We start from the raw sequence: 57,671 nt of genomic DNA on the forward strand, positions 1-57,671 counted from the left end.
TTAGTCTTTTATTGGTAAAAATAAACATATCCCGAATCAGCTTATATGCTTTCTCTATACTTTCTCCATCTATTAAAAGCGGCTCAAATTCTGTAGCTATATTTTGAATGTTAACTTCAGAAGCGTTTCCAAGTATTGCGTTAAATAGTCCCATAATATTTTATTTTTGATTGTATTTTGTTTTATACCTTTCGTTCAATTTTGTTTGATGCGTTTCTAAGCTAATCATTCTGCCCTGAATAAAAGCATTTGTTAACTTGTTAGTTCTCATATCAAGAGCGTCGCCTTCGGATATGAATAACGTAGCATCTTTTCCTTCCTCTAAGGTACCACATTGCGCCTCAATTCCTAATATTTTTGCAGTATTAGATGTAATTAATTTTAAAGCTTGCTCTTTTTCCATGCCATAAGCAGCGCAAGTTCCAGCAAGGAATGGTAAGTTTCTAGTGTTCATTCGCTCGTGTGAACCACTATTTTCTAACCCTACAAGAACCCCTTTATCAGTTAGCAATTTAGCTGACTTGTAAGGTAAATCGATATCGTCATCTTCATTTTCTGGCATTTCGTGTACGCGTCGAAGAAGGACACCTACATTATTTTTTTGTAACAATTCCGCTGTTTTATAAGCTTCATAACCTCCTACGATTACCATTTTTTTAATTCCATTCTGCTTTGCAAATTGAACGGCATCGGTAATTTGTTTTTCTTCATTAGCATTAACAAACAAAGTTTGACTTCCGTCGAATAAACCTTTAGTTGATTCTAAAACCAAATTTCTTTCTTTAGATTGATCAGCTAAATACGCTTTAGCATCAGAGAAAAAAGCAGTCAATTCGGAAATTTGTTTTGAATAATCCTTATTAGCTTCAATATTTCCCGGTTCAAACCAAGAGCCAGTTCTCTTAAATGTAGAAGGAAAGTTAATATGAATTCCGTCATTTTCTTTTATTAATGCATCTTGCCAATGCCAAGCATCTAATTGAACAATAGATGAAGAACCAGCGATTCGTCCTTCACGCGGTGTTATTTGCGCCATTAAAATTCCGTTTGGTCTCACTGTTTCAATCACTTTTGAGTCGGCTGTGTATGCGATTATACTTCGAATATGTGGTTTCATTATACCAATTTCTCCTTCATCGTCAGACGATTTTACAGCATCAATTTCAACCAAACCCAGCGTAGAATTTGGCGCTATAAAGCCAGGATACACGTGTTTGCCGCTTCCATCAATTGTAATATCATAGGCGTCCTTAGCTAAGCGAATAAGTTGGGCGTTAGCCACTAAATTGATTTTTCCATTAACAAAGCCTATTGCACTGTTCTCGATAATCTCTCCATTGCCAAGGTGAGCAGTTGCGTTAAGAATCAACACTGACTTTGATTGCACTGCAGCAGGTGTTTGTTGCGCTTGTGAAATTATTGATATTGTAAATACCAACAATAAAAGATATATATTTTTATGTTTCATAACTATTTTTATAATGATGTCGTTACTTTTAAAAGCGTTGATTTATAATTAAAACTCTGATTTTTTACTCTTCCATTGAGTCACAATGATACTCTACTTTTTCTTTTTTCTTAGGTTCTTGAGTGGTCATCCCTTTGTTTTTTTCTTGCAATAATTGACCTATGAGTTCATTTCTTTCTTTTGCAATAGCGACTCTATTTTCTTCATCTCTTTTGCTATCATAATATACTACACCTTCAATTAACGTTTTTTCAGCTTTTGCATAGATAGATAATGGATTTGTGCTCCAAAGAACTACATCAGCATCTTTTCCTATTTTAATGCTACCCACTTTGTTATCGATGCGCAATAGTTTGGCCGGGTTGAGAGTTACAAATTTCCAAGCGTCTTCTTCAGAAACATCTCCGTATTTTACTGCTTTGGCCGCTTCTTGGTTTAGTCTTCTTGACATTTCGGCATCATCAGAGTTGTATGCCACTAGAACTCCAGCTTTGTGCATAATTGCTCCATTATATGGAATCGCGTCATTTACCTCAAATTTGTAAGCCCACCAGTCAGAGAAAGTCGAAGCTCCCACGCCGTGTTCTTTCATTTTATCAGCAACTTTATATCCTTCTAAAATGTGCGTGAAAGTATTTACCTTGAAATTAAATTTATCGGCTACATTCATAAGCATTAAAATCTCAGACTGCACATACGAATGACAAGAAATAAATCGCTCACTATTTAAAATTTCTGCTATTGTTTGTAATTCTAAATCTACTCTTGGTGCTTTTTCTTTTCCTTTTTTACCAGAAGTATTGTATTTTTTCCAAGCTGAATCATAATCTTTTGCACGTTGGAAATAATCTGTAAAAACTTGTTCAACACCCATTCTAGTTTGTGGAAAACGAGTTGGATTTGTAATTCCCCAGTTGGCTTGTTTTACATTTTCTCCCAATGCAAACTTGATAAATCCGGGTTGATCTTTGTACAGCATTTCGTCGGCAGAAGCGCCCCATTTCCATTTTACAATTGCTGAACGACCACCAATAGGATTTGCGGATCCATGTAATAATTGAGAAGTTGTAACTCCTCCAGCAAGTTCTCTGTAGATATTAATATCTTCTGAATTTACGACATCTTGAATGGTTACTTCGGCACTAGAATTGTGCCCACCTTCATTTACACCATTAGAAATTGCGATGTGCGAATGCTCATCAATTATTCCGCTAGTTAAGTGCTTTCCTTTTGCATCAACGACTGTAGCTGAAGCGTCAGAAAGATTTTTTCCTATTGCGGCAATTTTTCCGTTTTTTACTAAAACATCTGTCTCGTCTAAAATCCCGTCTTTTTCATTTGTCCAAACCGTAGCATTTTTGAAAAGTAATGTTTCAGGTTCCAATTTTTTATTGTTTCCGTATGCAACATTTGGAAAAGTAGTTGCCATGATAACATTGTTTTTATCCGCTTTCGACGAATCTATTGCTTTGGCAAAAGGAGCTGTTTTCAAAGCAGACCATTTTACCTCAGATCCATTGAATAAAACCGCCTTACCGGATAAGTTTTCAGTATTTTCTATGTAACCTATAAGTCTTGTAAAACTAGTTTTGGTGGAATCATTTGGTTTTATAACTGTCGAAATCCAATTATCAGAAACAGTTAGTTTAGATTTTATTTTTTTAGAATCAGTAGAAGTTATTTCCGATTTTAGTGCGGTAATTTCCCCTTCAATTTTCCATTTGAACTTATCATTATTGATAGTTAAGTCATAATTACCACGAATATCTTTTGCGGTAATATCATTAACGACAAATTTATTTCCTTGTACCCAATTTTCATAAAGCGTGGTTTTCTCATCAAAAATTTCACCTGAGGTAATAACAAAATTAGCAAGACTTCCTGTTTTTAAACTTCCAATTTCATTGCTTTTTCCAAGTATGGCAGCGGGAATAGTAGTTAGTGATTCCAATGCTTTTGTTTTATCAAAACCATATTTGATCGCTTTCAAAAGATTAGGTCTAAAATCTTCCATTTTTTTCAACTTGTCAGTCGTCAGCGCAAAAATAATTCCGTTATCTGATAAAACTTTTAAGTTTGTAGGCGCTTGGTTCCAAAAACGCAAGTCTTTCAGTTCCATTTGATCCGCTTGATTGGGATCTGAAACATCGTAAGCAGCTGGGAAATTTATTGGTATAATAAATTTTGAATTGGTTTTTTTAATTTCTTCTAATCTTTCAAATTCATTTCCGCTTCCTTTTAAAACATAAGTTAAGCCAAATTCTTTTGCGATTTTAGCGGCTCTTAAACTATTCAATTTATCTTCGGTTGTAAAAATCTGAACTAATTTTTCATTAGCAGAAAGTGCTTCAAGCGATAAATCTTTTGTTTCTGAATTTCCTTTTTTGTACCAATCTAAATCATGATAAACCTGACGCAGTAACGCCATCATTCCCATCAACGAACTCGGATAGGCTTGATTTGTTATTACACTTTTAGCAAAAGCAAAGTGATTTGTAACCTTATCTGAAATTAATTGGTTGCTTTTATCAAAATTATTTAGTGCAATTAAGGTTCCAGTTCCTCTTGCAATTCCGTCGGGATTGTGCGTTCCCACTACGCCAAAACCTGCTTTGAGTAATTCTTCAGCTTTGGTTTGATCATATACAAAGTTATCATAAGCGTTCACCTCTGATCGAATGTTTTCATTCCAGTAGTAACCAACTTTCTTAGTATCATACATTGGATTTCTTTCCATGTTTTTTTTTGGTTTTTCAATTCCAAAATTAGTGTACATATCAATAAATGATGGATAGATTGATTTACCCTCTAAATTTATGATAACGGAATTTTTAGGGATAGCTACAGTTTTTCCTGTAGCAATTACTTTTCCATTTTGAATAAGTAAAGTTCCATTGTCTATAATTTGTGTTGGCGTCACATAAATCTTAGCATTTGTAAAAGCAGTAAAATTTGTTGTTTTGTTTGGGACACCTTCATTGTTTGGGAAGTATTGCTGTGCGTAGGTTTTTGGTAGAAAACAGCTAAAAAGGAGCAGAATTAAAAATTTTTTCATAATGAAGTTTAAAATTATTTTCTAAAAGTAAAAAATTGCCAATAGTAGACAATTATTTATTTAGACTTTAACATTTGTTTTTTGCGACAAATTATTAAAAGTGATATTTTTTTTATTATTCCTTTCATAAATGTTATAAAAATAGTGTTTTTATTCATTTTTTTAAATATTGAACGATTAGTATTAATAATTAAAAATCTTTATCTAATTTTAGAATCAAATATTCTATTATGCTAATAAAAGTTTTTGGAAGTGCGGTTTTTGGAGTAGAAGCCACCACCATTACGGTGGAAGTGAATATAGACAAAGGTATTGGTTATCATTTAGTTGGCTTGCCAGACAATGCTATCAAAGAAAGTAGTTATCGTATTGCAGCAGCATTAAAAAATAATGGCTACATGATGCCAGGAAAAAAAATCACTATCAATATGGCTCCCGCCGATTTAAGAAAAGAAGGATCAGCTTATGATCTTACCTTAACGATAGGTATTCTAGTTGCTTCAGGACAAATAAGAGCTGATGATGTTGATAAATATGTTATCATGGGTGAACTTTCACTTGATGGTAGTTTACAACCCATACGAGGAGCGTTACCCATTGCAATAAAAGCTAAGGAAGAAGGTTTTAAAGGCTTTTTTTTACCAAAACAGAATGTGAAGGAAGCTGCTATTGTTGCAGGACTTGATGTTTATGGAATTGAGAATGTTCAAGAAGTAATTGATTTTCTGGAAGGTAAAGGCACGCTAGAACCCACAACTATTGATACGCGAGCCGAATTTTACAAAACACTAGATTTTCCAGAATTTGATTTCTCCGATGTGAAAGGGCAGGAGAGTATTAAGCGGTGCATGGAGATTGCCGCAGCTGGTGGTCATAACATTATTTTAATTGGGCCACCTGGCGCTGGAAAAACTATGTTGGCAAAACGCTTGCCCAGTATTCTGCCTCCCATGACTTTGCGCGAAGCCCTAGAAACAACTAAAATTCATAGTGTCGCGGGAAAACTAAAAGAAGTAGGATTGATGAATCAAAGACCGTTTCGAAGTCCACATCATACGATTTCAAATGTTGCTTTAGTTGGAGGCGGAAGCTATCCGCAGCCAGGTGAGATTTCTATGGCGCACAATGGAGTTTTATTTTTAGATGAGTTACCAGAATTTAAACGGGACGTTTTAGAAGTTATGAGACAACCATTAGAAGATAGGGAGGTAACCATTTCGAGAGCTAAGTTCACTGTCACTTATCCATCGTCATTTATGTTAGTTGCGAGCATGAATCCAAGTCCGAGTGGTTTTTTTAACGATCCAGATTCACCGCAGACATCGTCGCCTCATGAGATGCAACGGTACTTGAGTAAAATCTCAGGACCTTTATTAGATAGAATTGATATTCACATTGAAGTAACGCCTGTTCCTTTTGATAAATTATCCGATGATCAAAAAGCAGAAAGCAGTGTCGCTATTCGCGAGCGAGTTACGGCGGCTCGCGAGTTACAAACGCTGCGCTTTGAACAAATGGAAAACATTCATTATAATGCGCAGATGAACACGAAGCACATTCGGGAATATTGTGCATTAGACGATGTATCTAAACAATTACTAAAAACGGCAATGGAAAGATTGAATCTTTCAGCACGAGCTTATGATCGAATTTTAAAAGTTGCTAGAACAATTGCTGATCTTGAGGGAGTGCCAACAGTGATTTCAAGTCATATTGCTGAAGCAATTCAATATCGAAGTTTGGATCGCGATGGTTGGTTAGGGTGATTTTAGATTTAATGCTTCGCAAAATCATAGACTTTGCGAAGCAAAAACAGAAAGCCCACGGTTGAAACCTTGGGCTTGTTGTTTTTATAATTTTGATTTACAGCTCGTTAAAGTTAGAGAATTCGGGAGCAAGCGTAACAAGGATCATGAAAAAAAAAGCGTTTTACAGCCCCGATTGAAGTGGAAATCCTCCCGATTTTTATCGGGAGATTGCAACGTAAAGCGGGAAATAAGTTCTTTAGAAACTAAATTAGTCTGCTCCTAAAAAACAATACAAAACAGCTTTTTAATCTTTTAATGATTATTTACTAAAACGTCTTTCGTTACCGGCACTTGGTCGTCTTGGACCAAAACTATTATTACTTTTCTTTGTAGTATCCGGTTTTGATTCTCTTGGAGTCGAATTGCGTTGTGGTCTGCCCTGACCTTGTTTTATAGGTTGTGTTGAAGCATTTGGATCTGGTTCAAATCCTGCAATTTGCTCTTTTGGCAATTTCAATCCTATTAATTTTTCAATATCTCTTAGAAATACAGTTTCGTCTGGACTGAATAAAGAAATAGCTTCTCCGCTCGCTCCAGCTCTTCCGGTTCTACCTATTCGGTGCACGTAATCTTCGGGAATATTAGGCAATTCAAAGTTGATAACGTGCGGTAATAACGGAATGTCCAGGCCACGTGCTGCGATATCTGTAGCAACAAGCGCGGTTACACTTCCGTCTTTAAAACCAGCAAGTGCTTTTGTGCGTGCACCTTGACCTTTATTACCATGAATGGCTGCGGCAATGATTCCCGAGTTAATCATGCTTTCGCATAGTTTGTTTGCACCTTGTTTAGTTCGTGTAAAAACTAATATTTGCTTCCAGTTGCCTTCTGTAATAAGTTTTATAACTAATTCTGTTTTTTTCTCTTTGGCAACAGGATATATTTTTTGAGCTATTGCTTCCACGGTAGTATTTTCGGGTGTTGCTTCTACCTGAACGGGATTGTGCAAAATTCCCATCGCTAATTTCTTGATGTCTTGCGAAAATGTTGCTGAAAATAGTAAGTTTTGTCTTTTAGCAGGTAATACTTTTAAGATGCGTTCTATGTCTCTTAAAAATCCCATGTCTAGCATACGATCAGCCTCATCCAAAACTAAGATCTCCACTTTTGCAAGTGAAACTAGACCTTGATTTTGCAAATCGATAAGTCGGCCAGGAGTTGCCACTAAAATATCAACACCGTTTCTAAGTTGAGCTGCTTGTGGATTTTGATTCACGCCACCAAAAATAACAGTACTGCGAATATCTAAAAATGTACTGTACTCTTTAATGTTTTCAAAAATTTGAGCGGCTAATTCTCTTGTTGGTGTTAGTATTAATGCACGAATAGGCCTTTGTCTTAATTGCTGACCTTGCGAAATTATTTGTAAAATGGGTAAGGTAAAAGCAGCTGTTTTTCCGGTTCCTGTTTGTGCAGATGCCAAAACATCTTTCCCTTCTAATATAGGTTTAATTGCTTTTTGTTGTATTGGAGAAGGTGTTGTGTATCCTTTTTTGCTGATCGCTTTTAATAAAGCATCAGATAATCCTAATGAGTTAAATGACATAAATGATTTTTATAAAGCCAACAAGAAAATTATGCGTGCTTCTTTAATTTGGCGCGAAGATACTGTTATTTTTTGCGATGTGTTTGTAGTTGTTATATTTAGTTTTATGAAAATAGTTAACGACCTTCATTTCATTAAACTCCAATAACTTACTCAATGCTATTTATGGCAGTATACACCGCTTAATTTTATTAAAAATTCGATATAAATTAACTATTAAATTTTATAAAAACCTCAAATATCATTAAGTTTTTTTCAGTCTTTTCATGAATTACTATTCTTAAATAGCGCTGCTCTACCCTTAAAAAAGGGTTGTGATACTAGGTTTATGGCAATTACAGCTAATTTTATTTTATCTGAGTTCAGCAAAAGTATTGCCTTGATTGATGTCTCCTGTATTATATCCTTTCATAAACCAAGCTTTGCGCTGCGCTGAAGTTCCATGCGTAAAAGATTCTGGAACGATACGCCCTTGAATCTTAGCTTGAATGGCATCATCTCCCACAGCGTGAGCTGCGCTTAATGCCTCATCGATATCTCCTTGTTCGAGGAAATTATTCATTTTCTGGTTATAATGTGTCCATACACCAGCGTAAAAGTCAGCTTGTAATTCTAAAGCTACTGACAGTTTATTGGCTTCAGCCTGACTTTTACCTTGCTGCATTTGTCTCATTTTAGTTGAAGTTCCCAATAAGGTTTGTACGTGATGACCAATTTCATGTGCTATAACGTAAGCTGTTGCAAAATCTCCACCCTGCGCACCATACTTAGTTTTAAGCTCTTCAAAAAAAGCCAAATCGATATAGACTTTTTGGTCAGTTGGGCAGTAGAAGGGTCCAGCAGCTGAGGTAGCAGTACCGCAGCCGGTTTCTTGAGGATCTGTGAATAAAACTAAATTTGGTCTTTTATATTGCATGTTGTTTTCCAGAAATATTTTCTCCCAAACATCCTCCGTATCTACTAATATGGCTTCTATAAATTTGCCTTCTTCAATTTCGGCCGTACTTAATATTCTCTGCTCAGTGGGTGCAGAATTTCCTTGATTTATTTGCTCAAGTAGTGGCGTGAGCATCTGAGCATTTTCGCCACCAAAGACATTTAATAATAAAATTACAATACCTATAATACCGCCACCTACAATTGTCTTGCCGCCGGTTGACATTCCACGACGGTCTTCAAAATTTTCGCTGCTACGTCTGCCATTCCATTTCATCTTTTCTGTTTTTACATGTTAAAAAAATCATGAGCTCAAACTCTTAGGATCAGTGTATCCATTTTAAAAAAGTTTCTTCAATAATTCCTTTTATAATAGGTTTAGGAATATAATCATTCATTCCAGCTTTGATACATTTATCTTTTTCCTCTTTTTCCGTACCTGCTGTTATTGCTATAATAGGAACTTCTTGACCAGATTTGAATTTACGAATTATATTTGTGGCTTCGTAACCATTCATAATTGGCATTTGAATGTCCATAAAAATTATATCCGGCATTATAGATTCAAACTGGGATGAAGCTTGTTCTCCATTTACGGCTTCAAAAATTGTTGTTTTATAGGATAAATTTTTAATAATAGTTTTAAGCAATAACATATTGACTCGATTGTCCTCCACAATTAGAACTTTGATGTTTTTGTCCAAATTAACAGCTTTAATAATTTCTGCTGAAATAAAATCACTTTTTGGCTGAGGCTCGACAATTTCAGCCGTTTGTTCATTACTGGTCTCTACTTGTAAGTCAAAGTAAAACGTACTTCCTAAACCTATTTTACTTTCTAATTGTAGATGACTTTTCATTAATCCTAAAAGTTGATTCGAAATAGTAAGTCCTAAGCCTGTACCTCCAAACTTTCTAGTTGTTGAGCTGTCTTCTTGAGAAAATGCCTTGAATATTTTCATTTTATTTTCGTCCAAAATTCCGATACCAGTGTCAATAACTGCAAATCGGATTATTTTCGTCGCCTCATTTACTGATTCGAGTAAAGAAATGTTCAGTGTAATGCTGCCCTTTTTAGTAAACTTTACTGCATTTGCCAGCAAGTTGATCAAAATTTGCTTTAGTCGAACGCTGTCCAACCAAAAGTACCTTGGGATATTTTCAGCAATAACCAGTTCTAAATCTAACTTTTTTTGATTCGATTCAAATAAAATTAAATCGATTACTTGTTTTAAAAGTTCGTGTATGTTGTTTTTTTCAACGTACAAATCTAGTTTACCAGCTTCAATTTTTGAGAAATCAAGAATATCATTAATAATATCCAGCAGCGAATGCGCTGACTGATTGATAGTGGTCATATATTTTTTTTGAATTAATCCAAGATGGGTGTTCATTAGCAAATCAGTAAATCCTATAATTCCGTTTAAAGGAGTTCTAATTTCATGGCTCATATTAGCCAAAAACTCCGATTTAGATTTATTTGCTGCCTCTGCCAATTCTTTTTCTTGCAGGACTGTTTCTGCCTTTTTTCTCTCAGTGATATCAATAAAAATACCTTCTAAAAAAGCAATTTTTCCATCCTTGTAGATAGTATCACCAAATTCCTCTACCCAAATGATGTCATTATTTTTATTAATAATACGATAGGTAAGGTGAATGGGTTTCTTGCTATCAATGCAGATTTGTTGAGCTTCAATCGTTGCTATTTTATCTTCGGGATGAATTAAATCAATAAATGATATTTCATTATTAAAGAAACTTAACTTAGGAAAACCAGTTAATTTTTCAATATTATCGTTAATATATATTTTAGTGTTTGTTTCATCATAATTGGATAAATAAACGGTGCCTGGTATATTATTTGCTAATAATCTAAATTTTTCTTCACTTTCGTAGATGGCATTCTCGTTTGAAATACGTTCTAGAGATGACGCAATATTACGAGCCAATGTTCGTAAAATATTTACTTCGTCTTCAGACCACTGCTTTTCAACTTGAGTGTCATCAAATCCTAAAAATCCTTGGAACTTGTTTTTTACAAAAATTGGAAACAAGATCAGCGATGCTACACCAACATTCGTTAACTTTTTTGCAAGTGTTGGACTTCGAATTTCACTAATTGTTGCTTCAAAAATTTTGTTTTCAAAAAGCGGGGTTAAAATATCTTCAAAAAATGCATAAGGTATATTTTGCAATGCTGCATTGGTCTCAGTTAATAAATCATTATGAATTATCCATCTGTACTTTTGACTGATTGTGCCAGTTTCAAAATTATTCTCATAATAATATGCTCGATGAGATTTAGTTGCCTTACCCATAATGATCAAGATATCGGAGAAAATATCATTAATATCAGTACTTTTTAAAAATTTCTCTGTGCAAAGAGCCATTGCCGATAGAAGTTCGCTCTTGTATTGTAAATTCTTCTCAACTTGGTACCGACTTTGTGAAACTACTGTTAACGATATCAGATCAGATATAGTTCTGGCAAAAGATACATCATCGTTATCCCAATTTTTTTGTGCTCCCGCATTTTCAAATGATAATACGCCAAACAGCTTTCCGTCATTAAAAATCGGAATATCAAGTTGAGATTTAATATTATAGTTTAAAAAGTAATTTTCCGTAAATTCAGAAAATTCATATTTGGTAAAAACATCTGATGCACAAATTTGCGTATTATCAAGAAGGGATTTAAAATATATAGGATAATCGGTTTTATTCAAAACGATCCCTTTTGAATAAGAATTAAGATCTAAATTATATAGAATTTTGCAAGTAATTTTATCTACGTTGTATTTCCAGTAACTGACTCTGCTGCAAACTATTATTTTTGCAGCTGATTCTATGATTTTCATTATGCTTATGTCGAGATTTTTATAATCGCTATAAGGAGTTAAAGAGATTTTTTTAATGACCTCATTGTATTCCTCCATTTTTTGCTGACGTATATTACTTTGCTTTTCAATTTCTTTTAATTTGGTAATGTCTCTTGCAATTCCTGAATATCCTATTATACGTGATAAGGTGTTGCGACGAATAATTACTTTCTGAGAAACCCATAAATCATCTCCATTTTTTTTAATAAGTGGAAATTCTATAGCTGGAAAATCATTTTCATTTAATACTGGATTTCGATAAAAATCAATGGCACGTTTTGTATAACTTGGTCGGATAAATTCGGTGTAGTTATGTCCAATGACTTCAGTAATTGTATATCCAAGTGACTTTAGCGTAAAATCATTTGCAAACGTAAAGTTTCCATCTAGATTAACTTCAAAAATAAGATCTACGGCATTTTCTATTAAATCTTTATACAGATTTTGTATTTTAAATTCATCAGTTACGTTCTGTCCATTTCCTATTGTTAAGTCATCAGTAAAGCGCTTGTCATACCACTGAATGAATTTATACTCGCCATTACTACACTTAATTTTGTGAGTGTAAATATTACTATCGGAGAATTCTACTTCGTGATTTTTGTAAGCATTTATTTTTTCTGCGAGCTTCCAATATCCTAGACCCATGACATCTTCTACTTCATATCCCAATATCGTTTTTACGTTTTCACTACAAAACACAACTTCTCCTTTCTTATTGGTTGCTAATATTAGAGAACTTCCCTCGTTTATAATTTTGTTGTTAAATCTAGTTTCGTTTTTACTATTTAATTGTAAGGTATATTGTATATAATTAATAACCGTAATAATTAGGCAGTTAATGACTAATAGTAAAATTGTTCTTAATATTATCAAATCAAATAGATAAGCAATCCACAAGTATGTAAAGGTAAATCCCACAAAAGACCAATATAAATAAGCTGATCTGAAAAGCGAATAAGAAAAATAGAATGAAACCGCAAATGCAGTAATAGGTAGAAGGTCGTTAGGAGAAATAATCAAATTTCTGCAAATTGAAGCAAAATAAAGCAAAAAACAGAACAAAAAAATGTACTGAATATTCTTGAAGACAATTTTTGATTTAGTACTTATAAAATATAAAAGTAACAGCGAAAATCCAATACTACAATTTACAATAAGTAAACTTTTAGGTCTTATTTCTAAATATTCTAGAATAAGTTCTACAACGGGTAAAATGATTCCTAAGAAAAGAAGGTAAATTTGATATTCTTTCTTTCTAGAAATAGAACTGGAGTTTTTTTGTAGCAAATTGCTCTTTAATCCAGTTTTGATTTTGGCAATTTTAAAAAATAGAATAAAAAGTAAAACAGGAATTAAAAAAGTAAATAAAACGTCATTTACCATGGAGTTTGGTATTAGAAAAACAATTATTCCTCTGGCTTTACTGCAAAGAAGTTGATAGTAGAATACCATATATTATTTAAACTTAAATTTGGGAACTAAATTGTTGATAATCTTTTTTGAGGCTCAATTTAGGAAATTAAATTAAATAATTAAGTAAAAACAGCATGGTATTCTACTAAAATCGTACTATTTATCAATTGATATTTTGTAAAGGACTATTATCGTTTTTTGTAGGAAATCCAACAATCTCGCTGTAAAGTGCGTAATATAGCGAATACATAAAAGGAATTGTAAAGAATATTCCAACACAACAGCCTATAAATCCAACTAACGTGGCTATGTAGCCAACTACTGCTAACGCTAATATTATCAATGGTTGTTTAGAAACAATTAATGCACTTGCTTTTATAGATTCAACGGCTGATAATTTTCCAAAAATAATCAGCGGTATCATCAGCAGCGTATAAAGTGAAATAAAAACGGTAAACATAACGTTTACGAAAGGTATTTCAAAATAATTAAGTAGCAGCGAAATTACTGAACTGACAAAAGCTACGATAAATGTAGCTACAAAAAGTTCAACAAAATACGGGGCTTTGTAAAATTTAAACATTGATGCAACATGAAATTCTTCATCGTTCTCTGCACATTGAGCCATTTTTATTAAGGCAGCTGGAAATGGACTTAACAAACTGCTTATTAAAATTGAAACACCTGATAAAATTAATAGCATTTCAAAACCAAGTACTTCTGGCTTTAAATTTTCAGGCTTAAAGAAATCTAACAATGCCGTAGCACCAAAAAATGCAATAAGTCCTATGGAGGCGATTATTGTAATCAGAACGAAAAATACAAAAATGATCAATGCACCATAAACAGCTATTTTTTTATAATTTTCGAAAGCATGGTTAAATACGATGCTGAAATCTAAAACATATCCGTCTTTTTTAATTTCTTCGAGACGTTCTTGAACCCTGTTTTCCATAAAATTAGTTTTAATTTGGTTTTAATTTTGGTTAAAATTTCCTGACACAATCTAGATTTCCTGCAATAATTATTGTCACTGCTATATTCAAAAAAATCGAGACATTTACTTTTACTTTTTATATATCTTGTTGCAAATGTAGTATTTTAGTCTAAAATAAATTTCATTAAATTTACTTTCATACAAATGTTACAATTTTACGACGGTTAAATCCATTTTAATAGTTTTCGAACATTTTTCAGCTTGTTAGTATATGGAGCATATCGTACTGGTAAATCCAGCCAAGTTCCTCTTTTTACTATAGATTTTTTATGTGAAAAAATGTCAAAGGTTTTTTTACCGTGATAAGCGCCCATCCCAGAATTTCCTACGCCACCAAACGGCAAACGATTATTTACCAATTGAACAACTGTATCATTAATGCAGCCTCCACCAAAAGAATATTTCTGTAAAACTTCATCAATGAATAATTTGTTTTGTGAAAATAAATATAGGGATAACGGTTTTTCAAAACTTAAAATTACTTTATCAATATCACTTGGTGATACATATGAAATAATAGGAAGTATTGGACCAAATATTTCTTCTTGCATTGCTAATGAGTCCATTTTTGGTTCATCTAATAAGGTTGGCGATAAATACAAAGAGTCTTTATTAGATTGTCCTCCAAAAATAATTTTTTGATTGTCTAATAAACTTATTTGTCGCTTCCAATTTTTCAAATTGATTATCCGAGCGTAATCTAGAGATTCCTCAGGATTAGAACCTAATGCATTTTGTATTTCTTGAATTAAAAATTTAACGAAAACATCTTTCACTTTTTCCTGAACTAAAATATAATCAGGAGCAACGCAAGTTTGGCCAGCATTGATGATTTTACCCCAAACTATTCGCTTAGCGCTTAACTCTAAATTCGCTGTTTCGTCAACAATGCAAGGACTTTTTCCTCCCAGTTCAAGTGTTACAGGTGTTAGATTTTCGGCTGCTGCTTTTGCCACTATTTTTCCAACGGCAACACTTCCTGTAAAAAAAATATAATCCCAGCGCTTTTTTAATAACTCTGCAGCTATACTAGCATCTCCAGTAATGACCACAACATCTTGCACAGCAAATGTTTCGTTGATAATTGTAGAAATAATTGCAGCTGTTTGCGGTGTAAGTTCAGATGGTTTTAAGGTTACCTTATTTCCCGCAGCAACGGCGGCAATTAGCGGACATAAAGCCAATTGAAAAGGGTAATTCCAAGGTGATAGGATCAGGACGTTGCCGTAAGGTTCACTATAGATATAATCTAATGATGGAAAATTAATTATTGTTGGCCAAACTTTTTTTGGCTTAGCCCAAGAATCAATATTTTTAATAGTTTCTTTTAAATCTCTAATTACGTAATTTGTCTCTGTCAAAACAGCTTCAAAAGCAGGTTTTTTAAAGTCATCATATAAAGCTTTGATGATCGCATCTTCATGCTTTGTAATTACATACAGTAATTTTTTTAGTAATTCTTTACGGTATTTTATCTCAGTTTTGTAATTCATTGGATAATTTTAAATTTAAAAATACATATTATTATTGTAATCTAACTTTCAATTTAAAATTTAAACAAAAAAAGCAGAAATATAATAATAGATAATTAGTTTTAATTATTTGAGAAATTGGTTTATAGACAACTGAAGCGCAAAAATCATAAAATTAAACAGCATTCCAAATCACATCGTCTGGAGTAGGAGCGATAATTTTGATATTTTCTTTAGTAACAGGATGTACGAAAACTAATTTTCGAGCATGCAAATGAATTCCGCCATCAGGATTACTGCGATCAAAACCATATTTTAAATCTCCTTTTATGGGTGAACTAATTGCCGATAACTGCGCCCGTATTTGATGATGTCTTCCTGTGTGTAAATTAATTTCTAACGCAAAGTAATTATTGAGTTCTTTGATAATTTTATAGTCTAAACTTGCTAATTTACTGTCGGTAACTTCTTTTAAATGCGCTTTTGAGGTATTGTTTTTTTCGTTTCTTTTGATAAAATGAACTAACCTATCTGATGATTTTTCAGGTTTGTTTTTGACAATACACCAATACGTTTTTTGGGTCTCGCGATTGCTGAATAATTCATTCATTCGGGTCAATGCTTTACTAGTACGAGCAAAAACTACAATTCCAGTTGTAGGACGATCTAGTCGATGAACTACACCTAAAAAAACTTCTCCAGGTTTGTTGTACTTCTCTTTTAAATACTCTTTAACTACATCAGATAAAGGTTTGTCACCTGTTTTATCTCCTTGTACAATGTCACCTACACGCTTGTTTATCACAATAAGGTGATTGTCTTCGTGAAGAATTTGAAGGTTTGATTTATTGGATATAATTTTCATTAAATTTCCCTTTTCGTGCTGAACATTCTTAATATTGCTCATTAGTGTTTGGAAAATCGCTTGACTTAACATCAGTAACATATTGACCTATTGCAGTTGTCATTCCATCATATAAATCCATATATCGTCTCAGGAATCTTGGACTAAACTCATTATTCATTCCTAGCATATCGTGAATCACAAGCACTTGACCGTCTACGCCGCCACCGGCACCAATTCCTATAACGGGAATCGAAATACTTTTGGCCACTTTTTCCGCTAAATGAGCTGGAATTTTTTCTAGTACTAATGCGAAACAGCCTAAATTTTCAAGTAATTTTGCGTCTTCCATCAGTTTTTCTGCTTCTTCGTCCTCTTTGGCGCGAACGGTGTAAGTTCCAAACTTATAAATGGATTGCGGGGTTAAACCCAAATGACCCATAACTGGAATTCCCGCATTTAATATTTTTTTAATAGAATCTTTGATTTCCTTTCCACCTTCAAGTTTTACAGCATGACCACCACTTTCTTTCATAATTCTAATGGAGGATCGCAAAGCTTCTTTTGGGTCTGATTGATAGCTTCCAAAAGGCAAATCGACCACTACAAGCGCTCTTTCTATTGCTCGAACAACAGATGATGCATGATAAATCATTTGATCTAAAGTTATGGGCAACGTAGTTTCATGTCCAGCCATCACATTGGAAGCCGAATCACCAACAAGAATTACATCGATTCCGGCACTATCAACGATTTTTGCCATCGTATAATCGTATGCGGTGAGCATTGCAATTTTTTCACCATTGGCCTTCATTTCTATCAACGACTTAGTTGTTATTCTTTTGTAATCTTTTTTTGCGACAGACATATTTCCTATTTTAAGTGCGTAAAGGTAATAAAATGTATATTTTTTGGTACAAAATGCTACATTATTATTATCTATTACCAAAATCAGTTTTGAAAGTAAATTTTCATATCTATTTAACAAATTGTTCGGTAGTTTTTCTTTCCCGAACCACCAGCTTGATAAAAATCTATCTTATTTTTTATAAATCTAAAGTATATTTTTAAAATAGATATTTGAGCACAAATATTGGTCATTCGATTTAAAACCAAATAAATATTAAAAAAGAGTGAGTAAATATCCTATTATCGATCCGCTCAAAACAACGAATGCGCTATTCATTTTTTTATAACCAAATGTGATTCCAATACTTAGAATTGCGATCAAAAGCGTCCTCCAGTCTGTAATTACTTCTTTACTCATATCATAGCAAACAGCTACAATCACCGCAACAGAGGCAACATTTACAGCATCAAGAAAAATAGAAAATGATTGTGAGCTTCGCATTTTTTTTACAAGCGGATTCAGCAAAGCAACAAAAATAAAGGAAGGAATAAAGATTGCAATTGTAGAGATAATTGCTCCTGAGAAACCATTGATTTGGTAACCTAAAAAAGTTACAGAGGAAAAAACGGGTCCTGGTGTAACTTGGCCTACGGCAATAGCATCAATAAGCTGTCGTCTACTCAACAATCCTGTTAATACCAGTTCAGTATCAAGAAAAGCAAATAAAACATAACCGCTTCCATAAAGTACTGAACCAATTTTTAAAAAAATCCAAAAAAGGTTTGTGTTACTGATGGTAATTAAAGATGCAGTAGAAATTTGAAAGATTGTTACAGGTATTAAATTAGTAAGTTTAATATGCGTCTTGCTTCGAATTGCTGCAAAAACTAATGCTAATATTCCAGATCCTAACATTAATTGCAACTCGCCGATGCCAAATAATGATCCAATTAAGACCAGTAAACCTATCAGCAAAAGCTCTTTTGATTTGACTGATTTCTTAGCCAAAGGAAAAATTGCGGAGAGGATAATTGCTATAATAGCTGGTTTTACTCCGTAGATAAATGGTTGAATATTGGGTAGTTGTCCATATTGTTTATAAAGCCACGCAAAAAATCCTGTAATAAGTACTGCAGGCAGAATAAAACAAAGACCTGCAACAATTAAGCCTTTCCAGCCGCCTTTTTCATGCCCTATGTGAATAGCCATTTCAGTGCTATTGGGTCCAGGAATCAAATTTGTGGCTCCTATTAAATCAAGAAAATGTTGTTCACTCAACCATTTTCTTTTTGAAACGACCTCTTCTTGCATCATTGCAATATGTGCTGCAGGACCGCCAAAACCAATAAAACCAAGTTTCAGAAAAAGTTGTGCGATATCTTTTATTTCTGTTTTATTGTCCAATGTTTAGTTGTTTTTGTCTTTGTTCAACGGTTAGTCTTTTTCAATTAGATAGTTTTTTAACCATATATCAATAAATTATTTATAATAATGATTTAATATTTAAATAGTTGCCGGAGGTTGTTCGATAATTTATTATCCAATTTTTCAAAAGTAAATTTAAAAATGTTTAAAACTAAAATCATCTAAAATTATTTTCAATAATAGTTGAGCGAGCGTTATGAATGGCTATTATCTGCGAAAATGCTGATACCGTTATTGTTTTTTTTACATATTCTTTTCCTCTTTTATCAGCAACTCCCACGTTAAGGAAGATTTTTTTTGCTAATAAATAAATAATCATCGCTATTTTACAATTCAGAAATTCTAAATAAAATATTAAAAGGGATAACCAATAGCGATATTGAAAATTAAGTTTTCTTTCCGCCAAGGTGCACTTCCAAAATCAATTTTGTCCATAACCCAACGATTGCCTTCGGATAAGTAAGGTTTACGAATTGGGAATGCGAGATCTGTTCTTAAAATAAGAAATGAAAAGTCAAATCGTAATCCGGCACCCGCTCCTACGGCTAGCTCGCTTAAAAATTTATTCGAAAATTTTGCTCCAGGTTTTTCACTATTTTCATTTAATAGCCAAATATTTCCAGCGTCAATGAATAATGCGCCTTTTACCAAGCCATATATTTTAGCTCGATACTCAGTATTAATTTCTAATTTTATATCTCCCGACTCATCCGGTAAAAAGCTATTTACAGTAGTTGGTGCGCTGTTAAAACTTCCAGGACCTATTGATCGTGCCCTAAAAGCGCGTAAACTATTTGTACCTCCAATGAAAAATTGTTTTATAAACGGCATTTCACTCGAGTTTCCATAAGTATATCCTGCACCTACAATAATTCTGCTGGCTAACTGTGACTCACCTCTTAATTTTAAGTAATGTCTAAAATCATTTTCAATTTTGATAAATTGGCTAAAAGGGACATTAAAAACTTTGATAGTATCCCCTTTTTTAACATTTGCTCCTGTGGTTAAACCTGTTATATTTCCGGCTAAATCTATGGTTCCTTTATAATATAATGTGTGTTTCTTAGCTGCTTGTGCAGTATTTGTGTACGTATAGGAATAAGTAGGTCCAAAAATTAATTGTTTTTCGATCACTTTTCCCAAAGAAGCATTTTCCAGAATTTTTGCTTCATATAAAGCAGTAACATTTTGCGGACTAGCATAAGTAATTTCTGTGACATTCAACAAATGTTCTTTTTGATCGCTTTCCTTCCATAAATATCCAAATGACCCTCTAAAAGTTTGCAATGAGTATAATTTTGTCCTGTTTTGAAATTCGTATCCAAGAGTTAATTTTGTTTTTGGAATAAAGCCGCTAGGGGAATTTAAATTAAATGGAGCCACTAATCTTGGCCATATTAAATTAGCTTCTGATCCAAAACGGTAAACATTAAATCCATTATTTTGTCCTGAAACTTGAACTTCAAGTCCGCCAAAAGCAGAAATAGTTAGTAATTCAGCACCGCGAAAGGCGTTGCGATTGCTCCAATTTAAATTTAATTCAGTACCCGTATAATTAGCTGAGTTTGTTTTTGCTAATAATTCTAATTGCAAAGATTTTTTAGGTAATGGCGTTAGGTAGTAATAAGCGTCTAAAAAATTTCCCGTAGTATCTGCAACTTTAAATTGGTTCTTAACAAATTTAAAAGTACCGAAATTCACTAAGCGATTTAAAGTTAAATTATGATTAGTTCGATTATATAAATCATTTTTTTTAAAGGTTAGTGCACGATCAAAAATCCTTGGTTTAAATAAATTTTCTGAATCTATAATAGTAAAATCTTTATATTTTGTTACCGCATTGCTATCTGCTTTTACACTATCATTACCAATAGCAAAATTTGGGTAAACAATAATCTTATTAATTTTATACGGAGTTTCGGCAAGTTCTGGAGTTTTTTCTTTTACCTTTATTAAGAGGTCAACCTGATGATCTGCCACTGTGCTATCTACTTGAATTAGTAAATAATCAGGATTGAAATAATAGAATCCTTTTTCTTTAAGTCTTACATCTATCCGAATTCGTTCTTGCTTAATAACTTCTAAATTATATCCATCTTTTTCTTTTAATAAACTCGTAAGCTTTGTTTTTGCTAGTGCTACAGCAATAATTGTTGAATCGTTAGGAAATTTTACCTCTCTAATTTTATATTGTTTGGCTGGGTTTACAATGTACTTTGCACTTGCTTTTTTGCCTCTTCTAGTTGAATCAGCTGTTGATCTTGAATTAAAATAACCACTATTTTCTGTAAAATTTTGTAAAACACTTTTATTGTATTCTAAATCTACTTGACTATATAAAACTGGCGGTTCACCTACTTTAGTTTTTAACCAGTATTTAAATCCTTTCTCTTTTTTTGGCGTCCCAGCCAAATTGTAAATATATAATTTAGGTCTCAGGCCTAGTATGGTTGCGTTAGGCTTAGGTCTCACTAAAGTCTTTAATTGATTTTTTAAGGCTTTCCTTTCCTTTTTGGATGTCTCTTTACCTTCCACTACGACTTTTGCACCTGTGTACAATAATTCTCCTTCAGGCAAAAAACGGGTGTTGCTGCATGATGAAATTATTAAAGCTAAAAAGAGAAAATATGGGAAATGCTTGTTATTCATCCGATTTCTTTTTTAATTCATTTTTTGCTTTTTCAGTTGCTCTTGCAGACTGGCTTTTTGAAAATAATTCCCTGAATTTATTATAATCTAACGTAATAACAAATGCGACTCCAGTTTCAACTACCTCTCCTTGAAGTGCTACTTGGTAATTATTGACGCGATAAACACGTATTTTATATCTTCCATCTTTTGAAAGTTGATAGTCTAATGAAACATCGCCAGCAATATTACTTGCGTTTTGATTTGTTTGTTGTGGTCCTTCGATTCCAAAACTACTTCCGACAGTTACTTTCAAGCGATCATTTAATAATTTTTTTGATATTCCTACGCTCAAATCGGTTTTATTAGCTCGCTGTCCAGTTGTGTAATCATCAGTTGTATCTAAATCAAAGTTTAGTTCGACACCTTTAATTAAATTACCTGCTAGATTATTCAGTTGCTCTGATAAAATTTTACTAGCACTTTCTCGAGCTATGGAGCCAACATTTGTTCCTCCTGTCTCACTAGCAAAAGGATTTTCTCCTATAAAACGATTTAATAAAAGTAGAGCAAAAACTTGTTTGTTCATTTCATCAGTTTGCAGACGCAATTGAGTCAATTTTGCTTGCGTTGTATTGATAATTTCAGTCGAAACACTATTGTTTCCTTCTGGTAAAATAATATCAAACGTTATGGTAGGTTTCATCAATTCTCCCGTCATTTTTAGATTAGTTTCAAACGGAATTCTTTGCTTATAAGTATTTCTTACAGCAGTAGTTACAGCGCCAAGTTGATCGCTCACTAAATCAATGGGAGCAGCTTCTGTTTTATAGATTGCAGTAATATTAACATCCGCCATTGTTGGTTCACCAGTCCAAAGGATATAACTTCCTTTTTTAATATCGAATTTTCTTTTGATAGCGTTAAAATTCATTTCGTAACTTCCTTCTGATAATTCATATCTGCCAGTCAAATTCGTTTGCCCGGATGGATCAATTCCGCCACTAAGTTGAGCTTCTCCTTTCAATTTTAGGAAATCACCATTGGTTTTATCAATAACTAGTGACAGTTCCGCATCTTTATCGATTTCGATGGTAACAGCCGCATTAATCCCTTTAATTTCCGATTCACTACTTATTTCTGTAAGTGTAACTTTTTGAAGTATTTGGGGATTATCTTCATCAATGAACTCAACAATTCCTTCTCTGTCAGCTATTGACGGATCAGACTGTGGTAAAACAATTGTAAATTTAGTGTCTTTGTTAATTTTGACGCTCCCTTCAACAATTGGGTTATCTAAATTCCCTGTAATTTTTAACTTATTGTCTAAAAATAATTCTCCATAGTACAAATCATTGTCTTTAGCTTTAGAATTTACAGCCTTAAAATTATCAGCAACGACCGATAAATCAAAATCAAAATTTTTAAAATTTGGACTATCAATTTTTCCATCGATGATCAAATCATTTTCGTTTTCATCTTTAATTGTAAAAGTTTCAAATAATATCGATTCTCCTGTAAAAGTAATCTTGTCATTTATCGATTTGAAAGTGGCATTTAACTGTGTTGCTTTAAAACCAATATCATTAAATTTTAACTCTCCAATCACAAGCGGTTGCTTCACATTACCTGTTATTTTAAAATTTCCATTAAAAAAACCTGTACTCTCTTTTAAGTTATCTAATGTAAAACCTTGGATACTTTTTAAATTCAATCTCTGAATGTCTAGATTCATGTCAAAACTACTTTGAGTAGTTCGATATATACCATCTAAATTTACTTGATTTCCCTGACCAGTAATAGTTACTAAAGCATTATATTCATTAAAAATAGTGTTGTTTATTTTTAAAGTAATATCGCCAACAGTATCCTTCTTGAATGTGAAATTTTCAATATTCAAATCGGATGTAAAAAGTGGAGTGGTACTGCTATTTTTAATGATTGCATTTCCATTTATTTTACCGCTGAACTGTAAGTCGTTTTTCTCGATAAAGCTTGTAATGGTGCTGATTTCAAAATCTTTAAAAGCTACAGTGATAGGAGCATTTTTATTTTTAGATTCGGATTGAATTGAAACGTTATTACCTGACTTGTCCAAAACAAATTGATCAATATAAATTCCTCTTTTTCCAAAACTTATTAAATTTTTTGGATCTATTTGCCACGATTCATAATTAAGTAACAAGTTATTGCTGGCGATGTTCACGTCATTTTCCCCATCTTTGCTTTGTAATGTTCCAGCAATTAAATAACGTTCAACTCCTGTCAAATCTTTTAATACTATTTTATAATTAGCAATATTATTTTCAATGGTACCACTAATGTTGGTAAATGGCAATTGTAACTGATTGTTTTGTATCTCGTCAATAGTGAAATTATAAACCAGCGCTTTGTTTTGTGTATCAACATTTAAAACGGCATTTGTTATTGTGTTTTCACCGTAAATCAATTTTGGAATTGCGCCGTTCAAAACTATAGAATCATTTACAGAATTGTATTTTCCCGATAGCGTTATAGGTTCTAAACTTTTTAAATTAGGCACAATCTTAAATAAAATTGGATCGTCTTTTATTGCAATATTAAAAGCAAATCTTTGTGGTTCGACTATTTTCTTTTTAGATGCAGGACTACTATTGTAATACGCGGCAATAGAATTTTTTAATGCGGTACCAATTTTAGAAAGTTTGTAGTTGCCAATAATATCAGCGGCTAAAAAAGGAGCTTTTACTGATAATGTGTTTTCTTGTACAGTCGATTTGGCAATCACACTTAAAGAATCAATCGCAAATTGATCTTTAGCGTTAACAACATTGATGCTGTGCGCTACGATGCTACCATTTAAATAATCCAAGTTGGCAGACTGAATATCAGCATCAACAACTCCTCTTAATTTTAGCGGTCCAGCATGTAAGTTTAACTTATCAAGATCGGCTATATCTACATTCAACATTATTTTAGCTGCCGGATATTTATCTTTGAAATTCCCGCTACTAATTAAATTAAATGTTAGATTAGGATCTTCTGCCGAGGCAACTGCATTAAAATTCCCATTTTTTATAGATCCTTTTAAAATAAGATTTTTGTACGTGTAACTGTTATAATATGCTTTTGTGATCCCCGCATTTACAGAAGCGACCGCAGTTTTGGGATTAAATCCTGTTCCTTTAATAGTAGCTTTTAAAGTTACTTTCCCCAAAGAATCATTTTTAATTAATCGTCCGATATCAAAATTTAGCAGTTCAGTTTTTGCATTGAATCTCTCAAAATTCTTTCTCGTTCGATCAAATATAGCAATGATTTTTGCATTTCCGTAACTGCTAGTTAAATTCATGTTAGTGGCAAAATCAGCTATAGTTCCCTTGAATTTTCCCTTTAATCTAAACTTAGAAGGTAACTGGATTGAAGCAGGTATTGTACCTTTTGGTAAAAAGGTATTAAAATCTTTTGCGCTGGATTGCAAATCTTTAATATCTAAATCAAAAATTGTTTTATTGATATCTGGCAAACCTGCAATGCTGCCACTTGCAACTAATTTTGTTGAACCAATCCCACTTATTGCAATTGAAGGAAAAATAATATTTTTGAGCTTGCCGCGAATTTTTCCATCGATTAGTAAAACTGCATTTGCGTTACTGCTAAAAGGAGTAGTGTTGCTTAAAGTCGGAGCAAACAGCAAAACATCCTTTACAGCTATTTTGCTCTTTTTAAAATTTGCATTTAGTCCTAACTCTCCCGGATTCTTTGCTAACGATGTAATTGAAGGATACCCAATACGGATTTCATCTCTTAATTCGGTTTGTGGAGTTTTTAAATATAAATTTTTGAAATAGGCATTTTTCTTGCCATAGAAAAAATCAGTAGTTAGTGCTTGAATGTAAAGACCGCTTTTATCTTTAACGGAAAGCGAGTTAGCAATTCCAGAAATATTTTCAGGGTTATAATTTAAAGTTGAAGCCTCTAGATTTAGTTTAGTTAGGTGTAAATGATTATAATCAATACCTTTTTTAGTTGCAGCGATGTTATTGTTATCATATTTAAAATTGACTTTTTTTATTGCTGCATTGTTAACCTTAATTTGCCAACGGCTCGCTTCATCTGCGGAAACAGCTTTTGTTGGCTCAATTTTTACTGATTTATCCATCATTAATCTCCCATCAATGCCAGTAATTTCAAGACTTTCGATAATAGCAAATTGATTGTTAAGGTCAATTTTGTCAATTTTCGCCAGGAGTTTCTTTAGATAAAAAGCAGTAGATAATTTTGTTTTATCATTCTGATAATCAAAATCAATTTTTGATAAATCAATTTCTCCTATCATTAATTTTAAATTGGTTTGTTGCTGGTTGCTGACATCTTCTAAATTTTCAGATTTTGAAGCCTCACCAATCCCTTGTTTTACTTTTAATTTTAAGCCATTTATTTTAGCTTTCGAAATTTCAAAATTCATTGAATTCAAATCAAAAGTTTTAATTTTAGTTTGAAAATGATTTAGATTTGCCGTTATCTTATTGTTTGTAAAATCGTCTCTATATTTAAAACGAATACGATCCAAGTCAATTTCATTGATCGCAAATTCCATTGGTGGCGAATTAGATTTAGGCTTTTGGGGAGCAGTAAATGCCTGAATTATATAATCAAAGTTAAATTTAGAATTTGAGTTTCTACTTAAATTTGCCGTTATACCTTCTAAATTCGCTGAATTAATTTTGACCTTGTTGTTGAAGAGCTGAAATAAACTAATATTAACGGTAAGTTTTTCTCCAGCAAGTAAAGTGTCCTTGTTTTGATCTTCAAAATAAACACCTTCTAGAATTATTTTTTTGGGAAGACCAATTTCTATTTTGTTAATTTGAACTTTCGTTTTAATCTTTTCTTCTAAAAAAGTAACAACTTTATTTTTAGCAAAGTTCTGAACAGATGGAATTTGAATCGCTAAGACCAATAGTAAAAATAGTATTATTAAAGATCCTAAAATCCATAGTATAATCCTTGCGCCTTTCTTAAAATATTTTTTCAAATTTAATTGTTTTTACATCAAAAATAACAAATTCTAATGGGAGATCCTAACTTTGAATGCTATGAGAACTGGGGGTAAATTTCAGGTAAACAAGGAGAGAAATACTTACAGAATTATGTCTTTAAATTATACAATTTTAATTTTAAAATTGAATTTTCGGTAATTATTTTTCAGGCAAAATTATAATTAACTCCTTAAACTAAAAGCATATATTTTTTAAAAAATAGCACCAAAAAAAAACGTTTTACTAAGGTGAAGTAAAACGTTTTTAAAAAGATTATTTCTTTTCTTCGTTGTTCATTTTGTCATCCCAATCAGGTTTTTCGCCTTTAAATTTCTGAGTGTCAACGTCGTAATTTTCGTCATTTTTCAAAACATTTTCAAAGTCTTTATATTCGTGCTTTCTAGTGTCACTCTTGTTATCAGACTGTGTTTGCTTAGGCTTTTGCGGATTTTGATTTTTTGAGTTCATAACTTTATAAATTTAAGTTTGATAAAGATACAATTTCATAAATGTTTGATGTTATAGTATTTTTGGCTATTGTTGTAAAATTTTTGTAGCTAGAGCTATTTACTACTGAATTGCAATCCTCAAATAATTTATCTTAAAACTACTTGGTTATCTGAAATAATTTATTCTCAGTAATATCATTGTTGACGATCATTAATATTACAAAAAATTACTAGTTTGAATAGTGTTTGAAAAATATTTACGCAATCGTACTTTTTTACGTTTAAAGCGTAATAAATTCTTCACTTTTCGGAAAAAGACTAATTGCTTCGATTGCAATTTCAGGAGTTGGATTTGCAATTTTTCGCAATTTAGTATCCATCCAAGCTCCGTCAACGGTTATTACAGCACAAATTGCGTTTTGATCATTCAAAAATTCATGTACAATGGACCATCTAGAAGCATCAGGTTTCATTTTTGAGATTTTAGTCTGCATCGTTATCTTATCTGAAAGTTTAATTTCTTTTCGAAAAATACATTCCTCTCTAAAAAGAATAGGACCAAAATGCTGGGCTTGTAAAACCTTTATCGATAAGCCTAAGCCCTCTAGAATTTCAATACGATGTTGTGCACCAAAGTCATAATACGCACTGTGTCTAACATGAAAATTTGGGTCTAAATCCGACCAACGAAAAGATAATTGTTTGCTAAAAGAGATCATAAATAGTGAAGTAAATTTGGGTTCAATAATAAAATTAATTTCACTTGTAAAACTAGACAATTCAAGATAACAAGCTGACTTATTATAATTCTTTTTTTGTAAAATTAACGCTTATTAATTTGGTTGGTTAATAGTTTTGATAAGCTATTTGCATCGCCACGCCGCCAATAACAAAAGCAATTATTATAAATGTAATTATAACAGAGCTTTTTGGTGATTCTATTATTGCAACGTCATCTACATACAAATCCATTACAACACCATTGGCTCCGTAACCTAAATTTAACTTGCAATTTACTTGACGATCGTTTTCTAACATTTTAAAAGTATGTTTAGCACCGCGGATTGAGTTTTTTTCAGAAACAACTTTATTATTCAGCATAATTGTTTCTTTTCCAAGGTAGGAATTGAAAATTTCTATTTTATTGTTTCCGAGTTGAATTGTTGAAAATTTCATAGGTTTTGTTTTTAGTCAAATGTAGGAATTAGTTCGGAAATTTGATCCAAAATATAAATTTTTAGAAATTGTAACTTTTATAATAAATGAAGGGGTCAACTAAGTTTTGGCGCTTGACGCTAAAATCAAATAACAATTGGATAAAGATAACAGAGCAAGTTTTTTAAATGTAAAACAATAAAAACATTGCTTGTTTTATTTTGCGATAAAAGCATAACATGGGTTTTGATTAAATTTATAGTAAGACTTAGCAAACTTGTTTTTTGGTCTGAATTTGCTGGATATTCTATTGTTTTAATTGGCTTAAAATGTCAACTTGTCATATTTTTGTGCGCCAATTTTAAGGTAAACTGACAAATTTATTGGGTCATTTGTATTGGCACAAAGATTGACTTATCGAATTCGAGTTATTAAAATCAGTATATAATAAAATTTAAATATAGTAAAAATGGGTAAAATAATCGGAATTGATTTAGGTACTACAAACTCTTGTGTTTCTGTAATGGAAGGTAATGAGGCAGTTGTTATTCCTAATGCGGAAGGGAAAAGAACTACGCCATCAATCATTGCATTTGTTGAAGGTGGAGAGATTAAAGTAGGTGATCCTGCTAAAAGACAAGCAGTAACTAATCCAACTAAGACTATTGCTTCTATCAAACGTTTCATGGGACAAGGTTTTGGAGAAGTTACGGCTGAGTCAAAAAGAGTTTCATACAAGATTGTAAAAGGGGATAATAATACGCCACGTGTAGACATTGATGGTCGTTTATACTCTGCTCAAGAATTGTCAGCAATGACGCTTCAAAAAATGAAGAAAACTGCTGAAGACTATTTAGGTCAAACAGTTACTGAAGCAGTTATTACTGTTCCTGCTTACTTTAATGACGCACAACGTCAAGCTACAAAAGAAGCTGGTGAAATTGCAGGTCTTAAAGTAATGCGTATCATCAATGAGCCAACTGCAGCTGCACTTGCTTATGGATTAGATAAAAAAGGAACGGATCAAAAAATTGCTGTTTACGATTTAGGTGGAGGTACATTTGATATTTCTGTTCTTGAACTAGGAGACGGAGTTTTTGAAGTATTGTCTACAAACGGAGATACTCACTTAGGTGGAGACGATTTTGACCACGAAATTATTGACTGGTTAGCTGCTGATTTCCTTGCTGAGGAAGGTATTGATTTACGTCTTGATCCAATGTCGTTGCAACGTTTAAAAGAAGCTGCTGAGAAAGCTAAAATTGAATTATCATCTTCTACTGAAACTGAAATCAATTTACCTTACGTAACTGCTACAGCTTCAGGACCAAAACACTTAGTTAAAAAATTAACTAGAGCACAATTTGAAAAATTAACTGATTCATTAGTAAAACGTTCTATGGCACCAGTTGCAAGAGCTTTGAAAGATGCAGGATTATCAGTTTCTGATATTGATGAAGTAATCTTAGTAGGAGGTTCAACTCGTATGCCAAGAATTGCTGAAGAGGTTGAAAAATTCTTTGGTAAAAAAGCATCAAAAGGAGTTAACCCTGATGAGGTTGTTGCTATTGGAGCAGCTATTCAAGGTGGAGTCCTTTCTGGAGATGTAAAAGATGTATTGTTACTTGACGTTACACCTTTATCTTTAGGTATCGAAACTATGGGTGGAGTTATGACTACATTAATTGAGTCTAATACTACTATACCAACTAAAAAATCTCAAGTATTTTCAACTGCTGCTGATTCTCAACCTACTGTTGAACTACACGTTCTTCAAGGAGCTAGAGCAATGGCTGCTGATAACAAAACGATTGGTCGTTTCAACTTAGACGGTATTCCACCAGCACCAAGAGGTGTTCCACAAATTGAAGTAACTTTTGATATTGATGCTAATGGTATCATCAAAGTTTCGGCAACTGATAAAGGAACTGGTAAATCTCATGATATTCGTATAGAGGCATCTTCTGGATTAACATCTGAAGAAATCGAAAGAATGAAACGAGACGCTGAAGCAAATGCTGAATCAGATAAATTGTTAAGATCTAGAGCTGAAAAATTGAACGAAGCTGATGGAATGATTTTTCAAACTGAAACTCAATTGAAAGAATTAGGTGCTAAATTATCTGATGATAATAAAGTAGCTGTTGAATATGCATTGACTGAATTGAGAATGGCACACCAATCTCAAGATATTCCTGCGATTCAAACTGCACTTGACAATATCAACGCTGCTTGGAAAAAAGCAACTGAGGCAATGTATGCTGAAGGAGAACAAGGTCAAGGAGCAGCACAACCAGAAGGGGAAGCAGCTCAAGGTGACAATGTTGAAGATGTTGAATTTGAAGAAGTAAAATAATATAACTGTAAAAACGCTATTTATTGCGTCTTTACTTTTTTATAAACAAAAACCGTTTGCCTTTGGTAAACGGTTTTTTGCATTTTATAGGAATTCAATTTATGTATTTAGTTTTTTATAAACTATTTTCTTTCCCCTGAAACATGCGTGTAATCACTAAAGCATGAGGAAATGTAATTGCAGCTAAGAAAGAGAAAAATAGAGCATTAAATACCTGTTCCTCTCTAAAAAAGAGGTAAATCAGTGCAATACCGGCGATGGAAATCAGCCAATAAATACCAGCTGCTTTGCAATAGGCATAAAAATATTTGATAGAAAAGGATCCGTTTAAGTAAGTAACCTGATCTATTATAGATGGTATGCTATGCCAAAAAACAAAATAAAGTGCAAAGCCCCAAATTAAACTCGAAGATTTAAACAGAATGACAAATAATGCCATAAAAAACAATTCTAATAGTATTTTTTTTCTCCATTTTTCTTGCTTCCAGAAAATATAGGCACTCATACTTATAAACAGCGGAATTGAGAATTGCAATAGCAATGAAAAATAGAAAGTTGGGATGGAAATGTCGGTAATTTTTAATATGATACTTTGTACTTGTCCGGTATGAAAATTAAATAATAATAGTAAAATTATAAAACCGTACAAAAACTGAAAGAATACCACCAAGATTTTAGAGAATTCTTGTTCTAAGCGTTGCCATTGTTGCTCTCCAAAGTGATAAGAACTCACAATAATGAATAATAGAAGAGCAAATTGAGGAACAATGTAAAATAAAATCACTCCTGTTAAAACAACAAAAACATAATAAGTTAATATTTTAACAAATGATTTTGCTTTTCTTTCACTGTTTATATTTTTTATAAGTAGTAAATCATTAGCGCCATGTAGAATTCCAAAAGAAAATATCAATAAAAATCCTAAAATAATTTGGATTTGATGAGAAAAATAAGAATCCATCCATAAACCGAAGAAGCTGGCAATGAGTGCTATTTTTGGGTAATTTTTCATAATTTTAATTAATGTTTAAAAATAGGTAAAAAAAATTAAACAAAAATTTTTTTTAGTGTTTATGTTTTAATACATTTGGTTAAACAAAAAAACAATTAAATAAATTTTCTATGACAAATTTTATGTTTATCTCAGGATTAGTTGGAAAAATGTTACCAACAGATTACGTTGGTTTTACATTTTTCGTAGGCTGCATGGCTATGATGGCCGCTTCAGCATTTTTCTTTTTATCCTTAAGCCAGTTTGATAAAAAATGGCGAACATCAGTTTTAGTTTCAGGTTTAATTACCTTTATTGCTGCAGTGCATTATTTCTACATGAGAGATTATTGGGCTTCATTTGGTGAATCACCAACATTCTTTCGTTATGTTGACTGGGTTCTAACAGTGCCTTTGATGGCGTTAGAATTTTACCTAATACTTAAAGTAGCAGGTGCAAAACAGTCACTATTATGGAAAATGATCCTTTACTCTGTAGTAATGTTAGTTACTGGTTATATTGGAGAAGTAATTTACCCTGACAGTGCTGCCTTATGGGGATTCATCTCAGGAGCTGCATACTTCTTAATTGTGTACGAAATCTGGTTAGGAGAAGCTTCAAAATTGGCTGTTGCTGCTGGAGGAGAGATTCAGAAAGCACACAATATTTTATGTTGGTTCATCCTTGTTGGATGGGCGATTTATCCATTAGGATACATGATGGGAACAACAGGATGGTACAGCAGTTTTATTCCTGCAGGAAACATTGATGTAGTTTACAACATTGGAGATGCTATCAACAAAATTGGATTTGGTTTAGTAATTTACACCTTAGCTGTTAAATCATCTGCTAAAGAATAATTACCTTTTAGAAATGAAATCAAAAACCGAGCTAGAAATAGCTCGGTTTTTTTTATATAATACATTTCACTTCTGTTCTAAACTAGACTTAGGGTTAAAGGCTCATATTTATTGTTGTATCTATTTATAAAAGTTTCGCAGATTATCAAATAATATGATAATACAGCATTTAACGAAACGAGAAAAGTGTTATCAAAAGACCTAATTTATGCTTTTACCAATGATGACCTTGTCATTTATTACAAAGAAACCTATAATAGATTTGCAAATTATTCTAAAGTTTTAATCTGTAAAGCTTCGTTAGACAAGTCACTTGTCACTTGGTAAAGTAAAGTTGCCTTCCTGATACTGGGCTTTCGCCAAAATTAATCTTGTAATTAGAATTATAACAAAATAATACCGCAGATTCGCAGATTTTTTCTTTATTAAAATCTGTAAATCTGCGGTAAAATTTTATAAGCGTTTTCTTGATAAGTGCATTATAAAAAAAGGGAAAATGTTTTTACGCATTTTCCCTTTTTGTTTTGCTACTTCGGATCTAAACCTTCGGTAATTCTTGAAATTAAATCGAGTACGTGGTATTTACTCATTCGATCAGTGATCTTAGAAGTTGATAATTTTAATTCATTTCTTAAATTGATAAGCTGACCTCTTGCAATAGACGGTAAATCTGTTTGAGCAAGATTTACTTTTCTAGTAGTAAAACCATAAGTAACGCCCACAGGAACCGCTCTAACGGTTGTTGAACCTGGTTTAAGTAATTCAATCATTTTATCTACATATAATTTTTGTAAATTTCTACGATACATGTCTATTGCAGCGTTGCTTTTTAATTCAGAGAAAATTCCCTTGTTCAAGTCGCTAATTAATTCATCTACTGAATAATTGTCCTTACTCACTGCTGATGCTTCTAAAAGCCGAACCATTCGATCGCCAGCCATTAAACTAGTTAGTGTAGCATCCTGCATTGCTTTGATTGCTTCCACACCATTTTCAGGATTTATTTTTGAAAGAACATTTTGATCTAATAACCATACTGGTGTTTTGAATAATTGTGTATTTAAAAATAATACGGCATCTTTTTGAATGCTTTTTGGAACAACAGTGAACTGATTTCCAATCATATCGTACGTTTTTGGAGAATCATAAATCCCACCTACGTTCTTAGTTACATGTCCCATATATCGTCTAAATTGTCCAGTGAGGGCGCTATACAGTTCGTCAAGTTCGCTATAGCTTTCTCCTTTTTCGCTAGACCACTCTAATAAATTTGGAAGTATTCTTTTTAAGTTTTTGATTCCATATTCTGAGGCTCTCATTGCATTATCTCCAATATCCTCTGTTTGATACCTTGGATCATAAGGACTTGTTTCTGTTCCAAACCATAAGCGGTTATTCTTGTACGCTTCTTTAGTCATCTCATTTAAGATTGCCTTTTCGTCCTTTTCGGTATTAGCATCTTGAAAGTAGGAGTAACCCCACTTGATAGCCCATTTGTCATAATCACCAATTTTTGGAAATAAATCAGTTACACCATCTTCTGGTTGCGCAACGTAATTAAAACGCGCATAATCCATGATAGACGACGTATGGCCATTTTTAGCCTGAAATTCTTTGTCTCTCAATTTTTCAACAGGAGTTGCTGAGCTAGCTCCCATATTGTGCCGCAATCCTAGAGTGTGTCCTACTTCGTGAGAAGAAACAAACCGAATTAGCTCACCCATTAATTTATCATCAAATTTCTTTGCTCTTGCAGCTGGATCAACAGCAGCTGTTTGAATTAAGTACCAATTTCTTAAAAGACTCATGATATTGTGATACCAACCTATGTGACTTTCTAAAATCTCACCGCTTCTTGGATCATGAACATTAGGTCCGTAAGCGTTTTGAATTTCAGCAGCAAAATATCTTAATACAGAAAAACGAGCATCTTCAAGGCTCATCGTAGGATCATTTTCTGGCCAATATTCTCCACGAATAGCATTTTTCCATCCAGCAGCTTCGAATGCAACTTGCCAGTCATCAATTCCTTGTTTGATATATTTTTTCCATTTGTCAGGTGTTGCTGGATCAATATAATATACAATTGGTTTTAAAGGTTCTATCAATTCTCCTATTTTTTGTTTTTGCGCATCCTCAGGAGTTTTGGGTTCTAAACGCCATCTTACTGCAAAAACCTTAGTTTCTGATTTCTGAGATTCTTCTTCAAAAACGCCATATTGATTTGCAAAATAACCTACACGCGCATCAAATTCTCTTTTGCGCATAGGAGTTTTTGGCAATAAAATCATTGAAGTATTCATCTCTACGGTAATTACACCAGCATCTAAAGCAGATGGTAAATCAACACCAATTTTTGGTGTTGGCGTCAGATTGATTTTTGGTGGCGTAGTTGTAAAAGTTTTTACACTTCTAATTTCCGTGTTTATTGGAAAACTACTCACTTTTGAAATAAAAGATTTGTCTTTTTGAAATGTTAGAATGTTTAGTAACTGTTTTTTTATTGGATCCAAAGAAAAAGTTTGAACATCAGCATCAAATGTTGTGGATAGGTCTAGTACATAACCTGTAATTTTTCCAGATCCATCTTTTTTATAAGCCAGAACATCATAATTCCCGATAATTGGATCTGAAGTCGAGTTTTTAACCGCTTGCGCTAATGGTTTATTTTCGTCAGGAGACATAATAACATAAGTCACTGAACGCAGTAATACATTATCATTTAATCCTTTTTCCCATCGAACCACTTGTCTATTAATTTCTTCACCACCAAAAATTCCGCCTCCAGCAGGAGTTTTAGAGTAGCGCGTGATTGTCATTATTTCACTTCCCAAAATAGAATCTGGAATTTCAAAAAGGTATTTATTGTTTAATTTATGAACCGTAATTAGACCCACCTGTGTTACCGCTGAGGTATCAATAACTTTGTTATACGGTTTAGGTTCTTTTTTTGCGTCAGCAGCTTTTGGCTCTACCTTAACTGTTGCATTTTTATCAGCTTTTTTCTTTTTCCTGCTTTGTGCAAATGTATCCTGCGCTGAAAATACAAAGACAGACATCATTAGAATAGTTATTGTTTTTTTGATCATTTAAGTATAATTAAATTGGTTCCTATTTTTTTTAATTGTTACAAACATTAGTCTTTAATTTATACCCATTTGTTACAAAAACTACAAATATAATTTGAATTTAATTGCTTCGAATACTTAAATTTGGAGAATTGGTAATTGTTGCTTATAACTCTTTTAAATTAATTTTATGACTTTTCTCATAGTGTGAATTCATTTTTCTTCATAATTTTGAATCCACATTGAAAACTGACAGTATTTATTCGCAAAATCGCAAAAAGGAAGGCAAATAATGCGCTTGAAAAAGTATTTGTTACATTAAAAGATAAAAATTTTGCATGAGAAAAATAAAATATAAGAAAGGTAAAAAGCTACAGCCTTATCATTTTGAATATACGGGAATTCACAAACAACTGGAATCCGAAATGCAATTATTTGTTTATGATAACTTAAGTTTAAAGGAATATCATGATTTTAAGGTTTTAGAATTACCAAAATTCATTAATCATGAAAAAATAAATTGGCTTAACATTCATGGCTTAAATAATATTGAGTTAATTCAATCGGTGGGCAAATTTTTTGAAATAGATAATTTCATGATTGCTGATATACTTAATACTACTAAACGCACTAAATTAGAGGAGTTGTCTAATGTACTTTTTTTTAATATAAAGTCACTTTTACCAGTTAGTGACTCTGATAACATAAGCGTAGAGCAAATAAGTTTCCTTATAAAAGATGGTGTTTTAATTTCTTTCCAAGAGAAACGTTCAGACTTTTTTACGCATATTCGAGAACGTATTCGCACACATTCTGGATTAGTGCGAACGAAAAAAGCTGATTATCTACTCTACATATTACTCGATGCAATTATGGAAAATTTCTATATTACCATAGAGAACGAAGAGGATAAAGTAGAAGAATTAATCAATCTTTCAAAAGTCAGCGCTGACCCAAAAACTTTAGAACGGATAGAAAAACACAGGGACAATTTCAACTTTTTAAAACGTTCCATTATTCCACTTCGAGATTCTCTATACGGTATTAAGAGTATGAAAGATGACAATTTATTTAATGCTATAGAAATTGACAGTTTCAGTTTCTTTTCTCGTTTGCATCAAAAAAGTTTAGAACTCTTAGAACAAATTGAGTCGGATTTAGGTTCCTTAGAAAGCGCTTCTAATTTCTTTTTTTCGGCACAAACACAAAAGATGAACGAAATAATGAAAACCTTGACCATTGTTTCTGCTATATTTATTCCGTTGACTTTTATAGTTGGTGTTTACGGAATGAATTTTGAATTTATGCCAGAGTTGCAGTATCGCAATGGTTATTATACTATTATTGGAATTATGGTTTTAATTGGAATAGCAATGATTTTTTATTTCAAAAAAAGAAAATGGTTTTAATTTAAAAAGTGCTGCAAAAGTAAAAGTTTAGAAAAACAGTAAGAATTTTAAAATAATTAAAATGAATAAGGCAATTTACATAGCTACAAGCGAGCACAATAGTGGTAAATCTATAATAACGCTTGGTTTAATGAGCATGCTTATTGGGAAAACCGCAAAAGTGGGTTATTTTAGACCTATAATTGAGGATTTCAAAGATGGTAAAATAGACAACCATATTGAAACTGTAATTTCTCATTTTGGCTTAGACATTGCTGTCGAAGATGCTTTTGCAATTACTAAAAGCAAACTGATCAAGAAAAAAAATAAAGGAAAAATAGGGGAGGTTTTAGACCTTATTATTGAAAAATACAAACGACTGGAAGAAAAATTTGATTTTGTTCTAGTAGAAGGAACCAGTTTTAGCGGCGAAGGCACCGTCATAGAATTAGATATGAATGTTTTGATTGCTAAAAACTTGGGAATTCCAACAGTTATAGTTGGCTCAGGCGTTGGTAAAACATTAGAAGAGTTGACAGATAGCCTTTATCTAGCGTATGATTCATTTAAAGTAAAAGATGTTGAAGTTCTAGCTGTAATTGCCAATAAAGTTCAACTACAAAATATTAAAGTAGTAACTGAGGGGCTAAAGTCAAGCCTACCAGCTGTCGTTTTAGTCAATGCTATTCCGCTTATTTCGAGCTTAAATAATCCCACAATAAGAGAAATTGTGGACGTATTAGAAGCCAAAGTTCTCTTTGGCGAAGAATTTTTGAATAACGAAGTGGGAAATTTCAGTGTTGGCGCGATGCAATTGCGCAACTATTTACTACATCTAAAAGAAAATGCTTTAGTAATTACCCCTGGAGATAGAGCTGATATTATTTTGGGAGCGTTGCAAGCTAATGAATCAGCTAATTATCCTAGTATTTCCGGTATTGTTTTAACTGGTAATATTATTCCGGAAGATAGTATCATAAAACTTATAGAGGGACTAAACACAATAGTACCAATTATCACTGTAGAAGGTGGAACTTATGGCATAACAAATCGACTGGGTAATATAAAGTCGAAAATATACGCCGATAATAAACTTAAAATTGAAGCGTCTATTACAACCTTTGAAAAATATGTTGACGTAGATGATTTATCTAAAAAATTACTCTCGTTTGAAGGCGATGGAATGACACCTAAAATGTTTCAATATAATTTAGTCAAGAGGGCAAAGCAACACCGAAAACATATCGTTTTACCTGAAGGAAGTGACGAAAGAATAATCATTGCCGCATCGCGTTTACAAGCAATGGATGTGGTAGAAATTTCTATTATTGGCAATAAAAAACAAATTGAAAATAAAGTAATTGAGTTAGGACTTCTATTTGATTTTTCGAAAGTGAAGATAATAAATCCTATTGAGTCTGAGAAATACGAAGATTATGTAAATACGTATTATGAACTTAGAAAGAACAAGAATGTCTCTATGGCTATGGCCAAAGATTTAATGGAGGACGTATCCTATTTTGGTACAATGATGGTTTATAAAGGCGATGCTGATGGAATGGTTTCAGGAGCTGCACATACTACCCAGCATACAATTTTACCAGCTTTACAATTCATAAAAACCAAACCAGATACATGTATAGTTTCATCAATATTCTTTATGTGTTTAGAAGATCGAGTTTCAGTTTTTGGAGATTGCGCCATAAATCCGAATCCTACAGCCGAGCAACTGGCTGAAATAGCGATTTCATCAGCTGAATCTAGTTTGGCTTTTGGTATCGAACCCAAAATTGCAATGCTTTCTTATTCTTCCGGTTCATCTGGGAAAGGGGACGAAGTAGACAAAGTACGAGCAGCCACCGAAATAGTTAGAAAAAAACGCCCTGATTTGAAAATTGAAGGCCCCATTCAATATGATGCAGCAGTTGATATGGCTATTGGAAAAAGTAAAATGCCAAATTCTGAAGTTGCCGGTCAAGCTAGCGTTTTAATTTTCCCGGATTTAAATACAGGAAATAATACATATAAAGCAGTTCAAAGAGAAACGGGTGCATTAGCAATAGGTCCTATGTTACAAGGTTTAAACAAACCTGTGAACGATTTGAGTCGCGGTTGCACTGTAGATGATATTATAAATACGGTTGTCATTACAGCGATTCAAGCGCAAGGATTGTAGCTCTTTAATATGAAGAAGTAGATCATGCCACTAAGGCGCAAAGTCACTAAGAATTTTATCGAGTATCTAACAATAAACTGGATGCCTTCGCATATTGGTGGCAATGAAAAAACTTTATACATATTCAAATATTATTAAAAAAGGCTTTATGCCTTAGCGTCAGTGGCAAAATAGACTTTGCAAAAAGGCTAAAATTATTAAAAAAAGCTTCGTGCCTTAGCGCCTTAGTGGCAAAATAGACTTTGCAAAAAGATCAAAATTATTAAAAAAAACTTTGTGCCTTAGCGTCTTAGTGGCAAAATAGACTTTGCAAAAAGGTCAAAATTATTAAAAAAAGCTTCGTGCCTTAGCGCCCTAGTGGCAAAATAGACTTTGCGAAAAGGTCAAAATTATTTAAAAGAAACTTTAGTGCCTTAGCGGCAAAGAAATAAGAAATTGTAGAGCCTTAGCAGTAAAAAAAATAAAAATGAAAGTAATAGTAATTAACTCAGGAAGTTCGTCTATAAAATACCAATTAATTGATATGCCTGCTAACATTGTTCTTTGTTCGGGTATGATTGATCGAATAGGTTTAGAAATTTCGAATTTAACCTATGTCACACAAACAACAAAAGTAGAGGAAGCACTAACGATTCGAGATCACAAAGTTGGTTTAGAGAAAATTGCAAGTTTGCTAATGGATGAAGAAATTGGAGTCATAAAAAGCACTGATGAAATTGAAGCTGTTGGACATCGCGTGGTTCATGGTGGAGGTTCTTTTTCGAAGACGGTCATAATTACAGAGGAAGTTAAAGTAAAAATCAAACAACTATTTGAGTTAGCTCCTTTACACAATCCAGCTAATTTAGAGGGAATAATTGTTGCCTCAACTATCTTTAATCAGGCAAAACAAGTAGCTGTTTTTGATACCGCTTTTCACCAAACAATTCCCGTCATTGCTCATAAATATGCTTTGCCAAATTACCTTTTGACAGAAAATAAGATTCGTTTATACGGTTTTCATGGTACAAGTCATAAATACGTTTCAGAAAATGCAATTCATTATTTAACTCAAAATTCTTTTAGTAAGGATTCAAAAATCATAACCATTCATCTAGGAAATGGTTGCAGTATGACTGCAATAAAAAATGGGAAAAGTGTAGATCACACTTTGGGATTTGGTCCTATGAACGGATTGATCATGGGAACGCGAAGTGGAGACGTAGATCAATCTATAATTTTTTACTTAGTAAATACTTTGGGTTATTCTTTAGAAGCTGTTAATACGATGTTGCAAAAACAAAGTGGAATGCTTGGACTAACTGGGTACAGCGATTTGAGAGACATCGAGGCCAATGCTGAAAATGGAAATGTAGATTGCCAACTAGCATTAGCCATGAATGCGTATCGCATAAAAAAATACATTGGTTCTTATGTTGCCGTTCTTGACGGATTAGACGCTATTATTTTTACCGCAGGTATAGGTGAAAATTCATCTTATATTCGGAAATTGGTTTGTACAGATATGAGTTATTTTGGAATTGAATTAGATGAAGCTAAGAATGAATTGCGTTCAAAAGAAATTAGAGAGATCAATACAATTGATTCCAAAACTAAAATTCTTGTAATTCCAACTAATGAAGAAATTGAAATTGCAAATCAAGTCTTTGAGTTACTAATGAAATAACGCAGTGTAAATTTTTAAAGCCTCACTTAGAGGCTTTTTTTGTGCTTAAAATTGAAGAAAACTAATTATATTTGGATTTAAAACGCCACATTTTGAAAGCTAAATTATTATTAATCCTGTTTTTATTATCATTTCAAATCCATTCCCAGGAGTTGCTTCCATTTGTCGAAAATTATAGTAAATCAGATTATAATGGTGACAATCAGATATGGAGTGTGGCTCAAGGAAATGATAAGGCGATGTATTTTGCCAATAACTATTATTTTTTACGCTATGATGGCGTAAAATGGGAGAAATACAGTTTACCAAACAAAACTATAATTCGCTCTGTAATGGTCGACAGTGACCGTATTTATACAGGTTCTTATAAAGAATTTGGATATTGGACTCGTAAAAATGGAAAGATGGTTTACACTTCCATTTCTGATAAGACCAATGTTTTTGATGATAGTGACAATGAAGAAATTTGGAAGATATTTAAATTCGGCGATAAAATTTATTTTCAGTCCTTTAATAACCTTTTTATCTATAACGGGACCAGCATTAAAAAATTAAAGTTTGATTTTTTGGTCTCCTATTGTTTTCCTATTGACAATGAACTTTTAGTAGCTTCTGTAAGTGACGGGATCTATAAAATGAAGAATGGCAGGTTTGAAAAGATTGAAAACTGGTCTGTTCTTGAAAATAATGTGATTCATGCAATTGAAAAATTTAAAAATAAAACTTATTTTTTTACGCAAAAAAATGGCGTTTATGTTGAAGAAAAAGGCAAGTTATCGGCGTGGAATAGTTCCTTGAATTCTATTTTAAAAGAGTCTAATATCAATGTCGCAAAATTTATAAAAAACAATAAATTAATAATTGGAACGGCAAACAAAGGAGTTTTTATCTTTGATTTAAATACTAATTCCTTCAAAAATATCAATCGCGATAATGTATTGATGAACAATTCAATATTGAGTATTGGGCAAGATAAAGAAAATGATTTATGGTTAGGGTTGGATAACGGAATTGCTCATGTTGAGGTAAATTCTCCTATTTCTATCTTCTATGATAACTCTGGCGTTTTAGGATCTGTTTATTCTGTAGCTAATACTTCAAAAGGCTATTTAATGGCGTCAAATCACGGTATTTTTAAATATGAAGGCAAAGAATTCTCTTTAATTTCTGGTACCCAGGGACAAGCGTGGAATATTAGTAAAATAAATAATAAATATTTAATTGGCCATAATGATGGCACATTTCTATATGACAATGGAGTAGTTTCTAAATTAAATACTATAAATGGCGGATGGAATATTGCGAAAAGCACAGTTGACAATTCTTATTTACAAGCATCATATAGTGGCATTGTAATTTACAACGATCCAAATAATTTAACTCGTAATATAAATGTTACAGGCATTATAAAACCAATCAAATTTGTAGCTCAAAATAGAAAAAATGAAATTTGGGCCGCTGATAGTAACAGGGGATTATACCGAATATTATACAACGACTTATATCAAACAACGACTGTTAAAAATGTCACCCAGCAAAGCAAAATCAGTAACGATTTTGGAGTTAAACTTTTTGAATTTAGAAATGAAATTCTTTTTTTAATTAATAAAACTTGGTATACCTACAACTCAATTAGCAATCAATTAGAAAAAAATGCATTGTTTAATTCTAATTTTAAAGAGGTTTCAAATATCGTTTCAATAGATGAGAATCATTTTTTAATATTGGAAGGCGGACTTTTATACACCATTTATGCAAAAGGGAATGAATTTATTCGAAAAGTTATTCAGCAGAAATATTATAGAGGAAAAATAATCAACGACAATTTAAAAATTTTTAAAAACGAAAATAATTATCTGCTCAATTTGGATGATGGTTTTATTTCGCTACAATTAGATTACAAGCAGGAAAGCAAAACTAATATAAGTATTGAAGCGTTTGCAAATAATAAATTAATTGACGAAAATTCTAAAATTCCATATAATTCAGAACTTCGAGTTCATGTACTTTCAGGTGTTTTTGGTGCAGCTCGACCAACATTATTCTACACAATAAATAGCGGTAAAGAATTAATCTCTATTGATAATGGCTTAATTGTTTTAAATAATATGAATAGTGGGACTAATGAACTAAGGATTTTAGGTCATGATGGACTAAAATATAATGAACTGTCAACATTTCAGTTTATTATTGCAAAGCCATGGTACTTTTCGTTCTGGATGATATTATTATATTTTGTTGCTATTGGCACGGTACTTTATTTGTATTATAAATGGAATAAAATACGTTACATTCAAAAATTAAAATTGCGCGATGAAGAGCTAAAACATCAAAAAGAGATTCTTGAAATAGAATTAAAAGCTGAAAATGATTTAATCACTCAAGAATATGAAAAACATATATTAGAGCTAGAGTTGCAATCTAAATCTTCAGAAGTTGCAGGAAAATCGCTCTCCATAGCAAAGCAAAGTGAAATGATTGAAAGCATTCAAGGAATTTTAGATTCAAATGTGGATTTGAATAAACTTAAAAGTGAAATTAAAAAGGTAATCAAAATTAATGCTGTAAATAAACATGAATGGGAAACATTTGAGAGCAATCTAAACTTAATTCATAATGATTTCATTAAAGATTTATCTAAAAAATATCCAGCTTTAACTGCAAAAGATATTAAGCTTTGTATCTATCTTAAAATGAATCTTTCTTCAAAAGAAATCGCTCCGATGATCAATATATCATATCGTGGCGTCGAATTACATCGATATCGCTTAAGGAAAAAGTTGAGTCTTAATCAAGACGAAAGTCTGTCTAAATTTTTATTATCGATATAAAAAATAAGTTTTTATTGTTGATAGTTTATAATTTCCTCCCTTTTATTACAATATTCTAACACATCATTACTACATCATAGAGCAATGATTGGTTACATTTTTGTATTTGTTATATCCAGTAAAACAGCTAATTATATAACAATTGTTGTTTTTTGATGTGTTTTTGTAGTACAGTGTATTAACTTACTACAACGTTGTATTTATCTAATTTAGCTTCAACAACTTTAACACATTATTAATAATATGAGAAATTTTATTTTTAGCTTTTTAGCACTTATCTTATTGCCAGCGTACATGTCTGGTCAAATAATTAAGGGAAAAGTACTGGATAAAGAAGGCATTCCTGTTCCTGCAGCGATCATAATTGCAGCAGGTTCTAATACCTCAGCCGATACTGATTTTGATGGTAATTTTAATATTAACGCGAAAGTAGGCGAGATGTTAAAGATTAGCATGCTGGGATTTGATCCAGTATCAATTGCTGCAACGGCAGGTTTAATGACTGTAACGCTGCAGGAATCACAAGATACTTCATTAAAGGAGGTAGTCATAATAGGTTACGGTAGCAGAAAAAAAATTGACAACACATCAGCTATAACTTCGCTTAGAGCTGAGGAAGTGTCTAAAATGAAAGTTTTAAACGCATCACAAGCCATTCAAGGTAAAGCTGCTGGTGTCCAAGTTATTTCGTCTGATTTACCAGGAGCTGCGCCATCAATAATTATTAGAGGTTTAGGTACCGCATTAGGAGGCAGAACGCCACTTTTTATTGTGGATGGAATGCCCACTGACAATATCAATAATATCAACACAAACGATATTACCGCTTATGAAATATTGAAGGATGCATCCTCTCTAGCCATTTATGGAACTAGAGCAGCTAACGGAGTTGTTATTATTACAACCAAACAAGGAGGAGGTAATAAAATTTCAGTCGAAGTGGAAACATTTGCCGGTTTTAGAGCGCCTTTAAAAGCTGTAAAAATGGCTGGAAGTAACAAATATTCTCATTATTCTAATGCTGCTTTGCAAACCACTACTTTTTCACAAGATCAACCGGTGAATACTGATTGGTTTGATGCTATTACTAGAACTGGAACGTATGCGCAAAACAACATATCGGTATCAGGATCTTCAGAAAATGTGAAATACTTTTTTAGTGCAGGTAATTACGAGGAAAAGGCAGTGCTTAACGGTCTAGATTTCAGTCGAACAACTTTTAGAACGAATAACGAATTTAAGATATCTAAGAAATTGACAGTAAGCCAAAATCTAAGTTTTGGTTCTTCTAATTCAACACCTAAACCATTAGATGCGTTCACAAATGCTTACAAACAGTCACCTATTATTCCGGTGCGTTTCCCAAACGGGGAATATGGAATTTCACTCGTAGGTGCTAACGGATTTGCAGGCGTTGCAGGATCTTCATTTAACAACGTTGGGAATCCAGTTGCTCAATTGGATTACTTTGATGAACAACAGCGCAGTATTACGTTACAAGGTGGCTTAAAACTAGATTATGATATATTAGATTCTTTAAAATTCACCTCGCAGTTTAATGGCGAATATTATTCATGGAAAAATTATAATTTCGAGGATAGTAGAAGAATTTGGGAGACCAATAACAATCCAGGTCGCTTAAGTTCGATCATATACCCAGTCGAAAGAAACATAAATGTCCTTACTAAAGGTAGATCGCAATATTTTAACTGGAACTTATCTAATTATTTGACTTACAATAAGGTTTTTGCAAACATACATGATATTGAAGTTACTGCTGGTACCGAAACCTCAATAAGAGGTCCGCGTGAAGACTTACGAATAGTGAGAAGAAATGTCAATGAAAATTCAAATTATTGGTCGCTAGCTGGCGTTGATTACGGAGCAACAGTTTTAAATTACAATGATGTAGTGTCTAATGAAAATAGGCTGCTTTCTTATTTTGGACGCTTCCAATATAAATTAATGGATAGATATTTAGTAACGGGAACGTTAAGACGAGATGGATCTTCTAATTTTGGAAAAGATTTTCGATGGGGAACGTTCCCGGCCTTAGGCTTAGGCTGGATTGTGACAAAGGAGAATTTCATGGCTAATGTAAAAGCGCTCAATTTACTTAAGTTAAGAGGAAGCTGGGGGAAATTAGGCAATCAAAACGTTCCATTAAACAATCAAGCGTATAGCATTGCAGGACTTACTTCTTATTTAGGAGGTTCAATCTTATTTGATGGAACTACCATAAATTCACAAATTGACCCTAGTTTATCATGGGAAGTTACAGAAGAAGCTTCTGTAGGTTTAGATTTTGAATTATTGGATAGTAGATTAAAGGGATCTTTTGATGTTTATGACAAAACAACAAATAATGTAATTTTAAACACTAGGCCTTTGATAACCTCTGGCATCAGTAACGCATCTCCGGCACATGTGGGTGAAGTGTCTAATAGAGGTTACGAAATCGCTCTAAGATGGGATGATAGAATATCTGAAAATTTAAGTTACTGGGTTGGAGGAAATTTTTCAAGTAATAAAAATGAACTCACAGGACTAAGCAATGCCATCCTTGCGCCAGTAATAGGAGGAGATTTAGGAAATGGTCAGTTCACAAAAATTTTAGATAACAGCGCGGTGGGTCAGCCTTTAGGTAGTTTTTTCATGTATGAATATGCAGGTTTTGATCCTGCCACTGGTGCTAAACTTTATTTAAACGCGGCTGGAAATCCAGTTACTCAGGATGCATTGAATGCAGTCACAGATAAAAAGTTTGTTGGCTCTATTTTACCAACGTCAAATTACGGAGTCACATTAGGATTAAATTATAAAAACTTCGATTTTTCTGTTGATGGATATGGCACTGCTGGTGCTAAAGTATACAACGGTAAAAAAGCACAACGTTTTGCTGGAGAAAATGTTGAAGATTCATTAGCAACTAATTTTTGGACGGCTAACAATATAACGGCTCCAAATCCTGCTCCTTTTAACCAAGTACCCGTGGCATCGACTTTTTATTTAGAATCAGGTGACTTTTTTAGAATCAACAACATTTCATTGGGTTACAAAATTCCTTTACAAGGAATGTTTATAAATGCATGTAGAATTTACGTAAATGCGATAAATCCGTTTATTACGCAGCGATTTTCAGGGTTCTCGCCAGAGCTAAATGGCGATGGTAATCCTTACGGGTCACAAGGAATTGAATTGAATGCATATCCTGCATTACGATCAATAGTTGTAGGAGCTAATTTAAAATTTTAAAAAAATGAAAAAGATATTTTTACCAATTTTTATACTATCCATGCATTTATTATCAGGATGTTCAGATGAATTTTTAGATGTGGATCAAACTGAATCCATTTCGACAAAAGATATCGAATTATTTAATAATGATGCTGGTGCAGCAACCTTTGTTACTGCAATATATAGTAAGTTCTTAGATTTCAACATGTCATCATTCTCCTGGAACGGAGTTTCAAGTATCGCCTCTGATGATGCCGATAAGGGTTCGTCTCCGGGAGATACAGGAACTGATAAAGATGTTATGGATGCATTGACATACAATCCTTCGTCTCTATCTATTACTGAAATATTCTCGGCTAATTATGAAGGAATTAATAGGTGTAATCAAGCACTTAATATTATTCCTCAGCTAGAAAAAGCCGATGCGACTTTACGAGCTCGATTGATGGGAGAAGCAAAGTTCTTGCGAGCATTTATGTATTTTACATTAGTAAAAACGTATGGTGGAGTGCCTATTATCGATCGCTTACCTAATCCTTCATCCCAGGAAGATAGAACGATGCAGTTAACACGTAAATCTAAGGAAGAGGTTTATGCTTTTATCGAAAAAGATTTAAGCGATGCTATTGAAGTATTGTTCGATAAATCACAGTACCCAAGTAGTGAAAGGGGCAGAGCTTCACGAGGAGCTGCTTATGCTTTACTAGCAAAAGTAAATCTATACCAGAAAAATTGGCAAAAAGTTGTAGACAACTGTAATCTCGTTACTGGTTATGCTATCGTTCCTGATTATGCATCAATGTTTCGAGTTGCTGGTGAAAATGACGCTGAATCGATTTTTGAAATTCAAGGTGTTGGATCTATACCTATTAGAGGAATTCAAAATTATTCTGTGAGCCAAGGAGCACGTGGTGCTGGTGGCTGGGGTTGGGGTTTCAATACGCCTTCTCTAAGTTTATTGAATGCTTACGAAGTAGGCGATTTAAGAAGAAATGCAACCATTATTTTTGCGGGAACTACTTTGTATGATGGACGAGTTGTACCAACAACAGTAGAAAATCCAAGATATAATTACAAAGCCTACTCTTCTGCAATTCCTGATGCTGAGCAATCCGATACGAATATTAAATACTTGCGATTTGCTGAAGTTTTATTGATGAAAGCAGAAGCATTAAATGAGTTAAATCAAACTTCGGGTGCAATCCCTTTGCTAAACCAAATCAGATTAAGAGCTGGATTGGGCAATACGACAGCCGTTTCACAAGCTGATGTTAGAATCGCAATTTGGAAAGAGAGACGGGTTGAACTAGCCTTTGAACACGATCGTTTCTTCGATGTCGTGAGAACCGGTCAAGCAGTAGCTGCATTTGCCATTCATGGAAAAACATTTGTTGCAGGGAAGCATGAAGTATTTCCATTGCCTCAACTTTTCCTCAATGAAACGGCTGGATTATCGTCACAAAACCCAGGTTATTAATTTTAAAAATTATACAAAATGAAAACAAACAAATATAATTTGATATTCACTTGTGTTTTACTTTCACAATTTTTTGTGAGTTGTAACGAGGATAATATTGATAAAGTAAATGCGCCAATTGCCTTTGAAGCAATTGGTGGTTATTCAAATTCAGATGATATCGCTTCAGCTGATTTAGTCTCTAAAATGAGTTTCGAAAATAATTTAACAGACACCAAAGGTGCGATTAGTAATATTTTAGGTACTAACATTGCTTACGCAACTGGAGCAAAAGGGAATGCCTATAATGGATCTAGTACTCAAGAACGATACTTTACAGGAAATGCTAGCACGGCAATTACTGGACTAAATAGTTTTACTTTTTCTTTTTGGATGAATACGGCCAATACGGTTGATCCAGCAGTGGCTGGTCAAGGGAAAGGTGCTCAAGGAATATTCAGTATTGTGCGACCTACAGAGTTTTGGGGCGCGTTAAATGTCTTTATGGAAAATCCAGACGCAGCGTTTCCCAACCGAATTCGCTTGAAAATTAATTTAGAAAATGGTAGAGCTGGAGTAGCCTGGAGGAGTTGGGGACCCATAATTAATATTGATAACAACATCAATAAATGGATGCATGTTGTTTTTTCTTATGACGCATCTAAAAGCACTTTTTCAGCGTACATAAATGGAGAATTAGCGCCTAATTTAGGATCATTTCCTTACGCGCCTGCAGCTGGAGTTAACGGGACAACTATTTTTTATGCAGATAATCCAGGTAGCTTAAGTAATAGTAATAACGCCCCAAGATATGGTGATTTTCAAATGGCGGGAATCAATGGAAAATTAGTTATTGGTACACATCCATTTGAAACTACGCCAGCACTAAATAACGGAACACCGCAGGATTGGGCAACAAGTTATGCCGGTTTTTTAGATGAATTTAGAATTTATAAATCTGCGCTTACTCCCAGTGACGTTCGTTTTTTATTCAAGTTAGAAAGTGATGGTCGATAATTTTTTTATACACCTAGTTCCTTTGAACTAGGTGTTTTAAAAATACTAACATTTATATTTTTTTACAATGAAAAAGTACATCAATTGTGGATTAGCTTTTATGGCTCTTTTTATTTCTTGTTCGTCCTCACCATCTCCTGAGGGTGGAGGTACAGGAACTCCGCTACCAACCACTCCCGCACCCCAAATAGTTCCTTTAACAGAAACGGAGGTAATGGATCAGGTACAAAAAGATGTTATCAAATATTTTTGGGATTATGCTGAGACTAATTCAAAATTGGCTAGAGAAAGGTATTTCGTTGATCAACCTAGTTTTGAATCAAATATTATTGCAACTGGTGGATCGGGTTTTGGATTGATGACACTTATTGTAGGGATAGAACGTGGATTTATTCCACGAGCTGAGGCAGTGACTCGAATGACAACTGCACTAAATTTTTTAAAAAGCGCGGATAGATTCCACGGAGCTTGGCCTCATTGGATTGACGGCAGAACCGGAAGAGTAATCCCATTCAGCGAGAAAGACAATGGTGGTGATATTGTTGAAACTGCATTTTTATGTCAAGGTTTATTGACGGTGAGAGAATACTTCAAAAATGGTAGCACTGCCGAAAGAGCATTGGCAACATTAGCCGATGATTTATGGAAAGGCGTGGAGTGGAGCTGGTACACCAAAGGTGAAAATGCTATGTATTGGCATTGGTCACCTAATTTTGGTTGGGATATGAACTTTAAGCTACAGGGTTATGACGAAGTTTTAATTGCGTACGTACTTGCTGCTTCTTCTCCTACGCATCCTGTTCCCGTTGCAGCATATAATCAAGGATGGGCTCGTAGTGGTGCAATCGTAAATGGAGGTTCTCAATACGGAATTCCAGTTATTGTCAATCACAACGGGGCAACCGGAAATGTAGGACCTTTATTTTGGGCGCAATATTCGTACTTAGGAATGGATCCCAGAGGATTATCTGATAAGTATGCAAATTATGGGACTTTGACACAAAATCATTCAAAAATCATCAATCAATATTGTATTGCTAATCCAAAGCAATGGAGAGGTTATTCAGATAAATGTTGGGGACTTACCGCAAGTTACACTAGAAATGTTGACGGAAGCACAGGATATACCGCACACCAACCTTTGAATGACACAGGAATTATTACACCCACAGCGGCATTGTCTTCCTTTCCATATACACCAGTTGAAAGTATGAAGTTTTTATTGTACTTGTATAATGAAAGAAAGAGTGACTTAATAGGTATTGCCGGACCTTATGATGCTTTTTCGCCGCATTACAATTGGATTACAACACGTTATTTAGCAATTGATCAAGGTACTATTGCTCCCATGATCGAAAATCATCGCACGGGGTTAATATGGAAATTATTTATGCAAGCTCCAGAAGTAAAAACAGGTTTGCAATCACTAGGATTTAAATCTACTCAGTACGGTTTTTAAATTTGAGCTAACTATGAAATATGAAGCGGTAATACTAATGGTTTTGTTTTCCTTCATTTCTGTCGCACAAAGTGAAGTAGTAGGAAAAATTAAAACGGAAATTATAGCTCAGAAAGAGCTAGCTTATGTTTTACACATTCCCATCACAACCAATGAAAAAAAACCATTGATCATTTTTCTTCATGGTTCTGGTGAAAAAGGAACTGATATTGAAAAAGTAAAAATACACGGTCCTTTCAAGTATTTAAAAAATCATCAAATAGATGCATTTATCTTGGCGCCACAATGTCCTGAAAATCAGTATTGGGATGAGGAAGTTTTATATCATTTGATTTTAAAAATCCAAAAAGAGAACAACATTGATAGTAATAGAATGTATCTCACAGGATTAAGTTTGGGAGCTTGGGGCGCTTGGAACCTTATTTTTGCTCATCCTGAAACTTTTGCAGCTTTTGTTCCTATTGCAGGATTTGTAGATAGAATTCCAATGATTGAAAACTGTAAAATAGCAGCCATTCCCACGCGAATTTTTCACGGATTGTTAGACGACGTCGTTAGTGTTGACAATTCGATTGCCATTTATAAAAAAATAAAAACCTGCAGTAGTACTATTTCCTTAACGATTTTTGATGATGCCAATCACGATAGTTGGTCAAGAGTATATGACAACCAAGAAATTTATGATTGGATGTTCAAACAAACAAAAAAAGAAAAAAAATGAAAGTTAAGCTTATTATCATGCTTATTGGTTTTTCATTCTTTGGCTATAGCCAAAAAAAGAATTCGAAAAAGACTATTGCCATTAAACCAAGAACAGAATTTGTATCCGATTTACTGTCGAAAATGACAATAGAAGAAAAAATCGGCCAACTCAATTTACCTACTTCAGGTGATATTACAACTGGTGCTCCTAGTAACTCCAATGTCGCAAAAAATATTGAAGAAGGCAAAGTAGGTGGTTTATTCAACATTAAATCAGTTCAAAAAATAAGAGAGGTACAAAAAATTGCTGTAGAAAAAAGCCGACTGAAAATTCCATTGCTTTTTGGGATGGATGTTATCCACGGTTATGAGACTACATTTCCTATTCCGCTTGGACTATCTTGTACATGGGATATGAAACTGATTGAAAGAACGGCTCAAATTGCGGCACAAGAAGCTAGCGCCGATGGCATCAACTGGACTTTTTCGCCCATGGTTGATATCTCTCGTGATCCAAGATGGGGAAGAGTTTCTGAAGGTTCTGGTGAAGATCCCTTTTTAGGGAGTCAAATCGCCAAAGCTATGGTAAACGGATACCAACAAAATGACTTAGCTAAGAACAATACTATTTTAGCTTGTGTAAAACATTTTGCTTTGTACGGTGCGCCAGAAGCAGGACGAGATTACAATACAGTTGATATGAGCCGTATAAGAATGTATAACGACTATTTTCCTCCTTTCAAAGCTGCGATTGATGCTGGAGTTGGCTCAATTATGGCCGCCTTTAATGAAGTTGACGGAATCCCGGCTACTGGAAATAAATGGTTAATGACTGATGTACTTCGCCAGCAATGGGGATTTACTGGATTTGCCGTTACTGATTACACTGGAATCAATGAAATGGTTGATCATGGGATGGGTGATTTACAAACTGTATCAGCCCTTGCGATGAACGCTGGAATCGAAATGGATATGGTAGGTGAAGGTTTTTTGACGACTTTAAAAAAATCACTTGACGAGGGAAAGATAACTAAAGCGCAAATTGACAATGCAACTCGTTTAATTTTAAATGCTAAATATGATTTAGGTTTGTTTGAAGATCCGTATAAATATTGCGATGAAAAAAGGGCTACAACTGAGATTTTTACAGCTAAAAACCGCGCTGAAGCTAGAGCAATATCAGCTCAGTCTTTAGTTTTATTAAAAAACAATAATCAATTGCTTCCTTTGAAAAAATCGGGAACAATTGCCGTTATTGGGCCATTGGCTGATGCCAAAGAAAATATGGCTGGCACTTGGAGTGTGGCTACGAACATGGAAAAATCCATATCACTTATTGCAGGTATCAAAGAGGTTGTAGGTAAGAATTCTAATGTGCTTTACGCCAAAGGCAGTAATCTTGATTATGATCCAGCTTTTGAAGAAAAAGCGACCATGTTTGGTAAAACATTGCATCGTGACAGCAGAACCTCTGCAGAATTATTGGCGGAAGCTTTAAAAATAGCCTATCAGGCGGATGTAATAGTTGCCGCTTTGGGAGAGTCAGCTGAAATGTCTGGAGAAAGCAGTAGTAGAACAAATTTAGAAATTCCACAAGCTCAAAAAGATTTATTACAAGCATTGTTAAAAACGGGAAAACCGGTAGTACTGGTTTTATTTACAGGACGTCCATTAGTTTTAGTTCAAGAAAACGAGAGTGTCCCTGTTATTTTGAATGCGTGGTTTGCAGGAAGTGAGGCAGGAACCGCTATCGCTGATGTTTTATTTGGAAAAGTAAATCCTTCTGGTAAATTAACTGCAACGTTTCCAAGAAGTGTTGGTCAAGTGCCTATTTATTACAATCACAAAAATACGGGCAGACCGCTTGCAAATACGGAAGGAAAGTTCGAGAAATTCAGATCTAATTATATCGATGAACGAAATGAGCCATTATATCCTTTTGGTTTTGGACTAAGTTATACTTCTTTTGATTATTCAAATTTGAAAATTTCAACGAATAAAATGAATAGCCGTGAAAAATTAACTGTTTCTGTTGATGTTACAAATAGTGGGAATTATGATGGTAAAGAAGTTGTTCAACTGTATATAAGAGATTTAGTGGGATCAGTAACAAGACCAGTCAAAGAATTAAAAGGTTTTCAAAAAATAGATCTTAAAAAAGGACAGATGCAAACAGTAAATTTTGAAATTTCTTTGGAGGATTTAAAATTTTATAATTCAGATTTAAAATTTACGGCTGAGCCAGGTCGTTTTGAAATTTTTGTTGGCACTAATTCCAACACAGAAAATAAAGTTAGTTTCGAGTTGATTGAGTAAATTTGGTTTATTTATTTCTGTAAAGCCCTTCAGTATTTTTACTGAGGGGCTTTTTGTTATTAATTCTTTTTGTAAAAAATTTCCAGTACAAAACTTATAAGTATTAATTCATATTTTCTCTGTGAGTGCCTATAAAACCTACAAAAAGCGATAAATTTATTTTACTTAAAAATAACAGATTAATACGATATTGACATAAATTTTTACATAATAGACAATAATTTAAAATATATGTGCTAAAAAAAATTTAATATCTAATAATTTATTTCGATTAAAAATTTACATAATGTATTTTTTTTAATATAATTTTGCCATATTAATTAACAAATAACTTAAATATTAAAAAATGATGAAAAAAGTACTTTTTCTCATTTTGATTCTATTTTCGATCATAAGCTGGTCGCAGAAAACCAATCAAAATGATTTTTCTATTTTAATTAATGGAAATAAAGTTGCAACCAACGCAAGTTATAAACAACAAGCTGAAGTCCTCCGAACGACTTCCAACAAAAAAGGTGGTATCAAAACGGGATATATGCTTTTACAATTTTCGAAAATTCCAACGGTTAACGAACAGAAAGAATTAGAAAATCAGGGTATAACGCTTTTAAGCTATTTATCTAACAATGCCTATTACGTTTCTGTTAACTCCAAGTTTTATAACTCAAGTAGTGTAGCAAAAAATGTGAGATCGTTTGTGGAATTTGAACCAAATTTTAAAATGGAGCAAACCATTGTTAGTGGAGCAATTCCAGATTACGCAAAAAGCGGTAATTCTGTAAAAGTTGTGGTTAGTTACTTTAAGGGTGTTGATAAAACGACTATTTCAAATGATCTTGCACAAATAGGGGTAAAAGATCTCAAGAATATGGAATCATTTTATCAATTGTATTTGCAAGCTCCGATAGAAAAACTTGAAGAAATTGCAAAATTTAACTGGGTACAAAATATAGAATTAATTTCTCCGCCGGTTGAGAGCGAAAACCTTCCGGGTGTAACCTCTCATAAAGCAAATGTTTTAGGGTCTGCTATTCCGGGTCTAGGATATAATTTGACTGGAAAAGGAGTTAGAATGGGTATTTGGGATGGAAATCTTGAAAAGCATATTGATCACACTGGTAGAGTGATTAATAGAGAATACGAATCTCCTTCTTCACATGGTTCACATGTTTCCGGAACCGTTGGTGGAGCCGGTATTTTAGATCCAAGAGCCAAAGGTATGGCTCCAGATGTTCAGATGTATGGTTGGAATTTCAATATACAGTCAAATGGTTTGCCAGTTCACGTAGAAAGAGATTTTGCTGCTGCAAATGATGGAGTGGAGATTACTTCAAATTCCTATGGTGTGCCGCTAGCAACTGGTTATAATGTAGTGCGCTATGGTGCTGGAGATAGAGGTGATGATGATGTTACTGTAAAATATCCTTATTTACTAAATGTATATTCAAATGGGAATTCTCAAACTGCAATTGTAGGAGGTTTTAATACCTCGACCAAAGCATCGAAAAATGCATTGCATGTAGCTGCTAATGATCCAAATGATGTGATTAGTACATATAGCAGTTTTGGGCCAACACTTGATGGACGACTAGTTCCTCAGATTTCGGCGGTGGGCTCAAGTGTTTACTCATTGGATTACAATAATTCATATACAACAATGAGCGGAACTTCAATGTCTACTCCAGGCACTTCAGGTACTCTAGCATTGCTTTATGAAAGATATAAAAATATTTTCGGTGCTAGGCCTTTAGCTTCTCTAATGAAAGCGCTAGTTTCCAATACAGCAAAAGATGTGGGAAATGCGGGACCAGATTATAAATATGGTTTCGGAAATTTAAATGGCTTGAGGGCAGTTAAAGTATTAGACAATAAAATGTTTTACACAGGTTCAGTTAGTAATGGAGCTTCTTTTGAAAAAGATATTGTTGTCCCAGCTGGTTTAACTACGTTAAAAGTGATGCTTGCTTATTCTGATATTGGCGCAACGCCAGGTGCAGCTGCAATCTCGGTTAATGATTTGGATATTAAAATTGTTAGAGGTGGCGTGACAACACTTCCTTGGATTTTAAATCCAAGCTCTCCTAATGCAACAGCAACTAGGGGTGTAGATAATTTAAATAATATTGAACAAATCACTTTTGATCTACCTACTGCAGGAACCTATAAAATCATTGTTACAGGAACTGCGGTTCCCATGAATTCTCAAGAGTTTGCTGTGGTTTATGATTATGTTGCGCCGGAACTTATATTGACTTACCCTATCGGTGGCGAGAAATTTAATCCTGATGCTACAGAATTTATCCGCTGGGATTATGAAGGAGAAGTTAGAACTTTCAATATTGAATATTCTAATGACGGTGGCAGTACTTACACTACTATAGCTGCAAATGTACCATCAGCAGCAAGAAATTTTTCCTGGAGAGTGCCTGCAGGAGTAGTTCCTAATGCTAAAATTCGAATTAGTGCAGGAAGTAGAGTTGCTGTTTCAAAAGAAAACTTTACTATCATGACCGAGCCCAAAAATTTAGTAATTGCAAGAGCACTTTGCGGTGGAACAGCTTACAAAATGGATTGGGATGCAATTGCAGGTGCAAAATATGAAGTTTTAAAATTAAATGGATTTAAATTTGATTTGGTTGCGACTGTAACTGATCCAACTTATACCTTTACAAATTTAACTGTTGGAGATAACAATTGGTTTACTGTTCGTGCTATAGATATTACTACTGGAACCGTATCTGAAAGATCGAGAGCTATAAATGTTGAGCCTATCGCTAGTCCCGTTCTTACAGCATTAAATCTACCATTACTAGAAAATTTTAATGATAGAAAACCATCTTCTTATACGTTGTCTAGGGCAAGTGCAACTGGAACCATTGGTTTTGAATCACAAAGTCTTGCACTTCTAGATGCAGTAAAAATGTCTGGTTCATCAGTGGCAGGTTCGCCGCTTTGGGCAGCGAGCACTACTGCAAATGCTTTTACAAATAATCCAAATTATATCAAGAGACTATCATTCTGTGAAGTTGATGCTACTAGTTTAGCAGGTAAGGCAGTACGTTTAAAATTCAATTTAATTTGGAATAGCAGTACCGCCGTTAACAGAAACTTTTTTAGAGTTTTAGTTAATGGAGTTCCTGTTACAAGTGCTACAAATATCGCTGTATACGGTGGTGCTGTAACTTCAGGAAATACTGTAGTAACATACGATTTAGCAGGTGTAGCTGGAACTAAATTTAGTGTTACACTTGAAGGAGTGATGGACAATAATGCAACTACAGGTAATAATCCTATATTCAATACAATTTTTGTAGATAATATCGAAATATTCGAAGCAGTTTCTACTGATTTAGCGATAACAGCTTTACTTACTAACACTGGATTTACTGCTGCTGAGACTGTCAGAGCTAGCGTGTATAATTTTTCTCCGGTAGCAGTAAGTAACGTTCCTGTTTCTTACAAAATAAATGATGGAGCAGAAGTTGTAGAAACGATCGCAGGACCAATTGCACCATTGACTGAAGTAACTTATACTTTTACACAAACAGCAAATTTCTCAGTTGGAGGTTTATATACTGTAATTGGTAAAATAGTACCACTAAATGATGCAGATGCAACAAATAATACTTTAACAAGGACAGTTTCAAATATTGGGACTGATGTTCTAATTGGAGGTGCTACGCCGGTAATTACCTGTAGCGCAGTATTTACCGACAGTGGAAGTAGATTTGGTAATTATGCTAATGGTCTTAATCAAACAATAACTTTTAGACCCGCTACTGCTGGTAATAGTGTTAAAGTTGATTTTACTGAATTTGCTACTGAAGCAACTTATGATTTTCTTTTTATTTATAATGGGCCCTTAATCACTTCTCCTTTATTAGGAGTATATGATGGGAATTCGTTACCTCCCTCGTTAACTTCAACTGCAACAGGCGGAGAACTTACTTTTAGGTTTACATCAGATACGGAAGTTGTTGACAGAGGTTGGGTAGCAAATATCTCTTGTGTGGCTAGGCCAACGGTTAACGACACAGAAATTACTTCAATTATAACACCTGAAATTCTTGGTAGAAAGACCGCAACAAATGCAATAACAATTAGTGTAAATAATTTAGGGTCTACAGCACGAACGAATGTGCCTGTGTTTTATCAAGTTAATGGACAAACTAAAATCGTAGGTGTAGTTCCATCTATTG

Annotated in this window: 33 protein-coding genes (2 of these 33 cut by a window edge); 14 read left to right on the forward strand and 19 right to left on the reverse strand. The window is 33.4% G+C overall.

The window, feature by feature from the left end; all coding sequences use genetic code 11:
• From BUB42_RS04045 to BUB42_RS04055, 3 genes are all read right to left on the reverse strand, one after another.
• Nucleotides 1-154: the beginning of a PH domain-containing protein gene (locus BUB42_RS04045; RefSeq protein ID WP_073017473.1), read on the reverse strand. 224 nt of this gene lie to the left of the window's left edge; only the first 154 of its 378 coding nucleotides appear in the window; the start codon lies at nucleotides 152-154; its stop codon lies beyond the left edge, outside the window.
• A gap of 6 nt (nucleotides 155-160) precedes the next feature.
• Nucleotides 161-1,468, reverse strand: coding sequence for an amidohydrolase family protein (locus BUB42_RS04050; protein ID WP_073017475.1), 1,308 nt, complete (start codon nucleotides 1,466-1,468; stop codon nucleotides 161-163).
• A gap of 64 nt (nucleotides 1,469-1,532) precedes the next feature.
• Nucleotides 1,533-4,523, reverse strand: a complete 2,991-nt coding sequence (locus BUB42_RS04055; RefSeq protein WP_073017477.1) for an amidohydrolase family protein — start codon at nucleotides 4,521-4,523, stop codon at nucleotides 1,533-1,535.
• Nucleotides 4,524-4,753: 230 nt separating this feature from the next.
• Between BUB42_RS04055 and BUB42_RS04060 the strand changes: the two genes are divergently transcribed.
• Nucleotides 4,754-6,289 (forward strand): YifB family Mg chelatase-like AAA ATPase, encoded by a 1,536-nt coding sequence (locus BUB42_RS04060; RefSeq protein ID WP_073017479.1) that lies wholly within the window; start codon nucleotides 4,754-4,756, stop codon nucleotides 6,287-6,289.
• Nucleotides 6,290-6,590: 301 nt separating this feature from the next.
• On the opposite strand, the gene BUB42_RS04065 is transcribed toward BUB42_RS04060, so the two are convergent.
• The 14 genes from BUB42_RS04065 to BUB42_RS04125 form a co-directional block, all read right to left on the reverse strand.
• A complete protein-coding gene (locus tag BUB42_RS04065; RefSeq protein ID WP_073017481.1) occupies nucleotides 6,591-7,877 on the reverse strand; it encodes a DEAD/DEAH box helicase in 1,287 nt (428 codons plus the stop codon).
• Between the two features lie 352 nt (nucleotides 7,878-8,229).
• Entirely contained in the window at nucleotides 8,230-9,090 is an 861-nt protein-coding gene (ypfJ, locus tag BUB42_RS04070; RefSeq protein WP_073017483.1) for a KPN_02809 family neutral zinc metallopeptidase, read from the reverse strand.
• A gap of 49 nt (nucleotides 9,091-9,139) precedes the next feature.
• Nucleotides 9,140-13,147, reverse strand: a complete 4,008-nt coding sequence (locus BUB42_RS04075) for a PAS domain S-box protein (RefSeq protein WP_073017485.1) — start codon at nucleotides 13,145-13,147, stop codon at nucleotides 9,140-9,142.
• 124 nt (nucleotides 13,148-13,271) lie between these two features.
• Nucleotides 13,272-14,063 (reverse strand): hypothetical protein, encoded by a 792-nt coding sequence (locus tag BUB42_RS04080; protein WP_073017487.1) that lies wholly within the window; start codon nucleotides 14,061-14,063, stop codon nucleotides 13,272-13,274.
• Between the two features lie 206 nt (nucleotides 14,064-14,269).
• Nucleotides 14,270-15,598: an aldehyde dehydrogenase gene (locus BUB42_RS04085; RefSeq protein ID WP_073017489.1), complete on the reverse strand. Its 1,329-nt coding sequence runs from the start codon at nucleotides 15,596-15,598 to the stop codon at nucleotides 14,270-14,272.
• A gap of 154 nt (nucleotides 15,599-15,752) precedes the next feature.
• Nucleotides 15,753-16,442: an RluA family pseudouridine synthase gene (locus BUB42_RS04090; RefSeq protein WP_073017845.1), complete on the reverse strand. Its 690-nt coding sequence runs from the start codon at nucleotides 16,440-16,442 to the stop codon at nucleotides 15,753-15,755.
• A 28-nt stretch (nucleotides 16,443-16,470) separates the two neighbouring features.
• The gene (gene panB / locus BUB42_RS04095; protein WP_073017491.1) at nucleotides 16,471-17,289 is read right to left on the reverse strand and encodes a 3-methyl-2-oxobutanoate hydroxymethyltransferase; all 819 of its coding nucleotides are present in this window, start codon (nucleotides 17,287-17,289) and stop codon (nucleotides 16,471-16,473) included.
• Nucleotides 17,290-17,544: 255 nt separating this feature from the next.
• Nucleotides 17,545-18,675: a chromate efflux transporter gene (gene chrA, locus BUB42_RS04100; RefSeq protein WP_073017493.1), complete on the reverse strand. Its 1,131-nt coding sequence runs from the start codon at nucleotides 18,673-18,675 to the stop codon at nucleotides 17,545-17,547.
• Nucleotides 18,676-18,853: 178 nt separating this feature from the next.
• Nucleotides 18,854-19,015 carry a hypothetical protein gene (locus BUB42_RS16380; protein ID WP_170857183.1) on the reverse strand — a complete coding sequence of 54 codons (162 nt, stop codon included), beginning with the start codon at nucleotides 19,013-19,015 and terminating at the stop codon, nucleotides 18,854-18,856.
• A gap of 35 nt (nucleotides 19,016-19,050) precedes the next feature.
• A complete protein-coding gene (tamL, locus tag BUB42_RS04105) occupies nucleotides 19,051-21,345 on the reverse strand; it encodes a translocation and assembly module lipoprotein TamL (protein ID WP_073017495.1) in 2,295 nt (764 codons plus the stop codon).
• Nucleotides 21,338-26,341, reverse strand: coding sequence for a translocation/assembly module TamB domain-containing protein (locus BUB42_RS04110; RefSeq protein ID WP_073017497.1), 5,004 nt, complete (start codon nucleotides 26,339-26,341; stop codon nucleotides 21,338-21,340). The genes tamL and BUB42_RS04110 overlap by 8 nt, the downstream gene beginning before the upstream one ends.
• Nucleotides 26,342-26,618: 277 nt before the next feature.
• On the reverse strand, nucleotides 26,619-26,813 hold the full coding sequence (locus tag BUB42_RS04115; RefSeq protein WP_073017499.1) for a hypothetical protein: 195 nt from the start codon (nucleotides 26,811-26,813) through the stop codon (nucleotides 26,619-26,621).
• Between the two features lie 262 nt (nucleotides 26,814-27,075).
• Entirely contained in the window at nucleotides 27,076-27,513 is a 438-nt protein-coding gene (locus BUB42_RS04120; protein WP_073017500.1) for an acyl-CoA thioesterase, read from the reverse strand.
• Nucleotides 27,514-27,640: 127 nt separating this feature from the next.
• On the reverse strand, nucleotides 27,641-27,970 hold the full coding sequence (locus BUB42_RS04125) for a hypothetical protein (RefSeq protein ID WP_073017502.1): 330 nt from the start codon (nucleotides 27,968-27,970) through the stop codon (nucleotides 27,641-27,643).
• Nucleotides 27,971-28,418: 448 nt separating this feature from the next.
• On the opposite strand from BUB42_RS04125, the gene dnaK reads away from it, so the two are divergent.
• Complete coding sequence (gene dnaK, locus BUB42_RS04130) at nucleotides 28,419-30,305, forward strand: molecular chaperone DnaK (RefSeq protein WP_073017504.1); 1,887 nt, start codon at nucleotides 28,419-28,421, stop codon at nucleotides 30,303-30,305.
• Nucleotides 30,306-30,420: 115 nt separating this feature from the next.
• On the opposite strand, the gene BUB42_RS04135 is transcribed toward dnaK, so the two are convergent.
• The gene (locus BUB42_RS04135; protein ID WP_073017506.1) at nucleotides 30,421-31,317 is read right to left on the reverse strand and encodes a Brp/Blh family beta-carotene 15,15'-dioxygenase; all 897 of its coding nucleotides are present in this window, start codon (nucleotides 31,315-31,317) and stop codon (nucleotides 30,421-30,423) included.
• A 110-nt stretch (nucleotides 31,318-31,427) separates the two neighbouring features.
• Between BUB42_RS04135 and BUB42_RS04140 the strand changes: the two genes are divergently transcribed.
• Complete coding sequence (locus BUB42_RS04140; protein WP_073017508.1) at nucleotides 31,428-32,156, forward strand: bacteriorhodopsin-like; 729 nt, start codon at nucleotides 31,428-31,430, stop codon at nucleotides 32,154-32,156.
• Nucleotides 32,157-32,683: 527 nt separating this feature from the next.
• Here BUB42_RS04140 and BUB42_RS04145 read toward each other — a convergent pair.
• Nucleotides 32,684-35,245: a zinc-dependent metalloprotease gene (locus BUB42_RS04145; RefSeq protein WP_084118283.1), complete on the reverse strand. Its 2,562-nt coding sequence runs from the start codon at nucleotides 35,243-35,245 to the stop codon at nucleotides 32,684-32,686.
• Nucleotides 35,246-35,562: 317 nt separating this feature from the next.
• Here BUB42_RS04145 and corA point away from each other — a divergent pair, with 317 nt between their 5' ends.
• From corA to BUB42_RS04200, 11 genes are all read left to right on the forward strand, one after another.
• Nucleotides 35,563-36,633, forward strand: a complete 1,071-nt coding sequence (corA, locus tag BUB42_RS04150) for a magnesium/cobalt transporter CorA (protein WP_073017510.1) — start codon at nucleotides 35,563-35,565, stop codon at nucleotides 36,631-36,633.
• Between the two features lie 61 nt (nucleotides 36,634-36,694).
• Nucleotides 36,695-38,788, forward strand: a complete 2,094-nt coding sequence (gene pta / locus BUB42_RS04155) for a phosphate acetyltransferase (protein ID WP_073017512.1) — start codon at nucleotides 36,695-36,697, stop codon at nucleotides 38,786-38,788.
• Nucleotides 38,789-39,254: 466 nt separating this feature from the next.
• Complete coding sequence (locus tag BUB42_RS04160; protein ID WP_073017514.1) at nucleotides 39,255-40,454, forward strand: acetate/propionate family kinase; 1,200 nt, start codon at nucleotides 39,255-39,257, stop codon at nucleotides 40,452-40,454.
• A 92-nt stretch (nucleotides 40,455-40,546) separates the two neighbouring features.
• Nucleotides 40,547-43,285, forward strand: coding sequence for a helix-turn-helix and ligand-binding sensor domain-containing protein (locus BUB42_RS04165; RefSeq protein WP_244533878.1), 2,739 nt, complete (start codon nucleotides 40,547-40,549; stop codon nucleotides 43,283-43,285).
• Between the two features lie 243 nt (nucleotides 43,286-43,528).
• On the forward strand, nucleotides 43,529-46,540 hold the full coding sequence (locus BUB42_RS04170; protein WP_073017518.1) for a SusC/RagA family TonB-linked outer membrane protein: 3,012 nt from the start codon (nucleotides 43,529-43,531) through the stop codon (nucleotides 46,538-46,540).
• A 4-nt stretch (nucleotides 46,541-46,544) separates the two neighbouring features.
• Entirely contained in the window at nucleotides 46,545-47,999 is a 1,455-nt protein-coding gene (locus tag BUB42_RS04175; RefSeq protein WP_073017520.1) for a RagB/SusD family nutrient uptake outer membrane protein, read from the forward strand.
• A gap of 18 nt (nucleotides 48,000-48,017) precedes the next feature.
• A complete protein-coding gene (locus BUB42_RS04180; RefSeq protein ID WP_073017522.1) occupies nucleotides 48,018-48,995 on the forward strand; it encodes a LamG-like jellyroll fold domain-containing protein in 978 nt (325 codons plus the stop codon).
• A gap of 67 nt (nucleotides 48,996-49,062) precedes the next feature.
• A complete protein-coding gene (locus tag BUB42_RS04185; protein WP_073017524.1) occupies nucleotides 49,063-50,454 on the forward strand; it encodes a glucoamylase family protein in 1,392 nt (463 codons plus the stop codon).
• A 13-nt stretch (nucleotides 50,455-50,467) separates the two neighbouring features.
• Nucleotides 50,468-51,175, forward strand: coding sequence for a carboxylesterase family protein (locus BUB42_RS04190; protein ID WP_073017526.1), 708 nt, complete (start codon nucleotides 50,468-50,470; stop codon nucleotides 51,173-51,175).
• On the forward strand, nucleotides 51,172-53,472 hold the full coding sequence (gene bglX, locus BUB42_RS04195) for a beta-glucosidase BglX (protein ID WP_073017848.1): 2,301 nt from the start codon (nucleotides 51,172-51,174) through the stop codon (nucleotides 53,470-53,472). The genes BUB42_RS04190 and bglX overlap by 4 nt, the downstream gene beginning before the upstream one ends.
• A 349-nt stretch (nucleotides 53,473-53,821) precedes the next feature.
• Nucleotides 53,822-57,671 carry the 5' portion of a S8 family serine peptidase gene (locus BUB42_RS04200; protein ID WP_170857184.1) on the forward strand. It continues 3,755 nt past the right edge of the window, so only the first 3,850 of its 7,605 coding nucleotides appear in the window; it begins with the start codon at nucleotides 53,822-53,824; the stop codon falls past the right edge of the window.

The organism is Flavobacterium micromati, assembly GCF_900129585.1.
Taxonomy (GTDB): domain Bacteria; phylum Bacteroidota; class Bacteroidia; order Flavobacteriales; family Flavobacteriaceae; genus Flavobacterium; species Flavobacterium micromati.

Excerpts from the sequence above, each read along its gene's own strand:
- BUB42_RS04050 (WP_073017475.1), bottom strand. The coding sequence starts at position 1,468 with ATGAAACATAAAAATATATATCTTTTATTGTTGGTATTTACAATATCA.
- BUB42_RS04055 (WP_073017477.1), bottom strand. The coding sequence starts at position 4,523 with ATGAAAAAATTTTTAATTCTGCTCCTTTTTAGCTGTTTTCTACCAAAA.
- BUB42_RS04060 (WP_073017479.1), top strand. The coding sequence starts at position 4,754 with ATGCTAATAAAAGTTTTTGGAAGTGCGGTTTTTGGAGTAGAAGCCACC.
- BUB42_RS04065 (WP_073017481.1), bottom strand. The coding sequence starts at position 7,877 with ATGTCATTTAACTCATTAGGATTATCTGATGCTTTATTAAAAGCGATC.
- ypfJ (WP_073017483.1), bottom strand. The coding sequence starts at position 9,090 with ATGAAATGGAATGGCAGACGTAGCAGCGAAAATTTTGAAGACCGTCGT.
- BUB42_RS04075 (WP_073017485.1), bottom strand. The coding sequence starts at position 13,147 with ATGGTATTCTACTATCAACTTCTTTGCAGTAAAGCCAGAGGAATAATT.
- BUB42_RS04080 (WP_073017487.1), bottom strand. The coding sequence starts at position 14,063 with ATGGAAAACAGGGTTCAAGAACGTCTCGAAGAAATTAAAAAAGACGGA.
- BUB42_RS04085 (WP_073017489.1), bottom strand. The coding sequence starts at position 15,598 with ATGAATTACAAAACTGAGATAAAATACCGTAAAGAATTACTAAAAAAA.
- BUB42_RS04090 (WP_073017845.1), bottom strand. The coding sequence starts at position 16,442 with ATGAAAATTATATCCAATAAATCAAACCTTCAAATTCTTCACGAAGAC.
- panB (WP_073017491.1), bottom strand. The coding sequence starts at position 17,289 with ATGTCTGTCGCAAAAAAAGATTACAAAAGAATAACAACTAAGTCGTTG.
- BUB42_RS16380 (WP_170857183.1), bottom strand. The coding sequence starts at position 19,015 with ATGATTATTTATTTATTAGCAAAAAAAATCTTCCTTAACGTGGGAGTT.
- tamL (WP_073017495.1), bottom strand. The coding sequence starts at position 21,345 with ATGAATAACAAGCATTTCCCATATTTTCTCTTTTTAGCTTTAATAATT.
- BUB42_RS04115 (WP_073017499.1), bottom strand. The coding sequence starts at position 26,813 with ATGAACTCAAAAAATCAAAATCCGCAAAAGCCTAAGCAAACACAGTCT.
- BUB42_RS04120 (WP_073017500.1), bottom strand. The coding sequence starts at position 27,513 with ATGATCTCTTTTAGCAAACAATTATCTTTTCGTTGGTCGGATTTAGAC.
- BUB42_RS04125 (WP_073017502.1), bottom strand. The coding sequence starts at position 27,970 with ATGAAATTTTCAACAATTCAACTCGGAAACAATAAAATAGAAATTTTC.
- dnaK (WP_073017504.1), top strand. The coding sequence starts at position 28,419 with ATGGGTAAAATAATCGGAATTGATTTAGGTACTACAAACTCTTGTGTT.
- BUB42_RS04135 (WP_073017506.1), bottom strand. The coding sequence starts at position 31,317 with ATGAAAAATTACCCAAAAATAGCACTCATTGCCAGCTTCTTCGGTTTA.
- BUB42_RS04140 (WP_073017508.1), top strand. The coding sequence starts at position 31,428 with ATGACAAATTTTATGTTTATCTCAGGATTAGTTGGAAAAATGTTACCA.
- BUB42_RS04145 (WP_084118283.1), bottom strand. The coding sequence starts at position 35,245 with ATGATCAAAAAAACAATAACTATTCTAATGATGTCTGTCTTTGTATTT.
- corA (WP_073017510.1), top strand. The coding sequence starts at position 35,563 with ATGAGAAAAATAAAATATAAGAAAGGTAAAAAGCTACAGCCTTATCAT.
- pta (WP_073017512.1), top strand. The coding sequence starts at position 36,695 with ATGAATAAGGCAATTTACATAGCTACAAGCGAGCACAATAGTGGTAAA.
- BUB42_RS04160 (WP_073017514.1), top strand. The coding sequence starts at position 39,255 with ATGAAAGTAATAGTAATTAACTCAGGAAGTTCGTCTATAAAATACCAA.
- BUB42_RS04170 (WP_073017518.1), top strand. The coding sequence starts at position 43,529 with ATGAGAAATTTTATTTTTAGCTTTTTAGCACTTATCTTATTGCCAGCG.
- BUB42_RS04175 (WP_073017520.1), top strand. The coding sequence starts at position 46,545 with ATGAAAAAGATATTTTTACCAATTTTTATACTATCCATGCATTTATTA.
- BUB42_RS04180 (WP_073017522.1), top strand. The coding sequence starts at position 48,018 with ATGAAAACAAACAAATATAATTTGATATTCACTTGTGTTTTACTTTCA.
- BUB42_RS04185 (WP_073017524.1), top strand. The coding sequence starts at position 49,063 with ATGAAAAAGTACATCAATTGTGGATTAGCTTTTATGGCTCTTTTTATT.
- BUB42_RS04190 (WP_073017526.1), top strand. The coding sequence starts at position 50,468 with ATGAAATATGAAGCGGTAATACTAATGGTTTTGTTTTCCTTCATTTCT.
- bglX (WP_073017848.1), top strand. The coding sequence starts at position 51,172 with ATGAAAGTTAAGCTTATTATCATGCTTATTGGTTTTTCATTCTTTGGC.